The 46,446-nt window shown below is 68.5% G+C and carries 46 protein-coding genes and 1 riboswitch; of the genes, 20 read left to right on the top strand and 26 right to left on the bottom strand.

The genetic code is table 11. From position 1 onward, the window contains the following. The 4 genes from GSI01S_RS14045 to GSI01S_RS20165 form a co-directional block, all read right to left on the bottom strand. The coding region (locus GSI01S_RS14045; protein ID WP_006897251.1) for a zf-HC2 domain-containing protein at positions 1-258 on the bottom strand (258 nt) is incomplete at its 3' end. 2 nt (positions 259-260) lie between these two features. Continuing rightward, positions 261-809 carry a sigma-70 family RNA polymerase sigma factor gene (locus GSI01S_RS14040; RefSeq protein WP_039867736.1) on the bottom strand — a complete coding sequence of 183 codons (549 nt, stop codon included), beginning with the start codon at positions 807-809 and terminating at the stop codon, positions 261-263. Between the two features lie 61 nt (positions 810-870). Next, entirely contained in the window at positions 871-1,119 is a 249-nt protein-coding gene (locus tag GSI01S_RS14035) for a hypothetical protein (RefSeq protein WP_039867731.1), read from the bottom strand. Between the two features lie 3 nt (positions 1,120-1,122). After that, a complete protein-coding gene (locus tag GSI01S_RS20165; RefSeq protein WP_156479425.1) occupies positions 1,123-1,275 on the bottom strand; it encodes a hypothetical protein in 153 nt (50 codons plus the stop codon). Between the two features lie 80 nt (positions 1,276-1,355). Here GSI01S_RS20165 and GSI01S_RS14030 point away from each other — a divergent pair, with 80 nt between their 5' ends. Next, on the top strand, positions 1,356-2,615 hold the full coding sequence (locus GSI01S_RS14030) for a SatS C-terminal domain-containing protein (RefSeq protein ID WP_006897248.1): 1,260 nt from the start codon (positions 1,356-1,358) through the stop codon (positions 2,613-2,615). Between the two features lie 218 nt (positions 2,616-2,833). Here GSI01S_RS14030 and GSI01S_RS14025 read toward each other — a convergent pair whose 3' ends face one another. Genes GSI01S_RS14025 through GSI01S_RS14010 form a run of 4 tightly spaced genes read right to left on the bottom strand, consistent with a single transcriptional unit; the run spans position 2,834 to position 6,795 of the window. Further along, a complete protein-coding gene (locus tag GSI01S_RS14025; protein ID WP_006897247.1) occupies positions 2,834-3,955 on the bottom strand; it encodes an adenosine deaminase in 1,122 nt (373 codons plus the stop codon). Positions 3,956-4,006: 51 nt separating this feature from the next. Further along, positions 4,007-5,020, bottom strand: a complete 1,014-nt coding sequence (locus GSI01S_RS14020; RefSeq protein ID WP_006897246.1) for an LLM class F420-dependent oxidoreductase — start codon at positions 5,018-5,020, stop codon at positions 4,007-4,009. Positions 5,021-5,062: 42 nt separating this feature from the next. Next, entirely contained in the window at positions 5,063-6,373 is a 1,311-nt protein-coding gene (locus GSI01S_RS14015; RefSeq protein ID WP_006897245.1) for a thymidine phosphorylase, read from the bottom strand. Next, on the bottom strand, positions 6,370-6,795 hold the full coding sequence (locus GSI01S_RS14010; protein ID WP_006897244.1) for a cytidine deaminase: 426 nt from the start codon (positions 6,793-6,795) through the stop codon (positions 6,370-6,372). Before GSI01S_RS14010 ends, GSI01S_RS14015 begins: the two co-directional genes overlap by 4 nt. Before the next feature lie 195 nt (positions 6,796-6,990). Here GSI01S_RS14010 and sdhC point away from each other — a divergent pair, with 195 nt between their 5' ends. The 5 genes from sdhC (at position 6,991) to GSI01S_RS13985 (ending at position 11,994) form a co-directional block, all read left to right on the top strand. Continuing rightward, the gene (gene sdhC, locus GSI01S_RS14005; protein ID WP_006897243.1) at positions 6,991-7,398 is read left to right on the top strand and encodes a succinate dehydrogenase, cytochrome b556 subunit; all 408 of its coding nucleotides are present in this window, start codon (positions 6,991-6,993) and stop codon (positions 7,396-7,398) included. Between the two features lie 15 nt (positions 7,399-7,413). Beyond that, positions 7,414-7,845, top strand: a complete 432-nt coding sequence (locus GSI01S_RS14000; RefSeq protein ID WP_006897242.1) for a succinate dehydrogenase hydrophobic membrane anchor subunit — start codon at positions 7,414-7,416, stop codon at positions 7,843-7,845. A gap of 16 nt (positions 7,846-7,861) precedes the next feature. Further along, positions 7,862-9,616, top strand: coding sequence for a succinate dehydrogenase flavoprotein subunit (gene sdhA, locus GSI01S_RS13995; protein ID WP_006897241.1), 1,755 nt, complete (start codon positions 7,862-7,864; stop codon positions 9,614-9,616). After that, on the top strand, positions 9,616-10,401 hold the full coding sequence (locus GSI01S_RS13990) for a succinate dehydrogenase iron-sulfur subunit (protein ID WP_006897240.1): 786 nt from the start codon (positions 9,616-9,618) through the stop codon (positions 10,399-10,401). Before sdhA ends, GSI01S_RS13990 begins: the two co-directional genes overlap by 1 nt. Positions 10,402-10,743: 342 nt before the next feature. Beyond that, on the top strand, positions 10,744-11,994 hold the full coding sequence (locus tag GSI01S_RS13985; RefSeq protein WP_006897239.1) for a D-alanyl-D-alanine carboxypeptidase family protein: 1,251 nt from the start codon (positions 10,744-10,746) through the stop codon (positions 11,992-11,994). A 1-nt stretch (position 11,995) separates the two neighbouring features. On the opposite strand, the gene GSI01S_RS13980 is transcribed toward GSI01S_RS13985, so the two are convergent. Together GSI01S_RS13980 and trpS are read right to left on the bottom strand one after the other, a co-directional pair. Then, positions 11,996-13,057 carry a YhjD/YihY/BrkB family envelope integrity protein gene (locus GSI01S_RS13980; protein WP_006897238.1) on the bottom strand — a complete coding sequence of 354 codons (1,062 nt, stop codon included), beginning with the start codon at positions 13,055-13,057 and terminating at the stop codon, positions 11,996-11,998. 62 nt (positions 13,058-13,119) lie between these two features. Beyond that, positions 13,120-14,151 carry a tryptophan--tRNA ligase gene (trpS, locus tag GSI01S_RS13975; protein ID WP_006897237.1) on the bottom strand — a complete coding sequence of 344 codons (1,032 nt, stop codon included), beginning with the start codon at positions 14,149-14,151 and terminating at the stop codon, positions 13,120-13,122. A 223-nt stretch (positions 14,152-14,374) separates the two neighbouring features. Here trpS and GSI01S_RS13970 point away from each other — a divergent pair, with 223 nt between their 5' ends. Together GSI01S_RS13970 and GSI01S_RS13965 are read left to right on the top strand one after the other, a co-directional pair. Beyond that, positions 14,375-15,151, top strand: coding sequence for a hypothetical protein (locus GSI01S_RS13970; RefSeq protein ID WP_006897236.1), 777 nt, complete (start codon positions 14,375-14,377; stop codon positions 15,149-15,151). Positions 15,152-15,366: 215 nt separating this feature from the next. Further along, positions 15,367-16,074 carry a hypothetical protein gene (locus GSI01S_RS13965; protein WP_006897235.1) on the top strand — a complete coding sequence of 236 codons (708 nt, stop codon included), beginning with the start codon at positions 15,367-15,369 and terminating at the stop codon, positions 16,072-16,074. Positions 16,075-16,102: 28 nt separating this feature from the next. Here GSI01S_RS13965 and GSI01S_RS13960 read toward each other — a convergent pair whose 3' ends face one another. The 3 genes from GSI01S_RS13960 to GSI01S_RS13950 all read right to left on the bottom strand — a co-directional run bounded on the left by GSI01S_RS13960 (position 16,103) and on the right by GSI01S_RS13950 (position 19,525). Next, positions 16,103-16,945: an exodeoxyribonuclease III gene (locus GSI01S_RS13960; RefSeq protein WP_006897234.1), complete on the bottom strand. Its 843-nt coding sequence runs from the start codon at positions 16,943-16,945 to the stop codon at positions 16,103-16,105. Positions 16,946-16,954: 9 nt separating this feature from the next. Then, a complete protein-coding gene (locus tag GSI01S_RS13955) occupies positions 16,955-18,214 on the bottom strand; it encodes an MFS transporter (protein ID WP_231650279.1) in 1,260 nt (419 codons plus the stop codon). A 93-nt stretch (positions 18,215-18,307) separates the two neighbouring features. Continuing rightward, the gene (locus tag GSI01S_RS13950) at positions 18,308-19,525 is read right to left on the bottom strand and encodes an NADP-dependent isocitrate dehydrogenase (RefSeq protein WP_006897232.1); all 1,218 of its coding nucleotides are present in this window, start codon (positions 19,523-19,525) and stop codon (positions 18,308-18,310) included. A 364-nt stretch (positions 19,526-19,889) separates the two neighbouring features. After that, positions 19,890-20,004: riboswitch (SAM riboswitch) on the top strand. 66 nt (positions 20,005-20,070) lie between these two features. Between GSI01S_RS13950 and GSI01S_RS13945 the strand changes: the two genes are divergently transcribed. Continuing rightward, positions 20,071-21,381: a bifunctional o-acetylhomoserine/o-acetylserine sulfhydrylase gene (locus GSI01S_RS13945; protein ID WP_006897231.1), complete on the top strand. Its 1,311-nt coding sequence runs from the start codon at positions 20,071-20,073 to the stop codon at positions 21,379-21,381. A 48-nt stretch (positions 21,382-21,429) separates the two neighbouring features. Next, on the top strand, positions 21,430-22,590 hold the full coding sequence (gene metX, locus GSI01S_RS13940) for a homoserine O-acetyltransferase MetX (RefSeq protein ID WP_006897230.1): 1,161 nt from the start codon (positions 21,430-21,432) through the stop codon (positions 22,588-22,590). Positions 22,591-22,613: 23 nt separating this feature from the next. Here the strand turns inward: metX and GSI01S_RS13935 are convergent, their stop codons facing one another. The 4 genes from GSI01S_RS13935 to GSI01S_RS13920 are packed head-to-tail and all read right to left on the bottom strand — an operon-like array spanning position 22,614 to position 24,914. Beyond that, positions 22,614-22,991, bottom strand: coding sequence for a nuclear transport factor 2 family protein (locus GSI01S_RS13935; RefSeq protein WP_006897229.1), 378 nt, complete (start codon positions 22,989-22,991; stop codon positions 22,614-22,616). 42 nt (positions 22,992-23,033) lie between these two features. Then, positions 23,034-23,396 carry a DUF3017 domain-containing protein gene (locus tag GSI01S_RS13930; RefSeq protein ID WP_006897228.1) on the bottom strand — a complete coding sequence of 121 codons (363 nt, stop codon included), beginning with the start codon at positions 23,394-23,396 and terminating at the stop codon, positions 23,034-23,036. Then, on the bottom strand, positions 23,396-24,262 hold the full coding sequence (locus GSI01S_RS13925; RefSeq protein ID WP_006897227.1) for a bifunctional methylenetetrahydrofolate dehydrogenase/methenyltetrahydrofolate cyclohydrolase: 867 nt from the start codon (positions 24,260-24,262) through the stop codon (positions 23,396-23,398). Before GSI01S_RS13925 ends, GSI01S_RS13930 begins: the two co-directional genes overlap by 1 nt. Before the next feature lie 43 nt (positions 24,263-24,305). Then, entirely contained in the window at positions 24,306-24,914 is a 609-nt protein-coding gene (locus tag GSI01S_RS13920) for a TetR/AcrR family transcriptional regulator (RefSeq protein WP_006897226.1), read from the bottom strand. Between the two features lie 121 nt (positions 24,915-25,035). On the opposite strand from GSI01S_RS13920, the gene GSI01S_RS13915 reads away from it, so the two are divergent. Then, a complete protein-coding gene (locus tag GSI01S_RS13915; RefSeq protein ID WP_006897225.1) occupies positions 25,036-26,373 on the top strand; it encodes a cytochrome P450 in 1,338 nt (445 codons plus the stop codon). Positions 26,374-26,465: 92 nt separating this feature from the next. Beyond that, a complete protein-coding gene (locus tag GSI01S_RS13910) occupies positions 26,466-26,840 on the top strand; it encodes a PASTA domain-containing protein (protein WP_231650278.1) in 375 nt (124 codons plus the stop codon). Positions 26,841-26,868: 28 nt separating this feature from the next. On the opposite strand, the gene GSI01S_RS20330 is transcribed toward GSI01S_RS13910, so the two are convergent. Continuing rightward, positions 26,869-27,039, bottom strand: coding sequence for a hypothetical protein (locus tag GSI01S_RS20330; RefSeq protein ID WP_006897222.1), 171 nt, complete (start codon positions 27,037-27,039; stop codon positions 26,869-26,871). Positions 27,040-27,342: 303 nt separating this feature from the next. Between GSI01S_RS20330 and GSI01S_RS13905 the strand changes: the two genes are divergently transcribed. Continuing rightward, a complete protein-coding gene (locus GSI01S_RS13905) occupies positions 27,343-27,807 on the top strand; it encodes a tRNA (cytidine(34)-2'-O)-methyltransferase (protein WP_006897221.1) in 465 nt (154 codons plus the stop codon). Between the two features lie 37 nt (positions 27,808-27,844). Here the strand turns inward: GSI01S_RS13905 and GSI01S_RS13900 are convergent, their stop codons facing one another. Continuing rightward, positions 27,845-28,909: a citrate synthase gene (locus GSI01S_RS13900; protein WP_006897220.1), complete on the bottom strand. Its 1,065-nt coding sequence runs from the start codon at positions 28,907-28,909 to the stop codon at positions 27,845-27,847. 54 nt (positions 28,910-28,963) lie between these two features. On the opposite strand from GSI01S_RS13900, the gene GSI01S_RS13895 reads away from it, so the two are divergent. Further along, entirely contained in the window at positions 28,964-30,118 is a 1,155-nt protein-coding gene (locus GSI01S_RS13895; RefSeq protein WP_006897219.1) for a citrate/2-methylcitrate synthase, read from the top strand. On the opposite strand, the gene nagB is transcribed toward GSI01S_RS13895, so the two are convergent. Together nagB and GSI01S_RS13885 are read right to left on the bottom strand one after the other, a co-directional pair. Continuing rightward, positions 30,115-30,864 (bottom strand): glucosamine-6-phosphate deaminase, encoded by a 750-nt coding sequence (gene nagB / locus GSI01S_RS13890; protein ID WP_006897218.1) that lies wholly within the window; start codon positions 30,862-30,864, stop codon positions 30,115-30,117. The two genes, GSI01S_RS13895 and nagB, sit on opposite strands and share 4 nt — an antisense overlap. 75 nt (positions 30,865-30,939) lie before the next feature. Then, the gene (locus GSI01S_RS13885) at positions 30,940-34,230 is read right to left on the bottom strand and encodes an error-prone DNA polymerase (RefSeq protein WP_039867733.1); all 3,291 of its coding nucleotides are present in this window, start codon (positions 34,228-34,230) and stop codon (positions 30,940-30,942) included. Positions 34,231-34,376: 146 nt separating this feature from the next. Here GSI01S_RS13885 and GSI01S_RS13880 point away from each other — a divergent pair, with 146 nt between their 5' ends. Next, a complete protein-coding gene (locus GSI01S_RS13880; protein ID WP_006897216.1) occupies positions 34,377-36,296 on the top strand; it encodes an SDR family oxidoreductase in 1,920 nt (639 codons plus the stop codon). 33 nt (positions 36,297-36,329) lie between these two features. Continuing rightward, on the top strand, positions 36,330-37,394 hold the full coding sequence (locus GSI01S_RS13875; RefSeq protein WP_006897215.1) for an alanine racemase: 1,065 nt from the start codon (positions 36,330-36,332) through the stop codon (positions 37,392-37,394). Positions 37,395-37,427: 33 nt separating this feature from the next. On the opposite strand, the gene GSI01S_RS13870 is transcribed toward GSI01S_RS13875, so the two are convergent. After that, positions 37,428-39,035, bottom strand: a complete 1,608-nt coding sequence (locus tag GSI01S_RS13870) for a DNA polymerase Y family protein (protein ID WP_006897214.1) — start codon at positions 39,033-39,035, stop codon at positions 37,428-37,430. After that, complete coding sequence (imuA', locus tag GSI01S_RS13865; RefSeq protein WP_006897213.1) at positions 39,032-39,811, bottom strand: DnaE2-dependent mutagenesis accessory factor ImuA'; 780 nt, start codon at positions 39,809-39,811, stop codon at positions 39,032-39,034. Before imuA' ends, GSI01S_RS13870 begins: the two co-directional genes overlap by 4 nt. A 213-nt stretch (positions 39,812-40,024) precedes the next feature. Here imuA' and GSI01S_RS13860 point away from each other — a divergent pair, with 213 nt between their 5' ends. Continuing rightward, complete coding sequence (locus GSI01S_RS13860) at positions 40,025-40,537, top strand: hypothetical protein (RefSeq protein ID WP_006897212.1); 513 nt, start codon at positions 40,025-40,027, stop codon at positions 40,535-40,537. Between the two features lie 72 nt (positions 40,538-40,609). On the opposite strand, the gene GSI01S_RS13855 is transcribed toward GSI01S_RS13860, so the two are convergent. Beyond that, positions 40,610-41,536 carry an SPL family radical SAM protein gene (locus GSI01S_RS13855; protein WP_006897211.1) on the bottom strand — a complete coding sequence of 309 codons (927 nt, stop codon included), beginning with the start codon at positions 41,534-41,536 and terminating at the stop codon, positions 40,610-40,612. A gap of 100 nt (positions 41,537-41,636) precedes the next feature. Here GSI01S_RS13855 and GSI01S_RS13850 point away from each other — a divergent pair, with 100 nt between their 5' ends. Continuing rightward, entirely contained in the window at positions 41,637-42,890 is a 1,254-nt protein-coding gene (locus GSI01S_RS13850; protein ID WP_039867732.1) for a serine/threonine-protein kinase, read from the top strand. Between the two features lie 12 nt (positions 42,891-42,902). On the opposite strand, the gene GSI01S_RS13845 is transcribed toward GSI01S_RS13850, so the two are convergent. Further along, positions 42,903-43,571, bottom strand: a complete 669-nt coding sequence (locus tag GSI01S_RS13845) for a response regulator (protein ID WP_006897209.1) — start codon at positions 43,569-43,571, stop codon at positions 42,903-42,905. Then, positions 43,568-44,815, bottom strand: coding sequence for a sensor histidine kinase (locus GSI01S_RS13840; RefSeq protein ID WP_006897208.1), 1,248 nt, complete (start codon positions 44,813-44,815; stop codon positions 43,568-43,570). Before GSI01S_RS13840 ends, GSI01S_RS13845 begins: the two co-directional genes overlap by 4 nt. A gap of 99 nt (positions 44,816-44,914) precedes the next feature. Here GSI01S_RS13840 and GSI01S_RS13835 point away from each other — a divergent pair, with 99 nt between their 5' ends. Both GSI01S_RS13835 and GSI01S_RS13830 read left to right on the top strand, forming a co-directional pair. Then, positions 44,915-46,198, top strand: coding sequence for a PspC domain-containing protein (locus tag GSI01S_RS13835; RefSeq protein ID WP_006897207.1), 1,284 nt, complete (start codon positions 44,915-44,917; stop codon positions 46,196-46,198). Further along, positions 46,195-46,413 carry a hypothetical protein gene (locus GSI01S_RS13830; RefSeq protein WP_006897206.1) on the top strand — a complete coding sequence of 73 codons (219 nt, stop codon included), beginning with the start codon at positions 46,195-46,197 and terminating at the stop codon, positions 46,411-46,413. Before GSI01S_RS13835 ends, GSI01S_RS13830 begins: the two co-directional genes overlap by 4 nt. Positions 46,414-46,446 lie beyond the last annotated feature (33 nt).

Here is a 46,446-nt window from a genome sequence, read left to right as displayed (position 1 = left end):
GGCGGACGGCGCGGCGGACGCCTCACCGTCCACGGCGCGCATGAGCGCGGCCCGCACCGGCGGCGGTACCGGGTCCGCGTCGGTGCTCAGATCTGCCGCGGTCTCCTGCCAGGCGGCCCATGCGGCCGCACATTCGGGGCACGTCTGCAGATGCGCCTCCACCCGGCGCCTGTCGAGTTCGTCGAGCGCGTCGAGCGCGTGCAGGGGCAGCAGATCACGCGGGTGGTCGCGGGTGCTTCCCGATCGTGGATCGCTCATGGTCACCGTCCTCCCATGCAGGTCCGGAGCCGTTGCAGCCCGTCACGGATACGTGTCTTGACCGTGGCCGGACTCAGCGCGAGGGCCGCCGCGACCTCCGAGTACGTCAGTCCGCCGAAGTAGGCGCGGTCGATCGCCTCGCGCTGTTTGACGGTCAGCGTGTCCAGGCAGGCCCGCACCCGGATCCGTTCGTCACGCGCCACCACGTCGTCGCTGACCGAGTCGAAGTCCGGGACGCGCGCGGCCTCGAACCGCTCGTCACGCCGGTGTTCGGCCACGTCGTGGCGCACGGTGTCGACGGCGCGGCGGTGGACGAGCGTGGTGATCCAGGCCCGCGCGCTGCCGCGGCCGCGGTCGTAGGCGCCTGCGGTGCGCCATACCTGCAGCCACGCGTCCTGCAGCACCTCCTCGCCGCGGGCGCTGCTGCCGACCACGCGTCGAGCCAGCGCCAACGTGCGCGGGCCGAGTTCGTCGAAGAGTACGTCGAAGGCGTCGCGGTCGCCTTCGCCGACCGCTTCGAGGAGGTCGTCGAACGACACCGTGCCGGTCACGACAGACTGATTCGTGTGGTCCACACCAACCATTCGACACCCGATGCGTCACGGATTGGTGTCACTGCCGATTTCGATCGAAACCAATACTCGGCCGTCTCGGCGACGAATCATCAGCGAGGGCGGCCGAGCCGGCCACCCCGTCGACGAAAGGAACTCCGATGATCTCCACCTCCACCCGTCGCACCGCCGTGGTCACGCTCGCGGGCGCCGCCGCCCTGGTCGCAGTGCTCTCGGCGTGCGGCGACGACAACGACAAGACTCCGACCACCCCGTCGACCATGTCCTCGCAGATGTCCCCCGCACCCATGTCTCAGACCCCGATGTCCCCGCCGATGTCCCAGACGCCCATGTCACCGCCGATGTCCTCGCAGATGGCACCCATGTCGCCGACGATGGCGCCGCCGGCCACCAGCGAGATGATGACTCCGCCGGGTGCGATGACGGACGAGAACGGTCCAGCCATGACCGGCCACTGACCCGAATTCACGACGTCGACCGGCCCCGTGCAGCACGCGAACGAGTTCTTGATTAGGCTCAGTGACCATGGCCGGTGACATCGTTCCCATCGAACTCGGACTGACCGAAGGCAACCTCTTCACACTGTGGGCTCCGCGGTGGCGCGAGGGCGATGACGAGTGGGAAGCGTTCCTGGGTCTGGAAGACGACCTGTACGCGTTGCCCGGCGTCGCCGAACTCGTCGCCTTCGTGCGCACAGACGACGACAACGACCTCGTCGATCACCCCGCGTGGGAGACGATCAAGAAGGTGCAGGCGGCCGAGCTGGTCCCCGACGACCGGCACAGCTACGACCTCATCGGCGTCCCCGAGCTGGCCGCCGAGGACCCGCGACCGGAGGTCCTCGGCGAGCTCGAGGACGCGCTGGAGATCGTCCGCATCATCGGCGAGGTCTGCGAACTGGCCCCGGTCACCAAGTTCTTCACGGGCAACCCGATCCTGGGCGCCGTCACGGTCGGCACCAACAACTTCGAGGGCCGCGACGGCGTCGACCTCTGGGTCCGCATCGGGCGTCTCATCGCCAAGCACTGGGACGATGTGATCGACGCTCTCGATGCGGTCATCACCGTGCCGAAGGTCGACGCCGACGCGGTGACGATCGCCGAGGACGAGTTGGCCGCGGCGGCCTCCGCCGAGGACGAGGACGAGCCCGACTTCGATGCCGAAGAAGTGGTCCTCGACGACGCCGACGACGATGACGAGCAGGACGACGACGAGGAAGACGAGATCGACGAGGACGATTTCTGGGCCGGCGTCGGGATCGATCCCATCCGCATCTACACCGACGCCGGCGAGTTCCTGACCCTGCGCTGCTACCTCGGCGACGATCCGGTGTTCCTGGGCCGTAAGGGCACCATCTACGGTTTCGGATCGCAACGGGCGCTCACTCGCTTCCTGGCCGACAACGACGACCACGATCTGGCGAAGCTGTCGACCTTCAATGACGTGCAGGCCGCCGCCGACACCAACGAGATCGAGTACGACGTCCTCCCCGAGAACGTCTACGCGCTCCAGGGCATCGGCGAGGACATCCTGGACGGCCCGCGCCGGATCGACAGCCGCCAGCTCGATCTGGCCGTCGAACTGCTCACCGACGCCGCCGACTACGCGGGCATCGACACGGTCAACGAGGCGCTGGCCACCACCACGCCGCTCGGCTGGTTCGTCGACTACGCCATCAATCCCGACCCGAAGCGGCTCGCCCCGTCGGGCCCGTTCGACAACGAGGCCGAGGTGTGGCGCGCGCTGGTCCACGACTTCGAGGACCGCCTGGTACGGCGGGGTTAGCCGCCGCCCCGCCCCACGGCCAGTAACGCGAGCACGCCTCTACGCCCGCCTAGGCCAGTTGAGCGAGCCTCCCTCCTAGGCCAGTTGAGCGAGCCTCCCTCCTAGGCCAGTTGAGCGAGCCTCCCTCCTAGCCTCCTAGGCCAGTTGAGCGAGCCTCCCCTCCTAATAGGCCAGTTGAGCGAGCGAAGCGAGTCGAAACCCACCCCACCCCACCCCGCTCAGCCCATCAGCACCTCGAACCCGGGCTTGATCACGTCGTCGATCAGGCGCAGACGCTGGTCGAACGGGAGGAACGCCGACTTCATCGCGTTGACGGTGAACCGCTCGAAATCGGCCCACCCGTAGCCGAACTGACGATGCAGGACCATGAACTCACGGCTCATGGACGTGTTGCTCATGAGGCGGTTGTCGGTGTTCACCGTCACCCGGAACCGCAGTTTCGCGAGGATGTTGAAAGGGTGATCCGTCAGCGACGCGACGGCACCGGTCTGCACATTGCTGCTCGGGCACAGTTCCAGCGGAATCCGCTTGTCGCGGACGTAGTCGGCGACTTGGCCCAGCTTCGCGCCGTCGAAGGATGAGTCGGTCGGCCGGGAGCCGGGCGGGAGCACCACGTCGTCCATCACCCGCACCCCGTGGCCGAGCCGGTCGGTGCCGCAGAACGCGACCGCCTCGTGGATCGACGGTAGCCCGAACGCCTCGCCGGCGTGGATGGTGAAGTGCGAGCACTCGCCGCGCAGGTACTCGAAGGCGTCGAGATGTCGGCTCGGCGGATTCCCGGCCTCGGCGCCCGCGATGTCGAACCCGACCACACCGCGGCCACGGAAGCGGACCGCGAGTTCGGCGATCTCGCGAGAACGCGCCGCGTGCCGCATCGCCGTCACGAGGCATCGGACGATGATCGGCTGGCCTCCTCCCGACGACGCCGCGGCCTCCCCCGCCGCGAAGCCGCGCAGCACCGCCTCCACCACTTCGTCGAGGGACAGTCCCTGCTCCAGATGGAGCTCGGGAGCGAACCGCACTTCGGCGTACACCACACCGTCGGCGTGCAGATCCTCCACGCATTCGCGGGCCACCCGCTCGAGGGCGTCGGCGGTCTGCATCACGGCGACGGTGTGCGCGAACGTCTCCAGGTAGCGCTCCAGCGATCCGCTGTCAGCGGCGGTGGCGAACCACTCCGCCAGCTCGTCGGCGTCATCGGCGGGCAAGCGGTCGTAGCCGCCCCTGCGAGCGAGGTCGACGACGGTGGCCGGGCGCAGTCCCCCGTCCAGGTGATCGTGCAGCAGCACCTTCGGCGCCAACCGGCATTCTTCGACGGTGATCGTGGCGGAAGTGACCATGGCCTCGACGGTAGCGCCGATCCGGCGGCCGCGCGCGATGAGCGCGACCGCTCAGTTCAGCAGCGCCGTCAGCATCGCCCCGGCCTCAGCCACCTTCCCGGGCAGATGCCCGTTCGGGACCATGTTGATCACCAGCCCGTCGATCCCCTGGTCGAGTACCCGCCGCTGCAACTGGTCGGCGACGTCGTCCGGAGTACCGATGAACATCCGGTCGGTGGCGCGCGCGTAGGTCTCGTCGTCGATCACTTCCGGGTCCACGCCGGTCTTGCGGAGGTAGTCGTGCGCCAGGCTCCGGGCACGGTCGCCGTCCGCGTCCATGATCACGAAGCTCAGGAAGCTGGTCTCCAGGGTGTCGCGATCGCGTCCGGCCTCCTCGCACCGTGCCGCGAGCGCGTCCATCTTGCGCGGCAGTTCGGAGGCGTTGCAGATGACGTTGAGGTGGTCGGCGTAGCGCGCGGCCAGACCGAAGGTCTTCTTCTCCCCGCCGCCGCCGAGCATGATCGGCAGGTCGTCGCGCAACCGAGGCTGGTTGAGCGTGTCGTGCGCCGAGTACCACTTGCCGGTCAGCTCCGGCCGCCCGCCGCGCAGCATCGGCGAGAGGATCTCGAGCGATTCCGACAGCCGCTCGAACCGATCGGTGAAGGTCCCGAATTCAAAACCCATCTGATCGTGCTCGAGCTGGAACCAACCCGCGCCGATCGCGCACACCGCCCGGCCGCCGCTGACCACGTCGAGGGTGGTGACGGTCTTGGCCAGCATCGCCGGATTGCGATATGTGTTGCCCGTGACGAGCGCCGACAGCTTGATCTCGGATGTCGCACCCGACAGCGCACCGAGCGTGGTGTACGCCTCCAGCATCGGCTCGCTCGGCGCGCCCAGTCCCGGCAGTTGGTAGAAGTGATCCATCACGAAGACGGTGTCGAAGCCGGAGCGCTCGGCCTCCCGCGCCTGCGCCGCAACGGTCGGGAAGATGTCCGCGACCGGTCCGGCGTTCTCCGGCTCGAGCGGGTCGGGGTAGGTGAAGTTGGGAATCTGGTATCCGATGCGAATCCGCTTGTCGACCATGCGATCCAACGTAGCGCCGAAAGCCAGTCGCCGCTCGTCGATTCACCCGGCGGCCGGGACCCGGTCGAGAATGCGTGAAGCGGGCCGGGACACGGGCTCGACGCGCACATCGACCCCGCCGTCGAGGGCGGCCAGCGCACCCTCGATGCGTGTCTCGTCGTCGGTGTGAAGGGTGAGCAGCGGCTGCCCGCGGCGCACCTGGTCGCCGATGGCGGCGTGCCACACGACGCCGGCGGTCGCCGACACGGCCTGACCGGGCCTGCTGCGCCCGGCACCGAGCAGCCAGGCCGCCTGCCCCACGGCCAGCGCGTCGAGCCTCGCCAATCGGCCGTCGCGGTCGGCGATCACCTCGTGGGTGCAGCGCGGCGCGGGCAACGGGGCATCCGGATCTCCGCCCTGCGCCTCGATCATCGAGCGCCAGGTGTCCATCGCCTTGCCGTTCGCGAGGTTGCGGAGCGGATCCACGTCGTGCATCCCGGAGGCGTCGAGCATCTCCGACGCCAGCGCCGCCGTCAGTTCCACCACGTCCGCGGGACCGCCGCCGGCCAGCACTTCCAGGGACTCGGCGACTTCGACGGCGTTGCCCGCGGTGCGGCCCAGCGGCGTCGCCATGTCGGTCAGGAGGGCGCTGGTACGCACGCCCGCGTCCGCACCGAGCGCCACCATCGTCTCGGCGAGCTCCCGCGCGTCGGCCATGTCCTTCATGAACGCGCCGGAGCCCACCTTGACGTCGAGCACCAGCGACTGCGTGCCCTCCGCGATCTTCTTGCTCATGATGCTGCTGGCGATCAGCGGGATCGACGCGACGGTCCCGGTCACGTCGCGCAGTGCGTACAGCTTGCGGTCGGCGGGCGCGAGGTCGGCGGTCGCCGCGCAGATCACCGCACCGACCCTGCCCAGTTGACTGCGCATCGCGTCCACGGACACCTCGGCCCGCCATCCCGGTATGCACTCGAGCTTGTCGAGGGTGCCGCCGGTGTGACCGAGCCCGCGGCCGGACAACTGCGGCACCGCGACTCCGTACGACGCGACCAGCGGCGTGAGCGGCAGCGTGATCTTGTCGCCCACGCCGCCGGTGGAGTGCTTGTCGACGGTCGGCACCCGCCGGCCGCCGCGCCGCAGGTCCGAGAAGTCCATCGTGATGCCGGAGTCGATCATCGCGGCGGTCCAGTCTCCGATCTCGCGACGGGTCATCCCGCGCAGGACGATCGCCATCAGCAGCGCCGACATCTGCTCCGGAGCCACGTCGCCCGCGGTGAATCCGGCGATCATCCCGCGGATCTGCTCACCGGTCAGTTCGCGGCCGTCCTTCTTGGCCAGGATCGCGTCGACCGGCTCGAGCGATGCGGTCACCGGATCGCCTCCAGGTGGCCCGGGCCGAAGGCGTCCGGCAGCAGTTCCCGCAGCGGCCGAGGCCCCGCGGCCGAGTCGACGAGAAGCTCCTCGCCGCCGAACTCCAGGAGCACCTGTCGGCAGCGGCCGCACGGGGTCAGCACGCTGCCGCGCGCGTCACAGACGCTCACCGCTATCAGTCGTTCGCGCGAGGCGCGATCGGCGTCCATACGACCGAGAGAAATGCCCGCCGCGACCATCGACACCTCGGCGCAGAGCCCTAAGCCGTATGAGACATTCTCCACATTGCTTCCGGTGATGATCTGGCCGCTGAGTGTGATTCCCGCCGCACCGACCGCAAAGCCGGAGTAGGGGGCGTATGCCCTGGTCATCGCCGTCGACGCCGCGTTTCGCAATGAATCGAAGTCGATTCCCGCAGTCAATTGATCCCCTCTCCACACAAATCACCGTAGGTAAGGCACACCTAATTAAATCGGTGGACCTTGGTCACATTGCTCCGGCAATTTACGACAACACTCAGCTTAGGTTTAAAGTCAGGAGCATTGGGTCTTGCAGCGACCTACGCGTGCGCTTGCGGTCCCACCCCAAGTCCACGACAACGGAGGCGTAGTTTCGCGATGAGCACCCCCACAGAGGTTGCACCGGCACCGGTGCGCAAGCGCTCTCTCTACAGAGGTGACCCAGGCATGTGGTCGTGGGTGTTGCACCGCATCACCGGCGTGTCCATCTTCTTCTTCCTCTTCGTGCACGTGCTCGACACCGCCGTCATCCGGGTCAACGAGAACACGTACACCGAGATCATCGACACCTACAAGACACCGATCATCGGCCTCATGGAGATCGGTCTCGTCTTCTGCGTGCTCTACCACGCCCTCAACGGTCTGCGCGTCATCCTCGTCGACTTCTGGTCGAAGGGCGCCAAGTACCAGCGCCAGATGCTGTGGGCCATCCTCACCGTCTTCGCGATCGTGTTCATCGCGGCTGCCGTGCGCATGCTGCAGATCCTGATCACGCACGCGCTTTAAGGGAGCTGAGAAACAATGACTGAAGCAAAGACCCTCGGCACCGCCTACGACCGCCCCGCCAGCCTGGACGCGCCGGGTGCCCCGCGCATCCGCAGCCGCGGCAACTTCGAGAAGAACGCGTGGCTGTTCATGCGTTTCTCGGGCCTGGCCCTCATCGTCCTGACGTTCGGCCACATGTTCATCATGCTCATGTGGGACAGCGGCGTGCACCGCATCGACGCGTCGTTCGTCGCAGACCGCTGGAAGTCGCCGTTCTGGCAGGTCTGGGATCTTTTCATGCTCTGGCTCGCGCAGCTGCACGGCGGCAACGGCGTCCGCACGGTGATCGCCGACTACTCGCGCAAGGACTCCACCCGCTTCTGGCTGAACACCTTGCTCGCCCTGTCGATGATCCTGATCCTCGTGCTGGGCACCTACGCGATCCTCACCTTCGGCAGCGCCAGCTAAGGAGAACTAGAAACCCATGCAGGAACACCGCTATGACGTGGTCATCGTCGGCGCCGGCGGCGCCGGTATGCGCGCTGCCATCGAGGCCGCACCGCGGGCCCGCACCGCAGTCCTGACCAAGCTCTACCCCACCCGCTCGCACACCGGCGCGGCACAGGGCGGCATGTGCGCCGCTCTGGCCAACGTCGAAGAGGACAACTGGGAGTGGCACACCTTCGACACGGTCAAGGGCGGCGACTACATCGTCGACCAGGACGCCGCTGAGATCATGGCCAAGGAGGCCATCGACGCGGTGCTCGACCTGGAGAAGATGGGTCTGCCGTTCAACCGCACCCCCGAGGGCCGCATCGACCAGCGCCGCTTCGGCGGTCACACCCGCGACCACGGCAAGGCGCCGGTCCGCCGCGCCTGCTACGCCGCGGACCGCACCGGTCACATGATCCTTCAGACCCTGTACCAGAACTGCGTCAAGCACGACGTCGAGTTCTTCAACGAGTTCTACGCTCTGGACGTCAACATGACGACCGACGAGAACGGCGAGCCCGTCGCCAACGGTGTCGTCGCGTACGAGTTGGCCACCGGCGAGATCCACGTCTTCCACGCCAAGTCGATCGTCTTCGCCACCGGCGGTTCGGGTCGCATGTACAAGACCACGTCCAATGCGCACACGCTCACCGGCGACGGCATGGGCATCATCTTCCGCAAGGGCCTGCCGCTGGAGGACATGGAGTTCCACCAGTTCCATCCGACGGGTCTGGCCGGTCTGGGCATCCTGATCTCCGAGGCGGTCCGAGGCGAGGGCGGCATCCTCCGCAACGCCGACGGCGAACGCTTCATGGAGCGGTACGCACCCACGATCAAGGACCTCGCCCCGCGTGACATCGTCGCCCGGTCGATGGTGCTCGAGGTGCTCGAAGGCCGCGGCGCCGGACCCAACAAGGACTACGTCTACATCGACGTGCGTCACCTGGGCGAGGACGTGCTCAACGAGAAGCTCCCGGACATCACCGAGTTCTCGCGCACCTACCTGGGCGTGGACCCGGTCACCGAGTTGGTCCCGGTGTACCCCACCTGCCACTACGTGATGGGCGGCATCCCGACCAACGTCCGCGGCCAGGTGCTCGCGAACAACGAGCAGATCGTTCACGGTCTGTTCGCCGCCGGCGAGTGCGCCTGCGTGTCGGTCCACGGCGCGAACCGCCTGGGCACCAACTCGCTCCTCGACATCAACGTCTTCGGTCGCCGCGCCGGAATCGCCGCTGCCGAGTACGCCAACTCCACCGACTTCACCGAGCAGGTGGAGAACCCGACGGCGATGGTCGACGGCTGGCTCGCCGGCCTGCTGTCCGAGCACGGCAACGAGCGCGTGGCCGACATCCGCACCGAACTGCAGCAGACCATGGACAACAACGCGTCCGTGTTCCGCACCGACGAGACCCTGAACAAGGCGCTCGCCGATGTCCGCGCACTCAAGGAGCGGTACAACCACATCCGCGTCCACGACAAGGGCAAGCGCTTCAACAGCGATCTGCTCGAGGCCGTCGAGCTGGGCTTCCTGCTCGAACTGGCCGAGGTCACCGTCGCCGGTGCGCTCAACCGCAAGGAGTCGCGCGGCGGTCACGCCCGCGAGGACTTCCCGAAGCGCGACGACGAGAACTACCTGGTGCACACCATGGCGTACAAGAAGGGCGACGGCCTGCTCGCCGACATCGAGCTCGACTACAAGCCCGTCGTTCAGACCCGCTACGAGCCGATGGAGCGTAAGTACTGATGACTGCCACACTCGAATCCACCCCGGCGACCAATGAGCCCCCGCTGCCTCCGGTTCCGGCCGAGGCGACGATGGTCACGCTGAAGATCTACCGGTTCAACCCGGAGAACCCGGACGCCCAGGGCTTCGAGAGCTTCCGTGTCCCGGCGCTGCCGACCGACCGCCTGCTCAACCTGCTCCTGTACGTCAAGGGTTACCTGGACGGCTCGCTGACCTTCCGCCGCAGCTGCGCCCACGGCGTCTGCGGTTCGGACGCGATGCGGATCAACGGCGTCAACCGGCTGGCCTGCAAGCTCCTCATGAAGGATCTGCTGCCGAAGGACTCGTCCAAGGAGATCACCATCACCATCGAGCCCATCAAGGGCCTCCCGGTGGAGAAGGACCTCGTGGTCGACATGGAGCCGTTCTTCGACGCGTACCGCGCCATCAAGCCGTTCCTGATCACCTCGGGCAACGAGCCGACGTACGAGCGGATCCAGAGCCAGGCCGACCGCGCCCGGTTCGACGACACCACCAAGTGCATCCTGTGTGCGTGCTGCACCACGAGCTGCCCGGTGTTCTGGAACGAGGGATCGTACTTCGGACCGGCCGCGATCGTGAACGCTCACCGGTTCATCTTCGACAGCCGTGACGAGGGCGCCGCCGAGCGTCTCGACATCCTCAACGACGTCGACGGTGTGTGGCGCTGCCGCACCACCTTCAACTGCACCGACGCATGCCCCCGCGGCATCCAGGTGACGCAGGCGATCCAGGAAGTCAAGCGCGCCCTGATGTTCGCCCGCTAGAAGCAGACCTTTCTCTGCAGCCCCGACGAGGCCCCCGGTTACTTCCGGGGGCCTCGTCGTCTGCGCCGCGGGCAGCGCTTGTTTCGACTCGCTTCGCTCGCTCAACTGGCCTGGGTGGCGTTTGTTTCGACTCGCTTCGCTCGCTCAACTGGCCTGGAGTTCGCTCGCTCAACTGGCCTGGAGAAGGCCTGGGACTGTCGAACGCTCCCCCAGGCTGGTTGAGCGAGCGAAGCGAGTCGAAACCACCCGCACCCGGACGCCGAGCGGAGCGAGTCGAAACCACCCGCACCCGGACGCCGAGCGCGGACCGCCCGACGACCGCCCTGTAGGGTGACGCTCGTCATGAGCATGTCCGTCTTGAAGCGCGCCGCGGCGACGGTCGCCGCGTTCGGCGTCGTCGCGGCGCTGTGCGCACCGCCCTCGTCGGCCGATCCGGCCGTGGCGGTCACTCCTCCGGTGCCGATGACCACCCCGAACACCGACGCATGCCCGCATCGCACCGATCCGCCGCCCGCGGTCGACGAATCCGAAGCGGTCGCTCCCGGCGTCCCCTCGCCCTCGCCGCTGCCGGTGCCCCAGCGGCCAGTCGGCGGTGACGCGCTCGGCGGATGCGGCGTAGTCGCCGACCCCGCGGCGGGCCCGCTGCCCGACCGTCTCAACTCCTCCGGCTGGCTGATCGCCGACCTCGACTCGGGTCGAGTGATCGCCGCGAAGGATCCGCACGGCCGGTACCGCCCGGCGTCGACCATCAAGGTCCTGCTCGCGCTCGTCGTCCTCGACGAACTCGACCTCGACTCGTCTGTGGAACCGACGCCCGCGGACTGGTCGATGGAGGGCGACTCCTGCGGGATGGGCCCGGGCGGCCGCTACACGGTGCGCGACCTGCTCACCGGCCTGCTGGTCGTCTCCGGCAACGACTGCGCCTCCGCGCTGGCCGGGCGTCTCGGCGGGCATGACGCGGCGCTGGCGAAGATGAACGCGAAGGCCGCCCACTTGGGCGCCGACGACACCCGTGCGGCCAGCCCGTCGGGCCTGGACGCACCGGGGATGTCGACCTCGCCGTTCGATCTGGCGGTGATCTTCCGAGAGGCGATGCGGAATCCGGTGTTCCGTCAGATCGTCGCACTGAGGACCTTCACCTTCCCCGGCTATCCGAAACGGCCGGACGTTCCCGGCGACGTCGACCATCCGGCATGGACGATGCACACGTCGAACACCCTGCTCCGCGACGGCTGGCCCGGCATGCTCGGCGGCAAGACCGGGTACACCGACGACGCCCTGAAGACCTTCGTCGGCGCCGCCGAGCGCGACGGCCGCAGGGTGATCGTGACTCAGATGTACGGGCTCAACGAAGCCGACAACATGTACTCGCAGCAGGCTGAGCGGATGTTCGACTACGGGTTCGCGGCCCCGCCCGACACCTCCGTCGGAACACTCGACGTCGCCGATCCGCCATCGGCCGCTGCCACGACCGCCGAGCCGGGCCACGACGATCCCTCGCCCGCCTCGGTCTGGACGGCAGGGCTCGTGGCCTTCGCCGCCGTGTGTCTCACCGCCGCGGCGGTCCTGTGGCGGAAGCGATCACGGCGCTGACTCAGCGGTCGTGACGGCCGAGCCAGCCGGCCAGCCCCGCCGCCGCGGCGCCTATCCCGGCCGCGGCGATCAGACGGCGCGCCTGCTTCTCCGGCTCCGCCTCATACACCGGCGCCAGGACCACGGGTTCGGCTTCCGGCTCCTCCGGGTGCTCGAGCTCGTCGACGATCAGGAACCGCTCGTTGTTCGGGTCGGCGGCGCTCCAGGCGGCCGCGTAGAGCACGATCCGGGAAGCGAGATAGGCGAAGACCATCACACCGATGATCGGCCCGAACGCGGTGCCCGCCGGGCTCCCCAACACCTTCTGCAGATACAGGCTGCTCACCGATTTCAGGATCTCGAACACGACCGCCGTGCCGAGGGCCGGCCACAGGATCGCACGTGCCGACACGGTGCAGCGCGGCATCCACGCGAGAACCACGATGAACAGCACCCAGGTGGCGGCCACCCCGACGATCACCGACGCCGCGCGCAGCAGGAAAGTCATGAGCCAGTTGTCGGGCAGACCCAGATAGTCGGTGATCTGCGAGCCCAGCGGCCCGGTGGACACGATGTTCAGTCCGATGGTGACGAGGAACAGCAGTCCCAGCGCCACGAACGTGCCGAGGTCGTACAGTTTGCCGAGAATCGCGTTGTTCTTGACGCGCCCGCCCCACATCTCCGTGAGACCGTTGCGCATCAACGTCATCCAGCCGATACCGGTCAGCGCCGCGGTCACCAGACCGATCACACCGACCGTGCGGCGCGAGGCGATGGCGGAGTCGATCACCGAGTTCAGCTGATCCCCGAGCTCGCCGGGCACGTGTTCGACGATCGCATCGGTGATATCGGTCAGCAGCGCGGGATTCCAGACCAGCACGAAGGCTGCGGTGGCGAACGACACCATCAGGATCGGGACGAGAGCCAGGATGCCGATGAAGCTGATCGCCGCGGCGTAGGCATTTCCGCGACGCTCGTTGTACCGGTCGAGCGTCGCGACGACGTGGCGCAGCAGGCCCCACCGGTCGATCGACGCGTCGTACAGCGCCTTCAGCCGGGCGATGATCTCCTTGATGCGGTCCATGCTCCCCTTCGTCTCGGCCACGTCACTCCCCGCGGCGTCGTCGCTCGGACCCTACCCGGTGATCAGCCGGGCAGCAGGAATCCGACCTTGTCGTAGACGGCGGCGACGGTGTCCGACGCGATCTCCCGAGCGCGTGCGGCTCCGTCGGCGAGGATGCCGTCCAGGTGAGCCCGATCGGCCAGGATCTCTTCGACGCGACCGCGCAACGGCGTGACGAACTCCGTGAGGATGTCGGCGGTATCGACTTTCAGCTCACCGTATCCCTTGCCCTCGTACGACGCGACGATTTCGTCCATCGCACGCCCGGTCAGCGCCGCTTGAATGGTGAGGAGGTTGGAGACGCCCGGTTTGTTCTCGCGGTCGAAGGCGACGACCCTGTCATTGTCGGTGACGGCCGAGCGGATCTTCTTGGCCGACCGCTTCGGTTCATCGAGCAGAGAGATCAGACCCGAGTCGGAGTCGGCCGATTTGCTCATCTTCGCCGTCGGGTTCTGGAGGTCGTAGATCTTGGCGAACTCTTCGACGATGTACGGCTTCGGCACCGTCAGCGTCTTGCCGTATCGCTTGTTGAAGCGCTGGGCGAGGTCGCGCGTCAGTTCCAGATGCTGCCGCTGGTCCTCGCCCACCGGAACACTGTCGACCTGGAAGGCGAGGATGTCGGCCGCCATCAGGATCGGATAGGTGAACAGGCCTACGCCGGCAGCATCGGTTCCCGACTTCGCCGACTTGTCCTTGAACTGCGTCATCCGGCTGGCCTCGCCGAACCCGGTGAGACACGACAGCACCCAGGTCAGCTGCGCGATCTCCGGAACGTGCGACTGCACGTAGATGGTCGCGCGCTTCGGGTCGACGCCGACCGCCAACAATTGTGCGACGCTGCGTCGGGTGCGCTCCCGCAGCACCTTCGGGTCCTGCGGAACCGTGATCGCATGCATGTCCGGGATGAAGTAGAAGGCCTCGTCGAACTCGTCCTGCAACTGCACCCACTGCCGTACCGCGCCGAGGTAGTTCCCGAGGTGGAACGAGTCGCTGGTCGGCTGGATTCCGGACAGGACGCGGCGGCGCGGTGCGGGCCGCGATACAGGCGATGTCATGACCTCAATTGTTTCAGACCCGGACAATCGAGTTTCCGACGGTCGCGGACCGGCTTCCGCGCCGGTCGATCGGCCGACGAAACACCGAAATCGTGTCGCCATATGTGACATGTCCGGTCATTGGATCGTCACGTGGTCACCACCACTGTTAGCTTCAGGCTTCAACCGGTCACCGCACCGGCCTCTCCCTCCTGGTCAATCCCTTCCGAACAACGGAGCCCCCATGAAGCTGTCCCTCGTCAAGCGCGGCGCGATCGTCGCTGCTGCCGCCGCCGTCGCGGGCGCCGGACTCACCGCTGCCCCGGCGGTCACCGGTGCCGTCGGCGGCGCCTCGGCCGCCACCTGCAAGTCGGAGTCGACCGAGACTGTCAGCGACGCCATCATTCCCAGCATCAAGTACATCTTCCAGAAGTCGGCACCCGCTGAGGTCGGCCAGGGTGCATCGATTACCTATTCGATCTCCGTCAGCACAACCGGCGCAGGTAACCCGTACGTGCAGGGCGTCTGGGACACCCCGCCGGCGGAACTACGTGATGTGAAGCCGACGGTCAAGGTCAAGGCGTTCACCCTGCTCGGCGGCATTCTCGGCGGCGGCGGTGCGTTCGACAAACTCATCCAGGAACGGGCCGTCGCACCCGGCGACGTCACCAAAGACAACGCCAGCTGGCGGATCAGCCACACCGGGTGGGCAATCTTCGCTGGTCAGGCATACACGGCGAGCTTCACTTACCAGCTCCCCAGCAGCGTTCGAGTCGGAAAGCAGCTCACCAGCGGCGGTGCCGCCGTGCGAGGAACGCCGGATTGGTCGATCGGTTCGAAGCAGATGCCGAACCTGACCGCCTGCACCACGGTGCGCGCACCCAACGCCGGCGAGGCGATCACCGGCAGCCTGGACTCGGCAGGCCTGGGCTCCTCGGAGGGTCAGCTCTCGAGCACCGGCTCGCTCACCGACATGATTCCGGCCATCATCGGCGGCGCCGTCGGCGGACAGGACGACTGACCTCCACCGACACCGACACCGACACATAGGCGACGGGTCCGCTCCATGGGAGCGGGCCCGTCGTCGGTTTCTCGACATGAGAGGGATGAAGTCCGACCTCGGATTCGTGCCATCGCCCGCGCCGCGAATCGGCTCCTCGGCTGCGTGCGTGCCAGGATCGCACCGAAGCGCCCTCGGCGCAGTCACTGATGATTCTCTCTGAACGGTGGTCCCGCATGAAGCGAATCCCCTTGTCCCGCACGACTTCTCTCGTCACCGCAGCCGCCCTGATCTGCGGTGGCCTCACCGCCGCCTCCGTCGGCGCGGCAGGTGGCGCCGACGCCGCGACCTGCTCGTCGGCCAGCCGCACCACCAAGAAGGCCACCCTAGCGACGCATAACTACTCCAAGTCGGTGACCCAGACCGCCGGTGCGCTCGCGAAGGTGACCTACACGATCGACGTCGGCACCTCCGGTGCCGGCAATCCGTACGTCAACTCGATCACCGACACCCCGCCCGCCGGATTCGGGAAGCCGACGGCGAAGGTGAGGGCGTACCACTTCCTCACCGGCCTCAAAGAAGAGGCGGTTCCGGTGACTGCGTCCGGTACCGGCTGGAAGGTCTCGAACACGGGCTGGTCGGTGACCTCGAGCCATCCCGTCACGGCGTCGTTCACCTACGACATGCCGCTGTCGAAGTTTCCCGGCTTCCCGGTCACCAGCGGCGGCATCGCCGTCACCGGAACTGTCGGGGTCGAAGGCGACTTCCCCGGTCTCACCGCGTGCTTCCTGACTCGCCCGATGTCTCCCGGCGAGGCGATCGGCAGCGTCAGCGGCGATCTGTCCAGTTCCGGGTCCACCCAGGACATCATCAGCGAGGTGGTGGCCGGACTGGTCGGCGGCGTGATCGGCGGCATCGGCAGCGGAAGCAAATCGGCCAGCTGACGGATGCGCCCCGGAGGCCGCGGACCGCTCAGCCGAATACCGCGGTCACCGGGGCGTGATCGGACCACCGAAGGTTGTACGCGCCGGCTCGATCAACCCACGTCCGTTGCGCTCGTGCAGCCAATGCCGGCGTCGCGAGGTGGTAGTCGATACGCCAGCCGGCGTCGTTGTCGAACGCCTTGCCCCGCCACGACCACCACGCGTACGGCCCAGCGACGTCGCCGTGATGCTCGCGCGCCACGTCCACCCAGCCGGCCTCCAGCAGCCCGGCGACCCATGCCCGCTCGTGCGGGAGGAAACCCGCGTTCTTGAGATTGCCCTTCCAGTTCTTGATGTCACGCTCGTCGGGCGCGATGTTCCAGTCGCCCGCCACCACCGCCAGTCCCCCGGTGCCGAGCAGTTTGTCGAGGTAGGGCCGGAACGCTTCGAGGAAGCGCCGCTTCTCCTCGTACTTCTCGATGTCCTTCTCCTGCTCGGTCGGCGCCGCCCCCGTCGGCAGATACAGGCTCGCCGCGGTCACCGTCTCACCGCCGAAGTCGAAGTCCGCCTCGATATAGCGTCCCGCCGTGTCGAACTCGTCGCTGCCGAAACCGACCCGCACCTGCGAGGGTGCGCGGCGAGACAGGATCCCGACGCCTGCGCGGCCCTTGACCGACGATTCCGTGTGCACGAAGTGCCACCCGGCATCCAGCGCGGGCTGCAGCGCCTTGCGAGCGATCGCGTCGCCTGCCCTCACCTCTTGCATCAGCACCACGTCGGGTGCGGCGTCCTCGAGCCACGGGAGCATGCCCGGATTGTCGTCCGAGCGCTGCTTCACAGCGGCACGGATCCCGTTGACGTTGATCGTGGTGATGGAGAACGGTGTGGTCACGGGACCACCCTAGCGACCGCTTCGGACATCGCCCACGGGCTCGTCTCCGACCGGAACCGCGACCTCCCGCTGCGGCATCTCCTCGCCGGACCGCCGCGCAGCCGCCACCGCCGCCGCGAGCACCAGCACGCCGCCCACCGCGAGGACCGCACCGACCAGTGACGGTGCCCGGTAACCGAGACCGTGGGCGATCACCAGCCCGCCGACCCATGCGCCGAGAGCGTTGGCGACGTTCAGCGCCGAATGGTTGAGCGCGGCCGCGATCGTCTGCGCATCGTGCGCGACGTCCATCAGTCGCGTCTGCAGCCCGGGGATGGCGGCCGATCCGGAACAGCCGACGAAGAAGGTCATGATCACGGCCGGCCACCCGGTGGACACCAGGAGCGCGAACAGCACCAGCGCCGACGCTGCGCTCGCCATGCCGATGGCGATGGCCTTGTCGCCCAGGCGGTCGGCGAGACGGCCGCCGAGGTAATTGCCGCTCACCATTCCCGCGCCGAACAGCATCAGCGCGATCGGCACCGCGGCCTCCGACAGTCCGCCCAGCGAGGTGAGCGCGGTGTTCAGATACGTGTAGAAGGCGAAGAAGCCGCCGAATCCCACCACGCCGACCAGCAGCGTCAGCCAGATCTGCCCGTGGCGGAGTCCGCCGAGTTCAGTGGCGGGATCGGTGGTGCGCATCGACCGCAGATCGGGCACCACGCGCCACAGCGCGAGCACCGTCACAGCACCGATCACCACGACGAGGGCGAGGGCGGCGCGCCACCCGAGCGCCTGGCCCAGCCAGGTGGCCGCCGGCACCCCGAGGACGTTGGCCACCGACAGTCCCATCATCACCTGCCCCACCGCCTGCGCACGGCGGCCGGGGCCGGCGAGGTGGGCGGCGACCAACGAGGCCACGCCGAAATACGCCCCGTGCGGCAGCCCGGCGACGAAGCGTGCGGCCATCAGCGTCGGATAGTTCTGCGCCACCAGACTCAGCGCATTGCCGAGAGTGAACGCCACCATGAGTGCGATCAACAGCGTCCGTCGCGACACCCGGGCCGCGAGCACCGCGATCAGCGGAGCGCCCACCACCACGCCCAGCGCATAGGCGGAGATCAGGTGCCCGGCGGTCGGCTCACTGACGCCGAGGCTCGACGCGATGTTCGGCAGCAGCCCCATCGCGACGAACTCGGTGGTTCCGATGCCGAACCCGCCGAGCGCGAGTGCTCCGACCACCCAGCCTACCCGCCGAGCCGGATGCTCGCCGTCGCACGATGCCGCCACGTCCTGAGTCTCGGTGTCCACCCGATGCGCAACACCCGCACACCGAGCGCCATTCCACAGACCGCGGTGACCTCCGACACCCGGAGGAGAGGACTACCGCAGCGCGGCCTGCAGATTGTCGTCGAGGGCGCCCAGGAACTCCTCGGTGGTGAGGTACGCCTGGTCGCCGCCGACCAGCAGTGCCAGGTCCTTGGTCATCTTCCCCGACTCGACGGTCTTGATGACGACGTCCTCGAGCTTCTCCGCGAACTCGCGCACCTCGGGGGTGTTGTCGAGCTTGCCGCGGTGGTCCAGACCACGCGTCCAGGCGAAGATCGACGCGATCGGATTGGTCGACGTCGGCTTGCCCTGCTGGTGCTGCCGGTAGTGCCGGGTCACGGTGCCGTGCGCGGCCTCGGCCTCACAGGTCTGGCCGTCGGGTGTCATCAGAACCGAGGTCATCAGTCCGAGCGAGCCGTAGCCCTGGGCCACGGTGTCCGACTGGACGTCGCCGTCGTAGTTCTTGCACGCCCAGACGTAGCCGCCCTCCCACTTGAGCGACGAGGCGACCATGTCGTCGATCAGCCGGTGCTCGTAGTGCAGCCCCGCGGCATCGAACTCGGCCTTGAACTCACGCTCGAAGACGTCGGCGAAGATGTCCTTGAACGCGCCGTCGTAGGCCTTGAGGATGGTGTTCTTGGTGGACAGGTACACCGGATAGTTGCGCTGCAGTCCGTAGTTGAACGACGCCCGCGCGAAGTCCTCGATCGACTTGTTGAAGTTGTACATGCCCATCACGACGCCACCCGACTCGGGGATTCGGACGATCTCGTGCTCGATCGGCTCGCTTCCGTCGTCGGGCGTGTAGGTGATGGTGACCGTGCCCGCCGAGGGCACCTTGAAGTCGGTGGCGCGGTACTGGTCGCCGAAGGCGTGACGCCCGACGACCACCGGCTTGGTCCAGCCGGGTACCAGCCGAGGCACGTTCGAGATCAGGATCGGAGCCCGGAAGATGGTGCCGCCGAGGATGTTCCGAATGGTGCCGTTAGGCGATCGCCACATCTTCTTGAGACCGAATTCCTCGACGCGGGCCTCGTCGGGGGTGATGGTGGCGCACTTGACGCCGACACCGTGCTTCTGAATCGCGTGCGCGGCGTCCACGGTGACCTGATCGTCGGTCGCGTCGCGGTTCTCGATCCCGAGGTCGTAGTAGTCCAGATCGATGTCGAGGTAGGGGTGGATCAGCTTCTCTTTGATGAACTGCCAGATGATTCGCGTCATCTCGTCGCCGTCGAGTTCGACGACGGTGCCCTCGACCTTGATCTTGCCCATATGGCTCTGTGCCCTCCTCAGCAGTAGACCGCCGGCCACTCGTCCTCAAACGTAATACGGACGGTCGTTCGGCGCGGCGGGCTCCAAACAGAACGCGCGTACTGTTTTATCCAGCATATCCCATGAGCAGCTCAGCGACCGAGCGATCGTGCAAGCACCGCCGTGCCACCGCAGATCCGCGCCGAATGCCCTGTGCGGCAGCAGTTCTCCTTGTACACAGCGCCGACGCGCCGAGACCGACCGCTCGCACCGGTCGCCGCTTTTGCGCGGTCCTACCACATCGCCCACCGAGTCGACAGATTTACGACCAGGGGCGGTGAAGCCGTTTCAACAGCCGCATCGAGTTGATATATCCTCAGCAACAGGTCATGAGTGTCAGCGCACAGCCCCGGCTTGCTGACCGGCAACCCTCCATCCGCGGTGGGGTGCTCCGGGTGATGACCTGGCTGCGACGGAAGTCGCCGCAGCAAGCGCGGGTCCGAGGGTCGGACCCAACATACGAGGCCCGCCCCGGGCCGCCGACCGAAGAAAGAGAATGACGTCTCATGTCTGACGCCGCGAATTGGAGCTTCGAGACCACCCAGGTGCACGCCGGGCAGGTAGTCGACGCGACCGCCAAGACACGCGCACTGCCGATCTACCAGACCACGTCGTACGTGTTCGACAACACCGACCACGCGGCGAACCTGTTCGCGCTCGCCGAGCCGGGCAACATCTACACCCGGATCATGAATCCGACGCAGGACACCGTCGAGCAGCGCCTCGCGGCTCTCGGCGGCGGCGTCGCGGCCCTCTTGGTGGCCTCCGGCCAGGCCGCCACCACCTACGCGATTCAGAACATCGTCGAGGCCGGCGGACACGTCGTCTCCAGCCCCCGTATCTACGGCGGCACATACAATCTCTTCCACTACACGCTGCCGAAGTTCGGCATCGAGGTCTCGTTCGTCGACGATCCCGACGATCTCGAGTCGTGGACGTCGGCGATCCGGCCCAACACCCGCGCACTGTTCGGTGAGACCATCGCGAACCCGCACAATCAGGTCCTCGACATCGCCGGAGTGGCGGACGTCGCACACTCGCACAGCCTCCCGCTGATCGTCGACAACACGGTCGCGACGCCGTATCTGCTGAATCCCATCGAGCACGGGGCCGACATCGTCGTGCACTCGGCCACCAAGTACATCGGCGGCCACGGCACCGCGATCGGCGGCGTCATCATCGACGGCGGCACCTTCGACTGGCGCGTCCAGCGCGACGGTGAAGACCTGTTCCCCGGCTTCACCACCCCGGACCCGAGTTACAACGGCGTCGTCTTCGCCGACCTGGGGGCTCCGGCCTACGCGCTCAAGGCGCGGACGCAATTGCTGCGCGACACGGGCGCGGCCATCTCCCCGTTCAACGCCTTCCTGCTGGCTCAGGGCATCGAGACGCTGAGCCTGCGCGTGGAGCGCCACGTCTCCAATGCACAGAAGGTGGCCGAGTTCTTGGAGGCCAACGACCAGGTCACCTCGGTCTCGTACGCCGGTCTCAAGTCGTCGCCGTACTACGAACGGGCGCAGAAGCTGCTGCCGAAGGGCGCCGGCGCGGTCATCGGATTCGAGATCGAGGGCGGCGTCGAGGCGGGCAAGGCCTTCGTGAACGCGCTGACCCTGCACAGCCATGTCGCCAACATCGGCGACGTCCGCTCGCTGGTGATCCACCCCGCGTCCACCACGCACAGCCAGCTCTCCCCGGAGGAGCAGCTGGCCGCCGGTGTGACGCCGGGTCTGGTCCGGCTCGCCGTGGGCATCGAGGGCATCGACGACATCCTCGCCGACCTCACCACCGGGTTCGCCGCGGCAGCGCGAGTCAAGTAGCCGTTGTCTCGTCCACTGCCGTTGTCTCGTCCACTGAAGGGAGGCCAGGTGTCGGTCAGTATCGACCCGGCCACGACGGTGAGCGACCCCGACTGGGCCACCCGTCCGGACGGAGCTCAGGTCAGCGTCTCGATCGGCGATCTGACTCTCGATTCGGGGGCCACGCTGGCCGACGTCACCGTCGCCTTCCAGAAGTGGGGCACGCCGACGGCGGCCCGGGACAACATCGTGTTGGCGCTGCACGCGCTCACCGGTAACTCGCACGTCGCCGGCCCGGCCGACGATCAGTTCTCGATGACCGGATGGTGGGACGGACTGATCGGGCCGGGCTGCGCGGTCGACACCGACGAATGGTGCGTGTTGGCGCCGAACGCGATCGGCGGCTGCTTCGGCTCCACCGGTCCCGGCTCCCTCGCTCCCGACGGCAGGCCGTGGGGGTCACGCTTCCCGCGGCTCACCGTTCGCGACCTCGTCCGGTCGGAGTCGCTCGCGCTGGAGGCACTCGGCATCAGCCGGCTGGCCGCCGTCGCGGGCGGCTCGATGGGAGGTGCCCGTGCCCTCGAATGGGCCGTCACCTACCCCGACGCGGTCGGCGCCGCGCTGGTGCTGGCGGTGGGCGCGCGGGCCAGCGCCGATCAGATCGGCACGCAGACCACCCAGATCGAGGCGATCAAGTCCGATCCCGCGTGGCAGGGCGGCGACTACTACGGGACCGGCCGCTCCCCCAGCACCGGAATGGGTATCGCGCGCCGGATCGCGCATCTGAGCTACCGGAGCGACCGCGAGCTCGACCAGCGTTTCGAGAACCGCCCCCAGGGAGAGGAGAACCCGCTGGTCGACGGCCGCTACTCCATCGCCAGCTATCTGGAGCACCAGGCCGAGAAGCTCAAGCGGCGCTTCGATCCGGGCGCCTACGTGGTGCTCTCGGACGTCCTCAACAACCACGACGTCGGCCGCGACCGCGGCGGCGTCGCGGCGGCCCTGGCCGGATGCAGCGTGCCGACCGTCGTCGGCGCGATCGACTCCGACCGGCTGTATCCGCTGTACCAACTCGAGGAGATCGCCCGCGAGCTCGGCGACTGCGTCGGCGGGCTGCACGTGATCCGCTCCGACGCCGGCCACGACGGATTCCTCACCGAGTTCGAGCCGATCCGGGAACTCCTCGCGAAGACGATGGACGTCGCGCGCCTGCGGCGGTCGGCGGACTGAGCCGCAACCCGCAGCGCTCACTCTCACAGTTCCGTCGAGGCCACCCAGTACTCGGTGAACCGTCCGTCGCGGACGCTCAGGATGTCGTTGCCCGTCAGATACGAGATCTGTCCGTCGGACGTCATACCCTGACCTGCCCACCGCCCGGCCACGTAGCCGTCGGCGGCGAACGGCCCGACCTCCACCTCGAAGACCAGGTCCCGGTAGGTGGCTTTCGTGGCGTCGACCAGTGCGGCGAGCTTGCCGGGACCGGCGACCTCCGCGCTCGGCCAGTGTCCGAGGAAGTCCTCGCTCACCAGTTCCTCGGCGACCGCCTTGAGACGTTCACGGTCGGTCGGCCCGTTCCACAATTCATCGATCCAGCGGCGATACAGATCGCATGCGTCGGCAGATTCGGTCATGCCTCAACCGTGACACATCACGGCGCCGACCCGGCGGAGGTGCTAAGCGGTTCCGAGCGAGTCGATCGATGTGGCGAGCCACAGCACGGTGCCGCCGAGCGCCGCCATGGCGCAGATGTCGAAGACGCGGCTGCGCACCTGCAGGAGGCCGACGCGATTCGCCGGAAGGAACGCACGGAACACCGCGCCCAGGAGCATCGCCGAGCCGAAGACGAATGCCCCGCGTCGCCAACGGTCGATCAGCACCAGCAGCGCCGCGACGGCTATCACCGCCAGAACGGTGTAGTAGGGCACGTTGGCGATGAAGCCGTGCAGCTTGCGGGCACGGCGCATCGATTCCACCCGTTCCGAGTCGACCGGGACGGGCCCGTCGTGCGCGGCACCCCCGGACGCCTCGGCCGCCATCACTTGCTCTCGAGGTCCGCCAGCTGAGCTTCGGCGCGCTCGACGACGTTCGCCAGCAGGAACGCGCGCGTCAGCGGACCGACGCCGCCCGGGTTGGGCGACACCGCGCCGGCGACCTCCCAGACGTCGGGGTGCACGTCGCCGGTGAGTCCCGCCTCGGTGCGGCTGACGCCGACGTCGATGACGGCGGCACCCGGCTTCACCATGTCGGCCGTGATCAGGTGCGGCACGCCGGCTGCCGCGACCACGATGTCGGCGCGGCTCACCTCGGCCGCGAGGTCGCGGGTACCGGTGTGGCACAGCGTGACCGTCGCGTTCTCGCTCCGGCGGGTCAGCAGCAGGCCGATCGGCCGGCCGATGGTGACGCCGCGGCCGACCACGGTGACGCGCGCGCCGTCGAGCGGGATGTCGTAGCGGCGCAGCAGGTGGATCACGCCGCGCGGCGTGCACGGCAGGGTCGACTCCTTACCGAGCACGAGGCGGCCGAGGTTGATCGGATGCAGACCGTCGGCGTCCTTCTCCGGTGCGATGCGCTCGAGCGCCGCGTTCTCATCGAGGTGCTTGGGCAGCGGCAGCTGCACGATGTAGCCGGTGCACGCGGGGTCCGCGTTGAGGTCGTCGATCGCGGCGTTCAGCTGCTCGGTGGTCGCGTCGGCCGGGAGATCCTTGCGGATCGACGCGATGCCGACCTTGGCGCAGTCGGAGTGCTTGCCCTTCACGTACGAGTGCGAACCCGGGTCGTCGCCGACGAGCACGGTTCCCAGTCCGGGAGTGATCCCGGCTGCGTTGAGCCGCGCCACGCGGGCGCTCAGATCGGTGAAGATCTCGTCGCGGGTGAGTTTGCCGTCCAGTCGAATCGCCGTCACGGGTCTCTATTGTTCCACTATCCCCGCCGATCGCGCGTACCCCCTAGTCGACGGCGCGCGCAGCGGCCGTGCCGCCGACCAGGGCGACGCACGCCGCCACCGCCGGCTCCTCGAGCGAGCTCAGCGGAAGGCCGCGTTCGATCGTCGATGCCGCGAGTTCCCGAATGCCGCCCCAGACGATCACCGCGGTCTCGCGAGACATCGGCGGGATGCCCGCGGCGTGGAACCGGTCCGTGCCGGTCAGGCGTGCCATCAGAGCCGTGAACGCCTCCAGCGAAGCGAGCTGCACCGCACGGGCCGCGTCACCGAGAGCCGGCAATTCCCGAATCCAGCTGCGCGTGGTGCCGGGATTCGATTCGCACACCGTGATGTATGCGTGCACCGCCTGTCGCACCTGCGCCGGCCACGCGGACGCCGGGTCGACGGCCGTCTCGATGGCCGCCAGCAGTTCCACGTTGACGGCGCCCAGCAGTTCTACGTAGCACTCCTGCTTGTCTGCGAACTCGGCGTAGAAGGAACGTTTCGACGTGCGTGCCACACGCACGATGTCGGCGATGGTGGTCGCTTGGTAGCCGCGATCGGTCAGGCACTGGCGCATCGCGTCGAGCAGCCGTCCGCGGACGGTCGGGCTCTCCTGCGCGGTCGTCGGCATCTCCCACCTCACGGGTCCCCTTGGCAAGTTCGGTACTTCATCGTACCGTTGGTACCGACCGGTACCAGGCGGTGACGCGGCCGCGTTCCGCCGGTGCCCGCTCCCGAGAAAGGACGATGTCGTGGATCTCCAAGTCTCCGATCCGGAACGCACACGCGCCGACGGGCCGCACCGTCTTCCACGCGGCCCTCGGCTGCCGCGCGCGGTGCAGGGTGCCGGATTCCTCGTCGACCGACGTCGATCCCTGCGCTGGATCGCGCACCGCTACGGCGACGCCGCCGCGCTGGCCCTTCCGTTCTTCGGCGAGACCGTGCTGATCAGCGATCCGGCGATGGCCAAGCAACTGTGCATGGCGAAGTCGGACACCGTCGTCAACGTCCGGCCCAACCTCGGGCGCACCCTGGGCCGCGGTTCGATGTTCGCACTCGTCGGCGACGAGCACCGGCGCCGGCGGCGTCTGCTCACTCCGCCGCTGCACGGGCGGCGAATCAAGGAGTACGAGGCGATCGTCGCGCAGGAGTTCGCCTCGGAGGCGTCGCGCTGGCCGGTCGGACGTCCCTTCGCGACGCTCGAGCCGATGATGCGGATCACGCTGAACGTCATCCTCCGCGCGGTGTTCGGGGCGCAGGGCAGCGGACTCGACGCGCTTGCCGACCTCATGCCTCCGTTGGTGACGAACGGGTCGCGGCTCGCCACGCTTCCCGAACTGCCGCGGTTGGGAGGAAAGGCCAACCCGCGCAACCGATTCGACGCCGAGCGCGCCGAGTACGACGCAGTCATCTCGCCGTTGATCACTCAGGCCCGCGCTGACGCCCACCTCGCCGAGCGCAACGACATCCTCGCGCTGATGGTGCAGAGCAGCTACGACGACGGCACGGTCATGTCCGACGCGGAGATCCGCGACGAACTGCTGACCCTGCTCGCCGCCGGTCATGAGACCACCGCGACCACGCTCGCGTGGGCGATGGAGCGTCTGAGCCGGCACCCGCGGATTCTCGCCGACCTCGCGGCCGAGGCGCGGTCGGAGGAGAACACACTCCGGATCGCGACGATCCACGAGGTCCAGCGGAGCCGGCCGGTGATCGACCTGTTCGGCAGACACGTCATCGCCGAGGACGGTCTCGAACTCGGCGACTACCGAATCCCCAAGGGATACAACGCGGTGGTGGCCATCTCACTGCTGCACGACGACAGCCGGCAGTTCGCCGACCCGGCACGGTTCGACCCGCAGCGCTTCGTCGACGCGAAGCCCGGGCAGGCGTGGCTGCCCTTCGGCGGCGGCACCCGGCGCTGCATCGGAGCAGCGTTCGCGCACATGGAGATGGATGTGGTGCTCCGAGAACTGCTGCGCACGTTCGCCGTCCAGCCGACCGCGGCGAAGGGCGAACGCTGGCACTCCCGAGGCGTCGCGTACGCGCCCGCACGAGGCGGGCGCGTGGTGCTGTCGCGACGAATCTGAGGCGGCGGACGCGGGGTGGTTCCCCGCCGCCGGCCGATATGAGTCGGTATCGTCCCATTCATCAGAACGAGAGGCGCCCCATGTTCCGCTCTGTGACCGGTGTCGTTGCGGCAGTCGTCGCAGCTGGACTGCTCGTCGGCTGTTCCACCGGCGACGTCTCCGCCGGAGGCGCGACGGCGCCGGAGACGACCGAGATGAATACCCAGCACGCTGCGGCACCAGTCAGCTCGGCCGCGAACGCGATCATGCCGAACGTCGTGTGCATGAACCTCCAAGAGGCTCAGAACGAGATCCAGCGGGCCGGTGTCTTCTACTCGCGAAGCAACGACGCCACCGGCAGGGGCCGGCACCAGATCCGCGATCGGAACTGGGTGGTCGTCGCTCAGACTCCGTCCCCCGGGACGCCGATCGGTGAGGGCGACGCCGTTCTGTCGGTCGTCAAGATCGGCGAGCCCAGCCTGTGCTGAACCGCCCGGTCCCTGCCGCGAACAGAGGTCAGGCGGCGGCCATCTGCTGCGACCGCGCGACGGCGAGGAACTCCTCGACCGTCACGTAGAAGCCGGTGGCGTCGTCGATCTGAAACCAGACGGTCTGCTTCGGATCGAGCCCGGCCCGTCCCGCGATCGAGGTGATGGTGATGTTGTTGTTGTCGATAGTGCTGTTCATGTGATGCCTCCTGGCATTCGGGTAGATGGCAACGGCTCACGCCGTCGCGGGAGATGTCATGGGTCTGGGGCTCCGATATCGGCCCAGTCACGGACTTCATGAGGCTCTCGTGGTTCGGCTGCATCGATGCGCCGATCCTTGACCCAGAGTTCCTCGGGAGATTCGCGGATCGCTTCCGGCGGACCGTGAGAGGGTCTACGCCAGCGAATCGCGGATACAACATCCTCGCACATTCATTCGAGACGCGTCAAGCGCCCGTCCCTCGACTCCGGCTTCCGAGGTGCCGGAGCATAGGATCCTCGTGTGTTCCGAATCGTCTACTACCAGCCCTGCATCCCTCCGAACACCGGCAATGCGATTCGGATCGCGGCCAACACGGGCTGCGAACTGCACCTCATCGAGCCGCTCGGGTTCACCATGACCGATGCCCAGGTGCGCCGTGCCGGTCTCGACTACCACGAGATGGCCAATGTGACCGTCCACCCGGACCTGGACACCGCGTGGGAACGGCTCGCTCCCCGACGGGTGTTCGCCTTCACCGCCCACGCCACCCGCTTCTACACCGACGTCGCCTACGAGACCGGCGATGTGCTGTTGTTCGGACCGGAACCCACGGGACTGCCCGACGAGGTCCTCGCCGATCCGCGGATCACCGACCGGCTGCGCATCCCGATGCTGGAGGGGCGGCGCTCGATGAACCTGGCGAATGCCACCAGCGTCGCGCTGTACGAGGCGTGGCGTCAGCACGGGTTCGACGGCGCGGTGTGACGCCGGTGACGAGGTCGCGTCCGGCACGTCTCGCTCGTCACCCCGTCCTGCTGCCTCGCCACCGCAGCGGCGCCTCGCCGTACTCCTCGGCCGCGTGCGCGGCCATCCCGACCGTCCGCCCGTACTGAAACAGCACCTCCCCCGACCGCACCGGGAGCCCCAGTTCGTGGGTGACGACAGCACCGGCGAAGTCGATGTTCATCGGCCGCCCCACCCGGCGGGCGATCGACTCGGCCGCAGCCACTGCCTGCGAGTCGGGCCGGTCGGCCCGGACACGGTCGAGCACGATCCGCGCCCGCGGATCCACCCCGGTGTAGATCACGTGCCCGAACCCCGGCACACGGCCTCCGACCACCGCGTCGGCCAGCGCGCGATCGACCGCCGTCCCGCCGACCACCACGTCGAGCAGCACCCGGGCAGTGGCCGGCGCCCCACCGTGCAGCGGACCCGACAGCGCCGCGTATCCGGCGAGCAGCGCGTCGAACACCCCGGCGCGTGCCGACGCCGCGACCCGGGCCGCCGTCGTCGACGCGGCGAGCCCGTTGTCGATCAGGACGGTCGCGAGCAGGTCGATCCACGGGTGCGTGAAGTCGATTTCGGGCACTGATGCGGCAAGACGCGGAAGCAGTCCCACGACGCGGTCGCCGATGTCCGACAGATCGGCCCGCAGCGGGTCGGCCGCGGCGATCAACGCCACCGTCAACGGGATGCGGCGCTCGACGGGCACGCCCGACACCACGGAACCGTCGACGTCGGGCGGAGTCACGGCCGACGAGGCTCCGAGGACCAACTTCGCCGCCCCCGCGAAATCGGTCTCCGCGCACAGTTCGGCGAGGTCACGGCCCCGCAGGTACAGGCGGTCGTCGCGGATCGCGGACACGCCGCTGGCGACGGCGCGGAACCGCAGGAGTCGGTCGCCCGCCCGGCGTCCGTCGTGCTTGGCGGCGGCCAGGGAGTCGATCTGCGTGCGGTCGAACAGCGATTCCGACTGGCCCGGCATCCGCCGCGAGGACAGGACGCCGCGACTGACGTACGAGTACAGCGTCCCGCGCTTGACTCCGAGCCGGGCCGCCGCCTCCGACGTGGTGATCCACTGGTCCACGGGTTGATTCAATCAACATTGCAGATGTTGATCAATGGGCGCAGACTCGGCCGCATGACTCAGAGCACGCCCATCACCGTTCCCCGCGGACTGAAGAATGTGATCGTCACCGACACGGCCATCGGCGACGTGCGCGGCGAGGAGGGCTTCTACCACTACCGGCAGTACGACGCGACGGAGCTGGCGCGCACGGCGCGCTTCGAGGACGTCTGGCATCTGATGATCTACGGCGAGCTTCCCGACGCGGCGGCGTCGGAGCGGTTCGCGCGCCGCATCGGTGAACTCCGCGTCCTCGACGGCACCACCGTCGATCTGCTGCGCAGCGTCGTCACCCCCGATGTGGAGCCGTTGGCGGCATTGCGCGTGGCACTGGCGACGGCGGGGATCACCGAACGCCCGCTGTTCGACCTGCCCGAAGCCGACCGCATACACGCCGCGCTGCGCTACGCGGCCATCGCTCCCACCGTGATCGCCGCCGCGCACCGGCTCGCGCGCGGACTCGACGTCGTCGACGCCGACCCCGCCGCCGGACACGCGGCCGACTACCTGCGGATGGCGACCGGGAACACCACCGACGACGCCGTCAGCGCCCTGCAGACCTACCTCGTGACCACCATCGACCACGGCTTCAACGCCTCGACGTTCGCCGGGCGTGTGGTCGCCTCATCGGGGTCGGACATGACCTCGTCGATCCTGGGCGCGCTCGGTGCGTTTCTCGGCCCGCTGCACGGCGGCGCGCCCGGACGGGCGCTGGCGGCGCTCGAGGAGATCGGCGATCCGTCGAACACCCGGGACTGGGTGCGGGGAAAGGTGGCCGGCGGCGAGGTCATCATGGGCTTCGGTCATGCCGTCTACCGCACGCACGACCCCCGCGCCGAACTGCTGAAAGAGGTGGTCACCACGCGCTACGACTCACCCCTGGTCCGGCAGGCGGCCGCGGTGGAGGCCGAGATCGAAACCGCGATCAACGAATTCAAGCCCGGTCGGCGACTGTACGCGAACGTCGAGTTCTACGCCGGTGTGCTGATGAGCGAGGTCGGTCTGCCGCCGGAGATGTTCACGCCGACCTTCGGCGTCGCGCGAATCGTCGGCTGGACCGCGAACATCCTCGAACAGGCCGCCGAGCGCAAGATCATCCGTCCGGTGGCCCGCTACGTGGGACCGGAGCCGAGCCGCACCGCGAGTTCGCGAACCACTGCGGACGCCTAAGGCTTGTGGGCGTAGACGTACTTGTAGTAGTCGGCGTCGGCCAGCTTGCTCGCGGCCGCGGGATCGATCACCACCGTCGCGTGACGATGCCACTGGAGGATCGATGCCGGGCACGACGCCGACAGCGGTCCCTCCACCGCCGCCGCGATCGCGTCCGCCTTGCCCTCGCCGGTGGCGACCAGCGCGAGCCGTTCGGCATCGCAGATGGTGCCGAGCCCCTGGGTGATCACGTGCATCGGCACTTCGTCGAACGAGTCGAAGAATCGGGCATTGTCCTGCCTGGTCTTCTCGGTCAGCGTCTTGATCCGGGTGCGTGAGGTCAGTGACGACGACGGTTCGTTGAATCCGATGTGCCCATTGCTGCCGATGCCGAGGATCTGCACGTCCACCGGGCCGAGGCGGCCGATGAGCGCGTCGTAGGCTTCGGCGGCGGCCTTGAAATCGGGAGCCATGCCGTCCGGCGAGTGCACCGTGCCGATGTCGATGTGATCGGTGAAGTTGTCGCGGATGAACCGGGCGTACGACTCCGGGTGCGTGGGCGGAAGCCCGACGTACTCGTCGAGCAGTACCGCGTCGACGCCCGCGAACGACAGCCCGTTCTCGCGGTGCCTGCGGATCAGCTCGGTGTAGGTGGCCAGCGGCGACGATCCGGTCGCGAGGCCGAGCGTCGATGCACCGCCTTCGATCGCCTCGGCGATGATGTCGGCCATCACCAGCTCCGGACGATCGACGATCACGACCTCCATGCGTCTCCCCGCTCTCTGTGCGCCTCCGTCGTCACCGCGACGATATCCCGATTCGGCCGGTGGTGCGGCGAGTCGTCAGCACCAGTCCCGAGACCGCGTTCCCACTTTCAGATCCAGTCGCTGCAGCCGATCGGCGACGACGGTCACCGCTCCCTCCGCGTTCTGCACCCGGCCCCGGATCAGCAACGCCGACGCCGTCTGCGCCAGTGACCGATAGCGTGCCCACAACCCCACCGAACACACCACGTTCACCATGCCGGTCTCGTCTTCGAGGTTCACGAACGTGACACCCGAAGCGGTGGCCGGCCGCTGCCGATGCGTCACCGCTCCCCCGACCAGCACCCGGCTGCCGTCGGCCACCGACAGCAGCCGGGCGGCCGGGACCACACCCATCGCATCGAGCCGGGGCCGCAGGTATTCGGTGGGATAGGACTTGGGTGAGATGCCGGTGGAGAGCGCGTCGACGGCCGTGAGTTCCACCTCCGACATGCCGGGCAGCGTCGGGGTCGCCCGCGGTGGCGGCACGTCGAGCTGGTCGTCGCGCAGTCCCGAGGCGGCACCGGCCTCCCACAGCGCCTGTCTGCGATCCAGACCGAGGCTCTCGAACGCGCCCGCGGTCGCGAGAGCCTCCAGCTGCGCCGTCGTCGCATTCACACGCCGGGACAGATCCGCCACCGAGACGAACGGACCGCCGGAGGTCCGCTCCTCGACGATCCTCGTCGCGAGGTCGTCGGACAGTCCGCGCACCGCACTCAGGCCGATCCGCACGTCGAGCCCGTCGTTCTCCAGACTCGCGTGGGAGAGCGAGGAGTTCACATCCGGTCGGTGCACCTGGACGCCGTGCCGCCGGGCATCGGCGACCAGCGACTGCGGCGAGTAGAAGCCCATCGGCTGGGCGCGCAGCAGCGCCGCGCAGAACGCCGCCGGGTGATGGAGTTTGAACCACGCGGAGTAGAAGACCAGCGACGCGAAACTCTGCGAATGACTCTCCGGGAAACCGAAATTCGCGAACGCTGCCATCTTCTCGTAGATGCGGTCGGCGAGGTCGCCGGTGATGCCGTGTCTCTCGCGCATCCCGTCGTAGAACCGTGTGCGGAGCCGCTGCATCTTCTCCGGCGACCGTTTGGATCCCATCGCACGACGCAACTGGTCGGCCTCCGCGGCGCCGAAACCCGCGACATCGCGCGCCACCTGCATCAGCTGCTCCTGGAACAGTGGAATGCCGAGGGTGCGCCCGAGTGCGTCCTCCATCGACGGATGATCGCAGTGCGGCTCCTCCAGCCCGTTGCGCCGGCGGATGTACGGATGCACCGAACCGCCCTGGATCGGCCCCGGCCGGATCAACGCCACCTCAACGACGAGGTCGTAGAAGTTCCGCGGCTTCAGCCGCGGCAGGGTCGCCATCTGCGCCCGTGACTCCACCTGGAAGACGCCGACCGAATCGGCGCGGCACAGCATGTCGTAGACGGCCTCCTCGGCCAGGTCGAGCCGTGCCAGATCCACCCGCACGCCCTTGTGCTCGGCGACGAGATCGATCATGTAGTGCAGTGCCGACAGCATGCCCAGGCCCAGCAGATCGAACTTCACCAAGCCGACCGCCGCGCAGTCGTCCTTGTCCCACTGCAGGATGCTGCGATTCTCCATCCGGGCCCATTCGGTGGGGCAGACGTCGGCGATCGGCCTGTCGCAGATCACCATTCCGCCCGAGTGAATCCCCAGATGTCTCGGCAGCGAGGAGATCTGCGCGGCGAGCTCGCGGACGTCGTCGGGCGCGGAGTCGGGGATCTTGCTCCAGGCGTCCTGCTGTCCGGGGGCGTACCCGAGCGCCCGGGCCATATCGCGCACGGCCGACCGCCCGCGGTAGGTGATGACATTGGTGACCTGTGCGCTGTGACTGCGCCCGTGCTTGGCGTAGACGTGCTGGATCGCCTCCTCACGGCGGTCGGACTCGATGTCGACGTCGATGTCCGGCGGACCGTCCCGCTCGGGTGAGAGGAATCGCTCGAACAGCAGATGGTTGGCGACCGGGTCGACGTTGGTGATCCCGAGCGCGTAGCAGACCGCCGAGTTCGCCGCGCTGCCCCGGCCCTGACACAGGATGTCGTTGTCCTTGCAGAACGAGACGATGTCGTGCACCACGAGGAAGTAGCCGGGGAAGGTCAGCGTCTCGATGATCGCCAGCTCGTGGTCGATCTGCCGGTACGCGTCGGGACGCTGATCCCTGGTGCCGTAACGCTCGCGGGCTCCCCGTTCGGTGAGTGCGCGGAGCCAACTGGCCTCGGTGTGGCCGTCGGGGACGGCGAAGGGCGGCAGGTTCGGGGCGATCAGCCCGAGCGAGAAGGCGCATTCCTCCGCGAAGGCGACGGCGTTGTCGATGGCTTCACGGTGGGCGGGCATCAGCCGGAGCATCTCGTCTCCGCTGCGCAGGTGCGCCCCGCCCACCCCGGGCATCCAGCCGTCGATGGTCGCGATATCGGTCCGGGCGCGCACCGCCGCCATCGCCGTCGCGAGTCGGCCGTTCTCCGGCGCGGCGAAGTGCGCGCCGGTGGTCGCGACTGTCGGCACCCGATGGGATGCGGCCAGTGACGCCAGAATCGCATTGCGTTCGTCGTCGTCCGACCCGGCACCGGGGCTCAGCTCGACGGCGATGTTCCCGGCCCCGAAACGGTCGATCATCGTCCCGAGCGCGGTGTCGGCGGCCCGCCGGCCGCCGCGGTCGAGCGCCCGGCGCACCGCACCCTTGCGGCACCCGGTCAGAACCAGCCAGTCGCCGTCGGCGGCGTACTCGGTGATCGCGTCGGCATCGTAGCGCAACAGCCCCTTCTCGCCACCGCTCATATGCGCGTCGGCGATGACGCGGGAGAGCCGGCGGTAGCCCTCGGCGCGGCGTGCGAGGACCAACAGGTGCTCCCCCGGCGGGTCCACCGCACCGGCGCGGGCACTGTCTCGCTGCAGCGAGAGTTCGGCGCCGAACACCGTCGGCATGCCGAACTCGCGGGCCGCTTCGGCGAATCGGACGACACCGTAGAAGCCGTCGTGATCGGTCAGCGCGAGCCCGCGCAGCCCCAGCCGCTGCGCCTCCTCGACCATGGCCTCGGGCATCGACGCGCCGTCGAGGAAGCTGTAGGCACTGTGCGCGTGCAACTCGGCGTACGGCACCGTCGATGCGCCGAACTCGATGTCGGTGGCCTGGTACGGGCCCCGCTTACGCGACCATGCCGGCGAATCGCCGCCGTCCCCCGGCGGCCCCGCGCCGTTGAACGTGGGCGGAAACGTCTCACCGAGCCGGTCGCCGCGCGCAGGCGCACGCCCCGACAGCACTCGCTCCATCTCCGACCAGGTCGGAGGCCCGTTGTTCCATCCCACACACCGATGATAGAACATATGTTCGATATCTGCCTTGCCGTGGCCCGCCCCGGCCACACCCCAAACGCGTGCCAGAGACCGGACCGACGCACGAATTACCGCTGTCAATCATTCACATCGGTATCTCTCTGTGAGACTCTGGGCCGGTGACGAGCTATTTCGTGACCGGCGGCAGCGGCTTCATCGGCCGTCGAGTCGTCGCGCGCCTGCTGGCCCGCGACGAGCAGGCCCGGGTGTACGCGCTCGTGCGCACCGGATCACTGCAGCGATTCGCCGCCGCCATGGAGAGGATCGACGGCGGCGACCGCGTCGTCGCCGTCGCCGGCGACCTCACACACGAAGGCCTCGGCCTGCACGGCTCCGACGTCGACGAGGTCGACCACGTGATCCACCTGGCCGCACTGCACGACCTCACCGCCGAGGAGGCCGACCTGCGGGCGGTCAACGTCGACGGGACCCGCAGGGTCGCCGAGTTCGCTCTCGCCCGCGGCGCGCTCCTGCACCATCTCTCCTCGATCGCGGTGGCCGGCGACCATCGCGGCGACTTCACCGAGACCGACTTCGACCTCGGCCAAGGCCTGCCGACCGAATGCCACCGCACCGTGTTCGACGCCGAACGCGTCGTGCGGGAGACCGAGGGCCTGCGCTGGCGGGTGTATCGGCCGTCGGCCGTCGTCGGAGACTCCGTCACCGGACAGGTCGACAGGGCCGACGGCCCCTACTACTTCTTCGGTCACCTCGCCGTGCTCAGTCAGCTGCCCTCGTTCCTGCCGCTGCCGATCCCCGATCCGGGGCCCCTCAACGTCGTCCCCGTCGACTTCGTCGCCGAGGCGATGGTCGCGCTGACCGATGTGCAGGACGGCCGGAGCGGGCTCGTGTTCCATCTCGCCGACCCCGACCCACGCTCGATCACCGACCTGTTCAACGCCCTGTCACCGGCCTTCGACGGACCGTGGGCCTTCACCGCACTGCCTTCGGGGCTGGTGAGGCCGATGCTGGCCGCCATCGGTCGCGGACTGCTGCGGCCCGGCCGCGACCTGATCGCCGAGCAGACCGGCGTCCCACCCGCGATCCTCGACGTCGCCTCCCTTCCCGTGGTGTTCCGCAGCGACGCGACCGCCGCCGAACTCGACACGCTCGGTGTGAGACTGCCCGATCTGGACGAGTACGCACCCCGACTGTGGCGGTACTGGTACGAGAACCTCGATCCGGCCCGTCACCGCCGCAACGATTCGCGGGGCCCGCTGGTCGGCAAGAACATCTTGATCACCGGGGCGTCGTCGGGAATCGGCCGCGCGACCGCCCGCATGTGCGTGCGGCGCGGCGCCAACGTCTTCCTGGTGGCCCGCGATGCCGATCGGCTGATCGAGACCGCCGCCGAACTCGACGCGGAGGTTCCCAAACCCGGGCTGCCCGTCGGACGCGCGTACGCCTATCCCGTCGACATCACCGATGAGGCCGCGGTGCAGACCCTTGTGAAGTCGGTGATCTGCGAGCACGGCCATGTGGACGTGCTGGTCAACAACGCAGGCCGGTCCATCCGACGGGCGACCGCGAACGCGGTGACCAGGTCGCACGACTATCACCGGATGATGGCCGTCAACTACTTCGGCGCCGTCTATCTCACGCTCGCCCTGCTGCCGCACATGATCGAGCGGCAGTCCGGACACATCGTCAACGTGTCCTCGATCGAAGTCCAAAGCCGCGCACCGCGATTCGGCGCGTACGCCGCGTCGAAGGCCGCACTGGAGGCGTTCAGCGACGCCACCGGTGCCGAGACCCTCTCCGATCACGTCACGTTCAGCAATGTGCGCATCCCGTTGACCCGAACGCGGATGATCGTTCCGACCAACGCCTACGACAGCGCTCGGGGGATCTGGAGCGTCGACAAGGCCGCCCACCGGGTGCTGCACGCGATCGTCGAGCGCCCCAAGCGGGTGAACACGCTACTCGGCGACCTCATCGATTTCGGTCATCACGCCGCACCGCGGCTCACCAACCGACTGCTCCATCAGGACTTCCTTCTGCATGAGGAGTCCGACGCCGCGCTCGGCCGCACCGGCTGACGACGAAAGCCGTCGTCCATGCCACCATCAGGTATGCCCGACACTCCGTTCCTGCACGTCGATCCCGCTCGCCTCGACCGCAATCTCGCCGCGATGGCCGGGTGGGCCGAACGGCACGGCGTGCGCTTGCGACCACATGCCAAGACGCACAAGTGCGTTCGGGTCGCGCAGCGGCAGCTCGCCGCCGGTGCCGTCGGACTCACCGTCGCGACGATCGGCGAGGCGGAGGTCTTCGCCGACGCCGGGTTCGACGATCTGTTCGTCGCCTATCCGCTGTGGTTGTCGGAGGACAAGGCCCGCCGCCTGCGTGCACTCGCCGGTCGGGTGACGCTGACCGTCGGTGCCGATTCCGTCGAGGGCGTGCGCCGTCTCGCCGAAGGACTCGGCGGCGCTCCCGTCGGAGTGCTCGTGGAGATCGATTCGGGCATGCACCGCAGCGGTGTACCCGCCGATAGCGTGGTCTCGGTCGCCGACGCGGCTCGCGACGCGGGACTGACCGTGGCCGGTGTCTTCACCTTCCCCGGCCACGGCTACGGACTCGACACAGCGCGAGCCGACGCCGCGGAGCAGGAGGCCCGATCCCTGGCCGTCGCTGCGAACGCTCTGCGCGACAACGGTATCGACGTCTCCGTGGTGAGCGGAGGGTCGACGCCGACCGCACGACTCGCCGATCCCGGCGTGGTCACCGAGTTGCGTCCGGGCGTTTACGTCTTCAACGACGCCCAGCAGTTGGAACTCGGCAGCTGCGGTATCGACGACATCGCACTGACCGCGGTGTCCACGGTGGTCAGCGCATCCGGCTCCCGGGTGGTGCTCGACGCCGGCAGCAAGATCCTCGGGGCGGACCGCCCCGGCTGGACCACCGGTTTCGGCCGGCTCGCCGATCATCTCGACGCCCGTCTCGTCTCGCTGTCCGAGCATCATGCCGTCGCCGAGTTCCCACCGGCTGCCGTCGTGCCCGAGGTGGGCGACCGGGTGCGGGTGATACCCAACCACGTCTGTACCGCGGTGAACCTGGTCGACGAACTGTTCGCCGGTCCGGACCCGTACGGTGAACTCGAATCGTGGCCGGTCGCGGCGCGTGGCGCGAACAGCTGAGTCCTCCTCCGGGATCGCCGGAACGGGTTCGCCTCACTCATAGACTCCTTCCACAACCCACACCTCCTCCCGGCAGCAGAGCAGCAGTGCGCGGCCGTCTTCCAGCAGTGCCTGTGCCCGAGCCCTCCCCGGACCGAACGGCCACGGTCCCGCCCACCAGTGCAGACGATGCGACCGCGCCCCGAGCCGCACGGTCACCGGCTCCGCACTGAACACACCGCGCGGACTCACGGCGACCGACCGCCCCTCGGCGTCGAGGACCTCCGCTGTGGCCTGCACCAACAGCGAGGGCGTCGGCCGGGCAAGGCGGTCGGGCCAGGCGGCCGCCGGATCGCGCGGCGGTCGCAGTTCGTCGCCGAAGGCCACCAGCGCCACCTGCTCGGCCGGTCCCCGACCACCGCTGCGCACCGGCACCCGCACCGACTCGCCGCCGAGCAGCCCTTGGACCCGGACCAGAGCCCGACGTGCTTGATCGCCGAGACCGCCACCGGTGTCGCCCGGAAGCCCGGCGCCCGTCAGCGCCGACTGCAGCGTTCCCGGATTCACCACCTCGACCGGCTCCAGCACCAGTCGGACGACCGGTGAGTCAGGCGCTTCGACGCTGCCGGCCCGGCCGGTCAGCCACCCCTCCAGCTGCCAGCGCACACGGTCGGCAGTGGCCTCCGGCGTGAGCGGCTCCACGCATCGCCAGGTCCGTGAGTGCCGTTGCCCTCGCTCCGTGAACGCGTGAATCGTCAGTCGCATACAGGCCAGCGAGGCTGCGGACAGTCGCTCGTGCAGCTCCTGCGCCATTCGCCGTCCCAGGAAGGCCGCGGCGTCGATCCGATCGACCGGCGGATCACAGCTGTGCTCCACCGCCAAACCCGGCGGGATCGGTGCCCGGCTGGGCCGCCGGCCCGGCAGACCTCGGGCCAGCCGATGCGCGGTGATCGCATCGCCGGAGAAACGTGATGCGATATCCGCGGGATCCATCGCAGCGAAGGCGCCCAGGGTGCGAATCCCCAAGCGCCACAACAGACTCACCAGATCCTCACGTCCCGGGCCGTTCAGCGCGGGTTCTGCCACCAGGTCGGCGACCGGCCTCGCCGAGAGATAGGCGGCATCCGTCCCCGGCGGGACGGTCTGCCCCGATCTCGCGGCGAGCACCGCGGTGAACAGCTCATCGGCCACCCCGACTCTGGCCGTGACTCCCCCGACCACCGTCCTTCCGAGACCGTCTGCGTCGCGGCCCCTGCCGACCTCGGCCACCGCATCGGTGAGCCGTTCGGCCAATTGCTCCTCCCCGCCGAAGAAGCGCGCCGCACGATCGGCGGCCACCACCAGCAGTCCCGGCCGCAGCACCTCGGTCATCGGGACCACGCCGGTCACCGCCGCCACCACCGGCTCGAACAATCTCCCATCGCGTGCCGGGTCGGCGTCGTACACGGTCAGCCGCGGACACGACGACTGCGCCTGCCGTTTGCGCATCCCCCGTCTCACCCCGTCGACGCGGGCCGCATGCGAACACGCCTCCACTCGTCCCGCCCGCAGCACCGCCACCGGATCGCCCGGAACTCGCCCGGCCGCCGCGGCGGCCGCCGTCGTCGGCCAGTCCGGACACCACAGTGCCAGCACTCGCCTGCCGGGAGAATCGGCGGTCAATTCGCCACCGCCAGCGCCGCCGGCACCCGGGCCCCGTGTTCTGCACCTGACCCCGCCTTCGGCATCGTCGGCCGGACCAGCCGCATCACTCCTTCTTCTCCCAGTCCCGGCACCACGAGGTCGAACACGTCGCTCACTGGGCGAGCCCCCGGCGCCGACACCTGAACTTCCACCCGAAAACCCCCGATGCGGCCGTATCCGCTTCGCCGTACCGGCAGATGCCGGTACTCCCGCACTCGCCCCTGCACACGCGTGGCCGTCCCCGGCCAGTCACCGAGGACCAGCAGCGTGGACGACTGCTTCCTCGCCCGGCCCCCGAGCACCCGGGCTCGGGCCGGTGCCACCGACGACCCCGTCGGACCCAGTCGATCCTCGAATCCCAGCACCACCAGGTCCATTCCGTCCAGCAGCACCCCAGCCACCTCCAGTCGATCGGCTCCCGGCTCGGCGACCACCGCGATCCGGCTCAGATCCGCCCCCATCTCCACCGCCGCGGCCAGATTGAGTCGCGGCAGCCCGACCAGAGCCACCGTGGCCCCCGTCCGACTCGCCTCGGCGATGATCGACATCGGCACCACCGAAGCACCGGACACCGCGGCCACCGAGCCACGCGGGAGCCCGCGCTTCGGAAACAACGACGCCACGGACTCCGGCACGGCGATCACTCCCGACGACACCACTCCCGAGGCCGTTCCCGCACGAGCGCCCGACTGGCCGGACAGCCGGCTCAGCTTGCGACGCAGGTGTTCCAGTTCGGCCTTCTCCGCTGCATTCATGGCGCTTCCCCTCGTCGTTCCGGGCTTGCGCCCGTGTTCTCACCTCTCGTCCGAAGCGGCAGGGAAGATGCCGGTGTTCGAACTTGTGTTCGATATTAAGCCCACCCTCTGACAACCGTCAACGGAGCAGGAAACACCCGCCACACGCGAGAATCTGCGTCCCTTCAGTCGCAACAGCGACCGTCGGTGCACCATGCTCTACCATTCGGATCCATGCAGTCCCGAGCCCTTCCATTCGCCGTCATCGCCGCCGCCGTCACCGGAATCGCGGTCACGGCGCTGCCGTGGTTCGACCTGCGCCGACTGGGCATGGACGCCTCATGGAACGGACTCGGAATCGGCACCGTGAGCCAGAGCGACCTCGGCGTGGCACCGGCCGGCCGCGGCTGGCTGATCGTCGCTGCATGCGCGCTGGCCGCCCTCGCCGGAATCGTCGCACTGCTGCCCGCCGCGAAAGCCCAGAACATCGGCCGAGTCCTGGCCGGAGTCGCCGCCGTCGGATCCACTGCCGCCGCCTTCGTCCCCATAGCGGTGTGGATCTGGCCGTCCTGGTACTTCGCCGGATTCCTCGACGGACTCGGATTGAGTGACGCCCAGGAGCTCGTCACCGTCAGCAAAGCGATCCTCATCGGACTGATCGTGATACTGCTGATCCTGGCCGCACTGTGCGGCGCACTCTTCATCGACCGCAGCGAACAGAACCTGATCGACGACTCCGGCGCCTGACCCGGCCCGCTTCCTGGCGGTACCTCGATTCCGCACGCAGCGACCGCAGCCGCAGACCCGATCCGAACCTGATCAGAACAACGTCAGATCTGGCGAGGGAGCCGTCCCCGCCGGCGGAAGCACCGACGGTTCGGCCGGATTCACACTCTCCGACTCCGGGTCACTGCCCAGATCGTACTTCTCCACGAGCGGCGTCATCCGTGCCCGGAGACCGAGCGCATACTCCGCCGACACGAAGCTCCGTCGGCCGTAGAGGGAGCGGTACCTGCGCACCAGCGCAGGGTGCTCATTTCCCAGCCAGCCGAGGAAGTCAGCACCGTCGTCACCGCCCAACTGCAGCGGAGACACCGACACCCGGGCGGCACCCGCGGCCGACAACGCCGCGAGGAGTTCGTCGAGCTGCGCCGTGCCGTCGGCGAGCAGCGGCGGCAGCGGCGCGATCCGAATATGCGGCGCGAGTCCCGCCTCCGACAGCCGCGCCACCATGTCCAGTCGCGCCCGTGGCGACGACGCCGAAGGATCGACCCGCGCCGACAGTCCCGGATCGAGGGTGGCCAGTGAGATCGACACCGTCACCGGCACCGCCCGCCCGATCAACCGCAGCAACGGCAGATCGCGCAGCAGCAGCGTCGACGCGGTGTAGAGAGCGATCGGCGTCTGCGACTCCGACAGGACCGACAGGACCTGAGGCATCATCCGGTAGTGCTCTTCCACCGGATCGTAGGGATCCTCGGCCACTCCGATCGCCACGGTGTCGCGACGCCACGACCGACGCCGCAGCTCCCTCCGGAGCACCGCCGGGGCGTTCATCTTCACCTGCATCGCCTCGCCCGACCGCCGCAGAGCCGAGGCCGCGAAGGAGTGCCGATGACTCCGGTCGCCGGTGACCGATTCCAGCACTGTCCGCGCCAGCACCTCGTGCACCCGGACGCCCGGCGCCTCCGGGATCATGGTCGATCGCATGAAGTCGCCGCACACCAGTTCGGTCAGTGCTGCCATGCCACCTATCCGAACATACGTGCGATGGACTCGTCAAGGGCCGGCGCGCACAGTGAGTGCGGCCCCGATCGCCGTCACCGCCTGCGGCTATCATCGGGCCATGACCTCTCCTGCCACACCCGGCCCGTCGTATCTGGTGGCCGGACGCTACCGGCTGATCCGAAGGATCGGACACGGCGGCATGGGTGCGGTGTGGCTGGCGCACGATCAACTCCTCGACCGCGAGGTGGCGGTGAAACAGGTCCTGACCACCAGCGGGATGGACGAATCAGTCGCCGAGACCTCCCGGGCCCGAGCGCTGCGTGAGGGCCGGTTGGCAGCTCGGCTCTCGCACCGGAACGCCGTTGCGATGCACGACGTCGCGCTCGATCGCAACGAGCCGTGGCTGGTGATGGAGTACCTGCCGAGCCACAGCGTGGCCGATGTCCTGCACGAGAACGGGACGATCGATCCGGTCGAGGCCGCGCAGATCTGCGCGCAGGTGGCCGACGCCATCGCCGAAGCGCACGCCTCCGGCATCGTCCACCGCGACATCAAGCCGGCCAACATCCTGATCGCGAACACCGGCCGCAACGTCGGCCTGGTCAAGATCACCGACTTCGGCATCTCCCGCGCGAAGGACGACGTCTCCATCACTCAGACCGGTGTCGTGACCGGCACGCCCGCGTATTTCGCACCGGAAGTGGCCCGAGGCGATGAACCGGGCGAGGCCTCGGACGTCTACTCGCTGGGGTCCACCCTGTACACGATGATCGAGGGGCGTCCCCCGTTTGGCAGCGAGGACAATTACATCGCCACGCTGCACCGGGTGGCGCTCGGTCAGATCAATCCGATCACCCGGGCGGGCGCGCTCTCGCCGATCCTCCTGCGGCTGCTGGAGCCGAATCCCGCCAATCGGCCGACGATGGCCCAGGCCCGAGATCTGCTCGCCAAGTACGCTGCCGACACCCTCGGCACCACCGACAACGTGCTCACCGGGCTGGTGGCGACCAAACCGCTGTCGGCGCGGAACCGGTCGGCCACACTGCCCCCGATCAGCGGTCAATCCACATCGCAACCGTCCACTCCGCAGACGTCCGCCCCGCAGACGCACTCGGCCCCGGACACGTCGCAGGGCTCGGCGCCCCACAACCCGACTCAGGTCGCCTCCGGCTATTACGCGCCGCGAACCACGCCGGAACCGGTGCCCTACGCTCCCACGCAGTATTCGTCGGCGCCGGGCCTGTACACGCCCCCGCCCACCTACTACCAGCAGCAGGGGCCGAGCAGTCACGCCGGTCTCGCGGCCGCTGTCTTCGCCGTATTCGCACTGCTCACCGCGATCGCCGCGGGCATCATCATCCTGGTGATGTGACCCGCGCCCGCCTCATCCGATCTGGCGGTTCACCGCCCAGCGGGTGAGGGCGTTGCGGTTGGACTGCTGCGTCTTGCGCAGCACGTTCGACGCGTGAGTCTCCACCGTCTTCACCGAGATGAACAGTTCCTCCGCGATCTCCCGGTAGGTGTAGCCGCGCGCGAGCAGGCGCAGCACCTCCATCTCGCGGCGGGTCAGCGAATCGAGTTCGGGATCGAGCTGCGGTTCGGGCACCGGCGACCGCCCGGTGAAGGAGTCGAGGACGAATCCGGCCAGTCGCGGACTGAACACCGCGTCGCCCTCGGCGACGCGACGGACCGCGTCGGCCAGTTCGGTGCCGTCGATGGTCTTGGTGACGTACCCCCGCGCGCCGGCGCGGATGGTGGCGATGACATCGGTGGCGGCGTCGGAGACGCTCAGTGCGAGGAACACCGGCGCCTCCGAACCCAGCGCGTCGGTCACCCCGCGGAGCACCGCGACACCTCCGCCGCCCGGCATGTGGACGTCGAGCAGCACCACGTCGGGACGCGCCTGGACGATGCCCGCGACCGCTTCGGGAACGTTGCCCGCGTCGCCGACCACCTCGAGTCCGGCCTCGCCGGCGAGCTCGGTGCGCACCCCCGAGCGGAACACCCCGTGGTCGTCGACCAGGAACACCCGGTAGGTCTTGTCGGCGGTCATGAGAACTCCTGTGTCCGTTGAGTTTCCGAATCGATGGACGCCGACGGCCCGTGCCGCCGGCCACGCGGCAGCATCAGCGCCACATTGGTACCACGGCCCGGTGTCGAGGTGATCCGCACCGACCCTCCCACACGCTCCATGCGCGCGTGGATCGACCGCGCGATGCCCTGGCGGTCCTGGCTCACCGCGTCGGGATCGAACCCCTTGCCGCGGTCGCGGACGAAGACCTCGACGTGGTCGTCGTCCACCTCGCAGTAGACGTCCACCTTGTCGGCGCCGGAGTGCTTGGCGGCGTTCACCAATGCCTCACGAGCGGCCGCGACCACCGCCTGCAATCCGTTGGAGACCGTCTCGTCGCGCAGTTCGTCGGGAGTCACGTCGCCGACCGTCACCGTCTCGATCTCGACACCGTACGCGTCCTCCACCTCCGCCGAGACCGCCGAGACGGCCGCGGCGAGCGACTCGCGCCTGCGCGCCTGGTCGCCGAAGAGCCACTGCCGCAGCTCGCGCTCCTGGCGACGGGCGAGCTGTGCGACGGCGTCGGGCTGGTCGGCGCGCTTCTGGATCAGCGCGAGCGTCTGAAGAACCGAGTCGTGCAGGTGCGAGGCGATCTCCTCGCGTTCCTGGTTCCGGATCCGCGCGGCACGCTCGGCGTTCAGCGTCCGCCACATCCGCATCCACAGGGGGATGGTCAGCAACAGCACGCCGAACAGGGTCCCGAGGACCGCGAGCAGGGTCGGGTTCATTCCGGCCAGCGCGGTGTCCGGGGCGGTCACCAGCACCACCAGTCCTCCGACCACGAGGACGGCGCCGGCGGCCAGTCGGAGCCACGTCACCACGCCCCCGCGCGAGGAGACGCCGGTGACGTCCACCTCGCGCCACACCAGCGCCGCACCGCCGAGTACCACCACCAGTGCCAGCAGCGTGGACGCCGGCGCGCTCGAGGCTGCGAAACCGTTGAGCAGCAAGGCGACCACGCCGATGACGATCAACCCCTGCGCCTGCCGGCGCTCCCGAGGAGCGGGCCGCTCCACGTCGGTGCCCGTCGGACAGAAGAACCACAGCAGTCCGTAGGCGGCCACGCCCGCCCCCGCCAGCGCGGCGAGCACGACGAAGACCACGCGGACGCGGAAGACGTCGACGCCCAGGTGGTCGGCGATGCCGCCGCACACTCCGCCCACGACCTTGCCGCCGTTGCGCCGGCGCACACGGTCGACTTGCGGGGTCTGCGTCACGTGAGTCATTGATTCGATAGTGGCACGAACCGGACCGCGTGCACATCAGGGAGCATCTCAGGGTTTAACCCGATTTGCCTCGCTGATCAGGCGTCCAAGATTGACTGCATGGACACCAAGACTCTGATCGACATCTGGAACACCCGGCCGGTCCGCCGCCGGACCGGAAAGTCCGTCGGCGGCGTCTGCACCGGCATCGGTCTGCGCTACCGGGTCGATCCGACGCTGGTGAAGGTCGCATTCGTCGTCGCGGCGTTGTTCGGGGGCAGCGGAATCCTGCTCTACATCGCCGCGCTGATCGCTCTTCCCGCCGAAGACGAGACGGCACCCCGCAAGATCCATCAGTCGCATCGCGCACATCACCGCGTTCGGCACGACATGCCCTGGTACTGGATCGTGGTCGCCGTCATCGCGGTCATCGTCTTCAGCAACATGGGCTCGTCGCCGTTCTGGGGCACCAGCGGACTGCTCGGACTCGTGCTGATGCTGGGCGGCTGGTGGCTGCTCTATCAGCGCACCCCGACCGCGCCCGCCGGAACCAGCGCGGATCAGCTGAGGCCGTCCGACGGATCGACGACCGCGACGCCCGCGCCGACGCTCATCGCGGACGAGGTGGTCACGCACGACGTTCTCGCCGACACCGCCGTCCGGCCCGCGTCCGAGACGATCCCGTTCGCGGCCGCTGAACCGCCGGCGCCCGCCCCGCCCGACGCACCGCCGTCGTGGGATCCGCTCGGGACCGCGAGGTTCGCCTGGGATCTGCCGGAACCGACACCGCCCGAGCCGCCCGTGGTGAAGCCTCCCCGGTCTCCGTTGACGTCGGTCTTCGCCGGTCTCGCCCTCATCGCCGCGACCGTCGGCACCGCCGCCCGCGTACTCGACGACGTCGAGTGGTTCACCGTGGGCCGGATCGCCGGACTCGCGCTGGCGGTGCTGGGTGTCGGCATGGCGATCGACGCGCTGCAGCGCAGGCAGAGCAATACGCGCGCGGCCGGACTGGTGCCGCTCGCCATCATCGTCGGCGTCGTGGCAGTCACCGCCACCGCGTTCTCCGGCGATCGGCCGGCCTTCGCCTCCGGCGGGATCGGCGACCGGTCGTGGCATCCGCGCAGCGCCGAGCAGCTCAGCGACACCTACCAGCTGACCATCGGCACCACCAGCCTCGACCTCCGCGATCTCGGCGGACTCGACCACGACCGGACCATCGAGATCCACCAGGGCATCGGCGATATGACGGTCTGGCTGCCCGACGACATCCGCGTCAAGACCGAGTGCAGCACGGTGGTCGGTGATCAGACGTGCCCCGACGGGATCGTCAACCCCGACGCCAAGACACCGACGCTGACTGTGAAGGCGAACCTCAACCTCGGAACCGTGGAGATGAAGCAATGATCGACGAGACTCCCGACCAGACCGGCACCGCCGAACCCGAGCGCCACCGCTCAGTGGTGATGGGTCTCTCGGCGCTGGTGACCCTCCTGGTGGCCGCCTGGTGCCTGGCCGACGGCCCCTTCCTCCTCGACACGACCTACCTGCCCTGGGCACTGCTCGCGATCGGAATCGTGGTGGGCGTCGGCCTGATCGCGAGCGGATTCCGAAGAAAGTAGGGGCCCCGGCTCGTCGAGCCGCACCGGCACCCC

It is taken from the genome of Gordonia sihwensis NBRC 108236, from assembly GCF_000333035.1.
In the GTDB taxonomy this organism is placed as follows: domain Bacteria; phylum Actinomycetota; class Actinomycetes; order Mycobacteriales; family Mycobacteriaceae; genus Gordonia; species Gordonia sihwensis.
The sequence above is the reverse complement of the archived record's forward strand: the minus strand, read 5'-3'. Positions and strand labels throughout refer to the sequence as shown.

What these genes read in the sequence shown, in the direction of transcription:
- trpS (WP_006897237.1), bottom strand. Translation starts at nt 14,151, where the DNA reads ATGACATCGCCTGTATCGCGGCCCGCACCGCGCCGCCGCGTCCTGTCC.
- GSI01S_RS13840 (WP_006897208.1), bottom strand. Translation starts at nt 44,815, where the DNA reads ATGACTCACGTGACGCAGACCCCGCAAGTCGACCGTGTGCGCCGGCGC.
- GSI01S_RS14025 (WP_006897247.1), bottom strand. Translation starts at nt 3,955, where the DNA reads ATGGTCACTTCCGCCACGATCACCGTCGAAGAATGCCGGTTGGCGCCG.
- GSI01S_RS13935 (WP_006897229.1), bottom strand. Translation starts at nt 22,991, where the DNA reads ATGACCGAATCTGCCGACGCATGCGATCTGTATCGCCGCTGGATCGAT.
- GSI01S_RS13930 (WP_006897228.1), bottom strand. Translation starts at nt 23,396, where the DNA reads ATGGCGGCCGAGGCGTCCGGGGGTGCCGCGCACGACGGGCCCGTCCCG.
- GSI01S_RS14020 (WP_006897246.1), bottom strand. Translation starts at nt 5,020, where the DNA reads ATGGTCGACAAGCGGATTCGCATCGGATACCAGATTCCCAACTTCACC.
- GSI01S_RS13830 (WP_006897206.1), top strand. Translation starts at nt 46,195, where the DNA reads ATGATCGACGAGACTCCCGACCAGACCGGCACCGCCGAACCCGAGCGC.
- GSI01S_RS13945 (WP_006897231.1), top strand. Translation starts at nt 20,071, where the DNA reads ATGTCTGACGCCGCGAATTGGAGCTTCGAGACCACCCAGGTGCACGCC.
- GSI01S_RS13855 (WP_006897211.1), bottom strand. Translation starts at nt 41,536, where the DNA reads ATGGCAGCACTGACCGAACTGGTGTGCGGCGACTTCATGCGATCGACC.
- GSI01S_RS14035 (WP_039867731.1), bottom strand. Translation starts at nt 1,119, where the DNA reads ATGGGTGCGGGGGACATCTGCGAGGACATGGTCGACGGGGTGGTCGGA.
- GSI01S_RS13980 (WP_006897238.1), bottom strand. Translation starts at nt 13,057, where the DNA reads ATGGACCGCATCAAGGAGATCATCGCCCGGCTGAAGGCGCTGTACGAC.
- GSI01S_RS13965 (WP_006897235.1), top strand. Translation starts at nt 15,367, where the DNA reads ATGAAGCGAATCCCCTTGTCCCGCACGACTTCTCTCGTCACCGCAGCC.
- GSI01S_RS13875 (WP_006897215.1), top strand. Translation starts at nt 36,330, where the DNA reads ATGCCCGACACTCCGTTCCTGCACGTCGATCCCGCTCGCCTCGACCGC.
- GSI01S_RS13835 (WP_006897207.1), top strand. Translation starts at nt 44,915, where the DNA reads ATGGACACCAAGACTCTGATCGACATCTGGAACACCCGGCCGGTCCGC.
- GSI01S_RS13990 (WP_006897240.1), top strand. Translation starts at nt 9,616, where the DNA reads ATGACTGCCACACTCGAATCCACCCCGGCGACCAATGAGCCCCCGCTG.
- sdhA (WP_006897241.1), top strand. Translation starts at nt 7,862, where the DNA reads ATGCAGGAACACCGCTATGACGTGGTCATCGTCGGCGCCGGCGGCGCC.
- GSI01S_RS14030 (WP_006897248.1), top strand. Translation starts at nt 1,356, where the DNA reads ATGGCCGGTGACATCGTTCCCATCGAACTCGGACTGACCGAAGGCAAC.
- GSI01S_RS13860 (WP_006897212.1), top strand. Translation starts at nt 40,025, where the DNA reads ATGCAGTCCCGAGCCCTTCCATTCGCCGTCATCGCCGCCGCCGTCACC.
- GSI01S_RS13985 (WP_006897239.1), top strand. Translation starts at nt 10,744, where the DNA reads ATGAGCATGTCCGTCTTGAAGCGCGCCGCGGCGACGGTCGCCGCGTTC.
- GSI01S_RS13850 (WP_039867732.1), top strand. Translation starts at nt 41,637, where the DNA reads ATGACCTCTCCTGCCACACCCGGCCCGTCGTATCTGGTGGCCGGACGC.
- imuA' (WP_006897213.1), bottom strand. Translation starts at nt 39,811, where the DNA reads ATGAATGCAGCGGAGAAGGCCGAACTGGAACACCTGCGTCGCAAGCTG.
- GSI01S_RS20330 (WP_006897222.1), bottom strand. Translation starts at nt 27,039, where the DNA reads ATGAACAGCACTATCGACAACAACAACATCACCATCACCTCGATCGCG.
- GSI01S_RS13895 (WP_006897219.1), top strand. Translation starts at nt 28,964, where the DNA reads ATGACTCAGAGCACGCCCATCACCGTTCCCCGCGGACTGAAGAATGTG.
- GSI01S_RS13845 (WP_006897209.1), bottom strand. Translation starts at nt 43,571, where the DNA reads ATGACCGCCGACAAGACCTACCGGGTGTTCCTGGTCGACGACCACGGG.
- sdhC (WP_006897243.1), top strand. Translation starts at nt 6,991, where the DNA reads ATGAGCACCCCCACAGAGGTTGCACCGGCACCGGTGCGCAAGCGCTCT.
- GSI01S_RS14000 (WP_006897242.1), top strand. Translation starts at nt 7,414, where the DNA reads ATGACTGAAGCAAAGACCCTCGGCACCGCCTACGACCGCCCCGCCAGC.
- GSI01S_RS13950 (WP_006897232.1), bottom strand. Translation starts at nt 19,525, where the DNA reads ATGGGCAAGATCAAGGTCGAGGGCACCGTCGTCGAACTCGACGGCGAC.
- GSI01S_RS13970 (WP_006897236.1), top strand. Translation starts at nt 14,375, where the DNA reads ATGAAGCTGTCCCTCGTCAAGCGCGGCGCGATCGTCGCTGCTGCCGCC.
- GSI01S_RS20165 (WP_156479425.1), bottom strand. Translation starts at nt 1,275, where the DNA reads ATGGCTGGACCGTTCTCGTCCGTCATCGCACCCGGCGGAGTCATCATC.
- GSI01S_RS13920 (WP_006897226.1), bottom strand. Translation starts at nt 24,914, where the DNA reads ATGCCGACGACCGCGCAGGAGAGCCCGACCGTCCGCGGACGGCTGCTC.
- nagB (WP_006897218.1), bottom strand. Translation starts at nt 30,864, where the DNA reads ATGGAGGTCGTGATCGTCGATCGTCCGGAGCTGGTGATGGCCGACATC.